Source organism: Imperialibacter sp. EC-SDR9 (assembly GCF_902498805.1).
Classification (GTDB): Bacteria; Bacteroidota; Bacteroidia; order Cytophagales; family Cyclobacteriaceae; genus Imperialibacter.
Genome location: NZ_LR701578.1, coordinates 115,343 through 173,013, shown reverse-complemented (window position 1 = coordinate 173,013; position 57,671 = coordinate 115,343). Strand labels below are relative to the sequence as shown.

The 57,671-nt window shown below is 46.5% G+C and carries 48 protein-coding genes (2 of these 48 running past the window's edge); 18 read left to right on the top strand and 30 right to left on the bottom strand.

The genetic code is table 11. The features are described from left to right. From GC130_RS07710 to GC130_RS07700, 3 genes are all read left to right on the top strand, one after another. Window positions 1-2,977, top strand: the 3' portion of a protein-coding gene (locus GC130_RS07710) for a glycosyl hydrolase (protein ID WP_226940403.1). The gene continues 185 nt to the left of window position 1, outside the view; only the last 2,977 of its 3,162 coding nucleotides appear in the window; its start codon lies off the left edge, out of view; its stop codon occupies window positions 2,975-2,977. A 96-nt stretch (window positions 2,978-3,073) separates the two neighbouring features. After that, the gene (locus tag GC130_RS07705) at window positions 3,074-3,304 is read left to right on the top strand and encodes a type II toxin-antitoxin system Phd/YefM family antitoxin (protein ID WP_151997702.1); all 231 of its coding nucleotides are present in this window, start codon (window positions 3,074-3,076) and stop codon (window positions 3,302-3,304) included. Continuing rightward, entirely contained in the window at window positions 3,283-3,666 is a 384-nt protein-coding gene (locus GC130_RS07700) for a type II toxin-antitoxin system VapC family toxin (protein WP_151997701.1), read from the top strand. Before GC130_RS07705 ends, GC130_RS07700 begins: the two co-directional genes overlap by 22 nt. A gap of 8 nt (window positions 3,667-3,674) precedes the next feature. Here the strand turns inward: GC130_RS07700 and GC130_RS07695 are convergent, their stop codons facing one another. Together GC130_RS07695 and GC130_RS07690 are read right to left on the bottom strand one after the other, a co-directional pair. Then, window positions 3,675-4,061: a DUF4783 domain-containing protein gene (locus GC130_RS07695; protein WP_151997700.1), complete on the bottom strand. Its 387-nt coding sequence runs from the start codon at window positions 4,059-4,061 to the stop codon at window positions 3,675-3,677. Window positions 4,062-4,170: 109 nt separating this feature from the next. Further along, window positions 4,171-4,638: a hypothetical protein gene (locus GC130_RS07690; protein ID WP_151997699.1), complete on the bottom strand. Its 468-nt coding sequence runs from the start codon at window positions 4,636-4,638 to the stop codon at window positions 4,171-4,173. A gap of 88 nt (window positions 4,639-4,726) precedes the next feature. Here GC130_RS07690 and gpmI point away from each other — a divergent pair, with 88 nt between their 5' ends. Further along, window positions 4,727-6,247: a 2,3-bisphosphoglycerate-independent phosphoglycerate mutase gene (gpmI, locus tag GC130_RS07685; RefSeq protein ID WP_151997698.1), complete on the top strand. Its 1,521-nt coding sequence runs from the start codon at window positions 4,727-4,729 to the stop codon at window positions 6,245-6,247. Further along, complete coding sequence (locus GC130_RS07680) at window positions 6,244-6,816, top strand: hypothetical protein (protein WP_151997697.1); 573 nt, start codon at window positions 6,244-6,246, stop codon at window positions 6,814-6,816. The genes gpmI and GC130_RS07680 overlap by 4 nt, the downstream gene beginning before the upstream one ends. On the opposite strand, the gene GC130_RS07675 is transcribed toward GC130_RS07680, so the two are convergent. Next, on the bottom strand, window positions 6,813-7,730 hold the full coding sequence (locus GC130_RS07675; RefSeq protein WP_151997696.1) for a universal stress protein: 918 nt from the start codon (window positions 7,728-7,730) through the stop codon (window positions 6,813-6,815). The genes GC130_RS07680 and GC130_RS07675 overlap by 4 nt on opposite strands. 297 nt (window positions 7,731-8,027) lie before the next feature. On the opposite strand from GC130_RS07675, the gene GC130_RS07670 reads away from it, so the two are divergent. Together GC130_RS07670 and GC130_RS07665 are read left to right on the top strand one after the other, a co-directional pair. Then, on the top strand, window positions 8,028-9,830 hold the full coding sequence (locus GC130_RS07670) for an ABC transporter ATP-binding protein (protein ID WP_151997695.1): 1,803 nt from the start codon (window positions 8,028-8,030) through the stop codon (window positions 9,828-9,830). 88 nt (window positions 9,831-9,918) lie between these two features. Continuing rightward, entirely contained in the window at window positions 9,919-10,341 is a 423-nt protein-coding gene (locus GC130_RS07665) for a Fur family transcriptional regulator (RefSeq protein WP_151997694.1), read from the top strand. A 1-nt stretch (window position 10,342) separates the two neighbouring features. Here GC130_RS07665 and GC130_RS07660 read toward each other — a convergent pair whose 3' ends face one another. Beyond that, complete coding sequence (locus GC130_RS07660) at window positions 10,343-10,510, bottom strand: hypothetical protein (RefSeq protein ID WP_226940402.1); 168 nt, start codon at window positions 10,508-10,510, stop codon at window positions 10,343-10,345. Window positions 10,511-10,892: 382 nt separating this feature from the next. On the opposite strand from GC130_RS07660, the gene GC130_RS07655 reads away from it, so the two are divergent. Next, on the top strand, window positions 10,893-11,870 hold the full coding sequence (locus GC130_RS07655; protein ID WP_151997692.1) for a TerC family protein: 978 nt from the start codon (window positions 10,893-10,895) through the stop codon (window positions 11,868-11,870). A gap of 14 nt (window positions 11,871-11,884) precedes the next feature. Here GC130_RS07655 and purE read toward each other — a convergent pair whose 3' ends face one another. Genes purE through GC130_RS07630 form a run of 5 tightly spaced genes read right to left on the bottom strand, consistent with a single transcriptional unit; the run spans window position 11,885 to window position 17,719 of the window. Next, window positions 11,885-12,421, bottom strand: a complete 537-nt coding sequence (gene purE / locus GC130_RS07650) for a 5-(carboxyamino)imidazole ribonucleotide mutase (RefSeq protein ID WP_151997691.1) — start codon at window positions 12,419-12,421, stop codon at window positions 11,885-11,887. A gap of 1 nt (window position 12,422) precedes the next feature. Beyond that, entirely contained in the window at window positions 12,423-13,556 is a 1,134-nt protein-coding gene (locus GC130_RS07645) for a 5-(carboxyamino)imidazole ribonucleotide synthase (protein ID WP_151997690.1), read from the bottom strand. A 17-nt stretch (window positions 13,557-13,573) separates the two neighbouring features. Beyond that, window positions 13,574-15,364 carry a DNA mismatch repair protein MutS gene (locus GC130_RS07640; protein ID WP_151997689.1) on the bottom strand — a complete coding sequence of 597 codons (1,791 nt, stop codon included), beginning with the start codon at window positions 15,362-15,364 and terminating at the stop codon, window positions 13,574-13,576. Window positions 15,365-15,379: 15 nt separating this feature from the next. Next, entirely contained in the window at window positions 15,380-17,497 is a 2,118-nt protein-coding gene (feoB, locus tag GC130_RS07635; protein WP_151997688.1) for a ferrous iron transport protein B, read from the bottom strand. A 3-nt stretch (window positions 17,498-17,500) separates the two neighbouring features. Continuing rightward, a complete protein-coding gene (locus GC130_RS07630; RefSeq protein ID WP_151997687.1) occupies window positions 17,501-17,719 on the bottom strand; it encodes a FeoA family protein in 219 nt (72 codons plus the stop codon). Window positions 17,720-17,803: 84 nt separating this feature from the next. Between GC130_RS07630 and GC130_RS28560 the strand changes: the two genes are divergently transcribed. Beyond that, complete coding sequence (locus GC130_RS28560; protein WP_193217803.1) at window positions 17,804-17,968, top strand: hypothetical protein; 165 nt, start codon at window positions 17,804-17,806, stop codon at window positions 17,966-17,968. A 3-nt stretch (window positions 17,969-17,971) separates the two neighbouring features. Here the strand turns inward: GC130_RS28560 and GC130_RS07625 are convergent, their stop codons facing one another. From GC130_RS07625 to GC130_RS07615, 3 genes are read right to left on the bottom strand one after another with little or no spacing between them, the layout of a single operon-like run. Further along, window positions 17,972-20,449, bottom strand: a complete 2,478-nt coding sequence (locus GC130_RS07625; RefSeq protein ID WP_226940401.1) for a bifunctional UDP-N-acetylmuramoyl-tripeptide:D-alanyl-D-alanine ligase/alanine racemase — start codon at window positions 20,447-20,449, stop codon at window positions 17,972-17,974. Then, window positions 20,425-21,285 (bottom strand): GNAT family N-acetyltransferase, encoded by an 861-nt coding sequence (locus GC130_RS07620; protein ID WP_151997686.1) that lies wholly within the window; start codon window positions 21,283-21,285, stop codon window positions 20,425-20,427. The genes GC130_RS07625 and GC130_RS07620 overlap by 25 nt, the downstream gene beginning before the upstream one ends. Then, window positions 21,285-21,617, bottom strand: coding sequence for a tRNA-binding protein (locus GC130_RS07615; RefSeq protein WP_151997685.1), 333 nt, complete (start codon window positions 21,615-21,617; stop codon window positions 21,285-21,287). Before GC130_RS07615 ends, GC130_RS07620 begins: the two co-directional genes overlap by 1 nt. 140 nt (window positions 21,618-21,757) lie before the next feature. Between GC130_RS07615 and GC130_RS07610 the strand changes: the two genes are divergently transcribed. Next, the gene (locus GC130_RS07610) at window positions 21,758-22,120 is read left to right on the top strand and encodes a hypothetical protein (protein ID WP_151997684.1); all 363 of its coding nucleotides are present in this window, start codon (window positions 21,758-21,760) and stop codon (window positions 22,118-22,120) included. Between the two features lie 45 nt (window positions 22,121-22,165). Here GC130_RS07610 and GC130_RS07605 read toward each other — a convergent pair whose 3' ends face one another. The 5 genes from GC130_RS07605 to GC130_RS07585 all read right to left on the bottom strand — a co-directional run bounded on the left by GC130_RS07605 (window position 22,166) and on the right by GC130_RS07585 (window position 28,367). After that, window positions 22,166-22,732, bottom strand: a complete 567-nt coding sequence (locus GC130_RS07605; protein ID WP_151997683.1) for a type 1 periplasmic binding fold superfamily protein — start codon at window positions 22,730-22,732, stop codon at window positions 22,166-22,168. 7 nt (window positions 22,733-22,739) lie between these two features. Continuing rightward, entirely contained in the window at window positions 22,740-25,016 is a 2,277-nt protein-coding gene (locus tag GC130_RS07600; RefSeq protein ID WP_151997682.1) for a TonB-dependent receptor, read from the bottom strand. 152 nt (window positions 25,017-25,168) lie between these two features. Next, the gene (locus GC130_RS07595; protein ID WP_151997681.1) at window positions 25,169-25,900 is read right to left on the bottom strand and encodes a HisA/HisF-related TIM barrel protein; all 732 of its coding nucleotides are present in this window, start codon (window positions 25,898-25,900) and stop codon (window positions 25,169-25,171) included. Window positions 25,901-26,053: 153 nt separating this feature from the next. Beyond that, window positions 26,054-26,752 (bottom strand): response regulator transcription factor, encoded by a 699-nt coding sequence (locus GC130_RS07590; protein ID WP_151997680.1) that lies wholly within the window; start codon window positions 26,750-26,752, stop codon window positions 26,054-26,056. Continuing rightward, on the bottom strand, window positions 26,736-28,367 hold the full coding sequence (locus GC130_RS07585; RefSeq protein WP_151997679.1) for a sensor histidine kinase KdpD: 1,632 nt from the start codon (window positions 28,365-28,367) through the stop codon (window positions 26,736-26,738). Before GC130_RS07585 ends, GC130_RS07590 begins: the two co-directional genes overlap by 17 nt. 122 nt (window positions 28,368-28,489) lie before the next feature. On the opposite strand from GC130_RS07585, the gene GC130_RS07580 reads away from it, so the two are divergent. Together GC130_RS07580 and GC130_RS07575 are read left to right on the top strand one after the other, a co-directional pair. Beyond that, on the top strand, window positions 28,490-29,446 hold the full coding sequence (locus tag GC130_RS07580) for a T9SS type A sorting domain-containing protein (protein WP_151997678.1): 957 nt from the start codon (window positions 28,490-28,492) through the stop codon (window positions 29,444-29,446). A gap of 126 nt (window positions 29,447-29,572) precedes the next feature. Then, on the top strand, window positions 29,573-29,818 hold the full coding sequence (locus tag GC130_RS07575) for a hypothetical protein (RefSeq protein ID WP_339785383.1): 246 nt from the start codon (window positions 29,573-29,575) through the stop codon (window positions 29,816-29,818). Here GC130_RS07575 and coaE read toward each other — a convergent pair. The 7 genes from coaE to GC130_RS07540 all read right to left on the bottom strand — a co-directional run bounded on the left by coaE (window position 29,793) and on the right by GC130_RS07540 (window position 35,099). Continuing rightward, window positions 29,793-30,425 (bottom strand): dephospho-CoA kinase, encoded by a 633-nt coding sequence (gene coaE, locus GC130_RS07570; RefSeq protein ID WP_151997677.1) that lies wholly within the window; start codon window positions 30,423-30,425, stop codon window positions 29,793-29,795. The two genes, GC130_RS07575 and coaE, sit on opposite strands and share 26 nt — an antisense overlap. After that, window positions 30,412-31,371 carry a hypothetical protein gene (locus tag GC130_RS07565; RefSeq protein WP_151997676.1) on the bottom strand — a complete coding sequence of 320 codons (960 nt, stop codon included), beginning with the start codon at window positions 31,369-31,371 and terminating at the stop codon, window positions 30,412-30,414. Before GC130_RS07565 ends, coaE begins: the two co-directional genes overlap by 14 nt. 26 nt (window positions 31,372-31,397) lie before the next feature. Then, on the bottom strand, window positions 31,398-31,718 hold the full coding sequence (gene yajC, locus GC130_RS07560) for a preprotein translocase subunit YajC (protein WP_151997675.1): 321 nt from the start codon (window positions 31,716-31,718) through the stop codon (window positions 31,398-31,400). Window positions 31,719-31,742: 24 nt separating this feature from the next. Then, complete coding sequence (locus tag GC130_RS07555) at window positions 31,743-32,306, bottom strand: DUF1573 domain-containing protein (protein ID WP_151997674.1); 564 nt, start codon at window positions 32,304-32,306, stop codon at window positions 31,743-31,745. 160 nt (window positions 32,307-32,466) lie between these two features. Further along, on the bottom strand, window positions 32,467-32,763 hold the full coding sequence (locus tag GC130_RS07550) for a YtxH domain-containing protein (protein WP_151997673.1): 297 nt from the start codon (window positions 32,761-32,763) through the stop codon (window positions 32,467-32,469). A gap of 9 nt (window positions 32,764-32,772) precedes the next feature. Next, window positions 32,773-33,951, bottom strand: coding sequence for a transcription antitermination factor NusB (gene nusB, locus GC130_RS07545; RefSeq protein WP_151997672.1), 1,179 nt, complete (start codon window positions 33,949-33,951; stop codon window positions 32,773-32,775). 47 nt (window positions 33,952-33,998) lie between these two features. After that, window positions 33,999-35,099: a Glu/Leu/Phe/Val dehydrogenase dimerization domain-containing protein gene (locus tag GC130_RS07540; protein WP_151997671.1), complete on the bottom strand. Its 1,101-nt coding sequence runs from the start codon at window positions 35,097-35,099 to the stop codon at window positions 33,999-34,001. Window positions 35,100-35,273: 174 nt separating this feature from the next. Between GC130_RS07540 and GC130_RS07535 the strand changes: the two genes are divergently transcribed. Both GC130_RS07535 and GC130_RS07530 read left to right on the top strand, forming a co-directional pair. Beyond that, window positions 35,274-37,061 carry an ABC transporter ATP-binding protein gene (locus GC130_RS07535; protein ID WP_151997670.1) on the top strand — a complete coding sequence of 596 codons (1,788 nt, stop codon included), beginning with the start codon at window positions 35,274-35,276 and terminating at the stop codon, window positions 37,059-37,061. 86 nt (window positions 37,062-37,147) lie between these two features. Then, window positions 37,148-37,963: a hypothetical protein gene (locus tag GC130_RS07530; protein WP_151997669.1), complete on the top strand. Its 816-nt coding sequence runs from the start codon at window positions 37,148-37,150 to the stop codon at window positions 37,961-37,963. Window positions 37,964-38,075: 112 nt separating this feature from the next. On the opposite strand, the gene GC130_RS07525 is transcribed toward GC130_RS07530, so the two are convergent. Continuing rightward, window positions 38,076-38,801, bottom strand: a complete 726-nt coding sequence (locus GC130_RS07525; RefSeq protein WP_151997668.1) for a response regulator — start codon at window positions 38,799-38,801, stop codon at window positions 38,076-38,078. A gap of 108 nt (window positions 38,802-38,909) precedes the next feature. Further along, on the bottom strand, window positions 38,910-41,165 hold the full coding sequence (locus GC130_RS07520; RefSeq protein ID WP_193217802.1) for a histidine kinase dimerization/phosphoacceptor domain -containing protein: 2,256 nt from the start codon (window positions 41,163-41,165) through the stop codon (window positions 38,910-38,912). Between the two features lie 184 nt (window positions 41,166-41,349). Between GC130_RS07520 and GC130_RS07515 the strand changes: the two genes are divergently transcribed. After that, complete coding sequence (locus GC130_RS07515) at window positions 41,350-45,564, top strand: cadherin domain-containing protein (protein WP_193217801.1); 4,215 nt, start codon at window positions 41,350-41,352, stop codon at window positions 45,562-45,564. 181 nt (window positions 45,565-45,745) lie between these two features. Here the strand turns inward: GC130_RS07515 and GC130_RS07510 are convergent, their stop codons facing one another. Then, window positions 45,746-46,612: a helix-turn-helix domain-containing protein gene (locus tag GC130_RS07510; RefSeq protein ID WP_151997665.1), complete on the bottom strand. Its 867-nt coding sequence runs from the start codon at window positions 46,610-46,612 to the stop codon at window positions 45,746-45,748. A 128-nt stretch (window positions 46,613-46,740) separates the two neighbouring features. On the opposite strand from GC130_RS07510, the gene GC130_RS07505 reads away from it, so the two are divergent. Further along, a complete protein-coding gene (locus GC130_RS07505; RefSeq protein WP_151997664.1) occupies window positions 46,741-47,214 on the top strand; it encodes a hypothetical protein in 474 nt (157 codons plus the stop codon). 75 nt (window positions 47,215-47,289) lie between these two features. On the opposite strand, the gene GC130_RS07500 is transcribed toward GC130_RS07505, so the two are convergent. Beyond that, entirely contained in the window at window positions 47,290-54,294 is a 7,005-nt protein-coding gene (locus GC130_RS07500) for a lamin tail domain-containing protein (RefSeq protein ID WP_151997663.1), read from the bottom strand. A gap of 533 nt (window positions 54,295-54,827) precedes the next feature. Here GC130_RS07500 and GC130_RS07495 point away from each other — a divergent pair. Continuing rightward, entirely contained in the window at window positions 54,828-55,292 is a 465-nt protein-coding gene (locus tag GC130_RS07495; RefSeq protein WP_151997662.1) for a helix-turn-helix domain-containing protein, read from the top strand. Continuing rightward, the gene (locus GC130_RS07490) at window positions 55,279-55,857 is read left to right on the top strand and encodes a PIN domain-containing protein (RefSeq protein ID WP_226940400.1); all 579 of its coding nucleotides are present in this window, start codon (window positions 55,279-55,281) and stop codon (window positions 55,855-55,857) included. The genes GC130_RS07495 and GC130_RS07490 overlap by 14 nt, the downstream gene beginning before the upstream one ends. A 288-nt stretch (window positions 55,858-56,145) precedes the next feature. Here GC130_RS07490 and GC130_RS07485 read toward each other — a convergent pair whose 3' ends face one another. Further along, the gene (locus GC130_RS07485; RefSeq protein ID WP_151997661.1) at window positions 56,146-57,477 is read right to left on the bottom strand and encodes a sigma-54 dependent transcriptional regulator; all 1,332 of its coding nucleotides are present in this window, start codon (window positions 57,475-57,477) and stop codon (window positions 56,146-56,148) included. Next, window positions 57,474-57,671, bottom strand: the 3' portion of a protein-coding gene (locus GC130_RS07480; protein WP_151997660.1) for a sensor histidine kinase. The gene runs 918 nt beyond the window's last position; only the last 198 of its 1,116 coding nucleotides appear in the window; its start codon lies beyond the right edge, outside the window — the gene reads right to left on this strand; its stop codon occupies window positions 57,474-57,476. Before GC130_RS07480 ends, GC130_RS07485 begins: the two co-directional genes overlap by 4 nt.

Below are 57,671 nucleotides of genomic sequence, written 5' to 3'. Positions count from 1 at the left end.
CGACGACCAAACTTACTATATGGGCACGGTTGGTGGTGGGGTATGGAAAACAACCGATGCCGGCATTACCTGGAAAAACATTACTGATGGCTTTTTCAACACCGGAACGATCGGGGCAATTTCTGTAGCCGCATCCGATCCAAATGTCATCTACGTTGGCACGGGCGAGGCACCTATTCGTGGGGTGATGACTTCCAGTGGCGACGGCCTTTACAAATCGACTGACGCCGGAAAAACCTGGAGCCACATCGGGTTGGAGAACTCCATGCACATTTCTAAAATTGCTGTACACCCCACCAATCCAGATTTAATCTACGTGGGCGTTCAGGGTAATCCGTATGGACCAAGCGACAACCGGGGCGTTTACAAAAGCACCGATGGTGGCAAAAGCTTCAAGGTCGTGCATTTTGTCAACGAATTCACCGGTGTGAGTGACTTGAGCATGGACGAGTCGAACCCCAGGATTCTTTACGCAGCCATGTGGGATCATCAGCGGCTGCCTTGGTATTCGAGAAGCGGAGGCGCTGGAAGCGGCATATTCAAAAGCGTCAATGGCGGCGAAACCTGGGAAAAGCTTTCAGAAGGTCTGCCAAAAGTGGTGATGGGCAAGATTGGCGTGTCAGTTTCGCCAGCCGACGCCGAAAGAGTGTATGCGATTATCGAATCGGACGAAGGAGGCTTGTACCGTTCGGATGATGCCGGCAAAACCTGGAAAAACATGAATAAAGAGCGGGTGCTGAGAGCTCGCTCGTGGTACTATATGCATATTCAAGCCGACCCGGCAAATGCAGATGTGGTTTACGTGATGAATGCCCCGCTGCTCAGAAGCATCGACGGAGGAAAATCTTTTGTCAGCTTGCCGGTACCCCACGGAGATACTCATTCTATCTGGATCAATCCTGCCCGGCCCGCTAATATGGTCTATGGCGGCGATGGCGGCGCTGCTATTTCCTTTAATACTGGCAAAACCTGGAGTACGATTGAGAACCAACCCACTGCACAGTTTTACAGGATTAATGCTGACAACCGTTTCCCCTACTGGGTGTATGGTGGCCAGCAAGATAACTCTTCAGTGGCGATTCCAAGCAGCACTAATGGGCCAGTGATTGAATGGCAAGACTGGGTTGCCGGCGTAGGCGGCTGCGAAAGTGCTTATGTGGCATTTGACCCTAACAACCCAATACTGATGTATGCAGGCTGCTATCAGGGGATTATCGATGAGTATAACCTGGCCAGCAAAAAAACGAAAGGAATAAAAGCCTACCCGGAAAGCGGGCTGGGCGAACCGTCGGACGAAGTCAAATACCGGTTCAACTGGAATGCACCAATCATTGTTTCTCAACACAACCCCAACACAATTTATCACGCAGGTAACAAAGTACTCCGCTCCACCAACAGGGGATTGACCTGGGAAGAAATGAGTGGCGACCTAACCAGAAACGATTCCACAAAGCTGGGGCTCATGGGCGGCCCAATTACCAACGAGGCCGCTGGTGGCGAAATCTATCATACTATTTACTACCTGGCCGAGTCACCGCATGATGCTAAAGTGCTTTGGGCAGGAGCAGATGACGGCTTATTGCATATTACCAGAGATGCCGGAAAGACGTGGACGAACATTAGCCCTAAAGAGGCAGGTGAGGGAATGATTAACTCTATCGAAGTATCTCCACACACCCCCGGCACAGCTTATGTAGCCTTTACGAAATATAAATTCGGGGATTTCACTCCCTATTTATACAAAACGACAGACTACGGTCAAAGCTGGCAAATGCTCACAAAAGGTATCGGCGCAAAGGCATTTGTGAGAGTCGTAAGAGAAGACCCGAACCGCAAGGGGTTGCTTTTTGCCGGCACCGAAAGAGGCATTTACATCAGCTTTGACGCCGGGCAACAGTGGAGCCAGTTCAAGCTTAATTTCCCGATGACGCCGGTAACTGACCTCAAGATTCACCATAACGACCTGCTGGCGGCTACTTCAGGAAGAGCATTCTGGATCCTTGATGACATCACTGCTTTGCAGGAACTGACCCCGCAGGTAGCAACTACAGACGCCTACTTGTATAAACCACGGGAAGTGGTAAAAAGTGGTAATGCTTTCGATTTACCTAATGTGACTGTTGGCAAAAGCGCTTATAAAGGAGCCCTTATCCGATATCACCTGAAGGAAATGGGAGAAAAAGACTCCACTTTGTTAAAGCTTGAAATAGCTGATGCAGAAGGTAAGGTTTTACGAACTTTCAATAGCGCTTCAAAAAAGAAAGCAGAGCAGCTTCCAAAAAAGGCGGGCATGAATGTGCTGAAGTGGGACTTACGAGGTGAAAATATCGAGACAGCCGAAGGCGTATTTGTACCAAGCTTTGGTGGCGGGGGCATGTCGAGCTATATGGTAGGCCCAGGCACTTACACAATAACCCTGACCTTTGGCGACAAAACAATGCAGCAGGCACTCAACATACTTCCTGACCCTAGGGACGCTGCTACTCTGGCGCAGCATCGGGAAAAGCAGCAAGTGCTGGAAAGAATAGCGCTGGACATTGAGGACATATACCAATCGCTGAAAGACCTTCAGCAAGTGCGCAAGCAACTGAAAGCCATGGATGAAAGACTGGGCGATTCGGACGAATACAAATCGATCAATGACAAAAGCAAGGCCATTATAAAGAAAGTGGGAGCGACTGAAGAAAAACTGATTCAACCGAAGCAGGAGACATTTCAGGACGTGGTCAACTTCCGCAGCATGCTCGATAGCCAGCTGTACGACCTTTTGCAAACCATTGACGGGAATTCGCCCCCGCTTACAGACGGCGAGAGGGAGCGCTATGATGACCTGAAGGAAATCTGGAATACAAGGAAAACGGAGATCATGCAAATTTTAAACGATGATGTTCCGGCCTACAACAATATGCTGGAAGAGAAAGGTGTGCCCTACGTGGCTCCGAATAACGACAAGAAGGAAGAAAAGTTAGGGAGCTGATAATATCAACTATTGATCGACAAAAAGGCCAGTTGCAGTACTGGCTTTTTTGTTTTACGTACGAACTATTTATATTTATCGTACGTATTATCAACTATGGGTATAACAACTTCAAAACTAAGGCAGAACATTTACAAGTTACTTGATCAAGTGGCTGAAACTGGCGAGCCCCTGGAAATAAGACGAAAGGGAAAAACCCTCAAAATTGTAGTGGAAAATCAAGCTTCTAAGTTGGCTAACTTGAAAAAACGTGATGTGATTGTGGGAGACGCTGAGGAGCTTGTTCATATAGACTGGAGTAGCGAATGGAACAAGAAGCCTATTTAGACACACATGTCGTTATCTGGTTGTATGGGGGGGAAATTAATAAAATTTCGCCGAGAGCAATCTCAGTGATAGAAGAATCCAAACTATACTATTCTTCATTTGTAAGACTTGAGTTGAAATATCTCTTTGAAATAGGAAAGATAAAAGTAGCCTCAGATGTTGTTCTGAAGAGTTTGGAAATAGAGATAGCCCTTACTAATCGGGACAGCCCGCTGCATGTGCTTGTGAATAAAGCTATGGAACATTCCTGGACACGAGATCCATTCGATAGAATGATTGTAAGTCAAGCGCAATTAGAAAATTTTGTCCTGGTAACCAAGGACTCGCTTATTGGAGAAAACTTCGAGAATGCAGTTTGGTAATTTGGAGACTACTCCTTAGTCAGGTCAAGCGTGTCTACCAGATACTTGCCATTGAACGACTTCAGCAGCATGTAAACCCTGTAGGTTCCGTTGGGGTGCGAAAGTTGACCAATGGTGTAGAGCAAACCTTCCTTCGAATTTCCCTGGTGTATATAGTCAAATGATGAAGGAGGGTTTTCTTTGAAGAAATCCTTCATAATTATTTCGGCTTGTGTTTTACTGTAATTCGACTTTTCGCCGTCGACATTCAGCGAGACAGTTTCGTTAAAATAGCGCACAAGCTCTTTTGAAGAGCCAGCTTTAATAGCCGCTTTCACATTGCCTACTACCTCCGTTTGTGTTTGGCCAAAGGCCATGGTAGCAGTAAAAAGAAATAATATTGTAAACCGTTTCATGATTCTGAATTCAACAGTTGTGAGCAACAAAAATTGCGCCAACACTAGTCATATTTAATATAAATTCTATTTCCCAATGATTGTAGGTTGGAATTAAGAGCACTGATTTTTATTGTGTTATCCCAAAGTACTCATATTTTACAAAAGTTGTGGCAAAAGGGCTTGCCGAAGGATTTTCAGTTTCTTGTAAAGTTGAAGAATAGAGTACCGCATCATTAAATTTCCTTTCTTCAAATAGCTTTATTTTTTTCGGCCCGAAGTCCTTTTCTTGCTTTAGATAGACGATAAATTTCTGTTTAAGTAGACCGCTAAAAGCCTTACTTTTGGCTTTAACTTTCACGGTGATGTTCGCATTTTGATTCACTCTTCCTGAGAATGCAAAACCCTTACGCCTTTCTATCTTTTGAGGGAAGGTTGTTGGCCTTTCAATCGAAAGGTTATTCAATAGCAGATCTCTTGCTTCGGTTGCTTGAAGTTGTGCTTCCTGAAAGTTTAAGGGAAATTCATGCCGTTTTTGACCAAAGGAGATGCTCGCTTGAATGACAAGTGCAAGAATAAGTGGGATTTGGGTTTTCATGGCTTATTATAAAGTTAACGAATCTTTGGAGCTAACATAATCGTGCCAGAGTTACAAAAGAAAAAACGACAGCCGTATATTTGCCTCCATGAATAAGAAAGTAATTCTGATGATTTTAGATGGTTGGGGAATAGCTTCCAACCCGAAAGTGTCTGCGGTAGACGCTGCAAATACGCCATTCGTAGACTCACTCTATAAAAAATACCCGCACAGCAAGCTTCAGGCCTCAGGTCTGTTCGTTGGCTTGCCAGACGGGCAAATGGGCAACAGCGAAGTAGGCCATATGAACCTCGGAGCCGGAAGAGTAGTGTACCAGGATTTGGTAAAGCTCAACAAGGCAGTTGAAGAAAACACACTTGGTGATAACGAGGAGCTAATCAAGGCACTGGATTATGCCAAAAAGAACAATAAAAAAGTGCACTTCATTGGCTTGGTTTCTGATGGGGGTGTTCATTCACACATCCTGCATTTGAAGGGATTGTGCTCACTGGCCCATGAAAAAGGGCTGGAAAAAGTATTTGTGCACGCCTTCACTGACGGTCGTGACTGCGACCCTAAATCGGGGCTTGGCTTTCTGAAAGACCTTCAGTCGCATATGAAGAAAACGGCCGGAGCCATTGCAAGCATCACTGGCCGCTATTTTGCTATGGACAGAGACAAGCGTTGGGAGCGGGTGAAGCTGGCCTACGATGCTATGGTGAAAGGAGAGGGTAAGAAGACGGGCGACGTTTTGAAAGAAATGCAGGCCTCATACGATGAAAATGTTACTGACGAGTTCATCAAGCCGATCATCAATACAGGCGCCGCTGGGCAGCCACTGGCTGTTATAGAAGAAGGAGACGTTGTTTTGTGCTTCAATTTCCGTACTGACAGAGGAAGGGAGATTACAGAGGTGCTCACTCAAAAAGACTTTCCGGAGCACGGCATGAAGAAATTGCTACTCTACTATGTGACCATGACCAATTACGACGACACCTTCAAAGACGTGAAAGTACTGTTCGATAAGGACAACCTTACCAACACCATAGGTGAAGTGCTTGCAGCCCATGGCAAAAAGCAGATCAGAATAGCAGAAACAGAGAAATACCCCCACGTTACTTTCTTTTTCTCAGGAGGAAGGGAGGAACCTTTCGATGGAGAAAAAAGGCTCCTTTGCCCATCGCCAAAGGTGGCAACTTACGATTTGAAGCCCGAAATGAGCGCTGAAGACATTCGTGATGCCATTATCCCGGAGCTAAAGAAGCAGGAAACCGACTTTGTTTGTCTCAACTTCGCCAATCCCGACATGGTGGGCCACACCGGTGTGTTTGAAGCAGCGGTGAAAGCAGTAGAGACTGTTGACCGCTGTGCCGAGGCTGTTGTGACTGTGGCCCTTGAAAATGGCTACAGCACATTTATCATTGCTGACCACGGCAACTCCGACATGATGATCAATGAAGATGGATCACCCAATACAGCCCACACCACCAACCCTGTGCCATGTATTCTCGTAGACAACGACTATCGTGGCCCGATTAAGGACGGAAAACTCGGAGATTTGGCACCAACGATTCTTAAGATGATTGGCATTCCAAAGCCAGCAGAAATGACTGGCGAAGAACTTATATGAGGAATATTGTTATCGGCTCATTAATGTTGGGCCTGGCGCTGAGTGGCTGTGAAAGCAGCTCCTCAGCGACAAAAATCACAGCCTATTTTGACGTGGCTGGCTTGTTCACATCACAGGCTGATCGTATTGTGGGTACTTCATTCGAAAAGTCAGCCTCTATTGACAGCCTCACTGAGACGAAGACACTGAAGTTCGATAGCCTTGAATGGACTAAGGAATTGTCTATGTTCATTAATATGGACATCAACAAAGCTGTGCTGGTTGGGGCATTCAGTGAGGAAAAAGCTAATTTAGCTAATGGCAGCAGCGTTCTTTACAAAAAGAAGCCAGAGGTTGAATCTGGTGTGCAGTGGATGAAGCTTGAATATGATAGTCAGGGGAATGTGGTCGCTTTTTCAGGCAGGTTCGAAGAGGAAAACGCATTGTACCAAAACAGTCGTGAGCTGTCTGCCACCTTTGCTACCCAAAACGGGGTGTCCACTTTGGAAAGCTACAGCATCAAGGGCTTTCAAAAAATATTGATGAAGGACACAGTAAACTATCAAATTGAGTCAAAAGCGCTCAATTAGAGGTTTTTGAAGGCTTGCATGAATCCCATGTTTGCCTTTTTGTCTTTCACTATCATATAGGGTATCTCTTTGTTGACACGCAAGAGCTCAACGGCGACACTTCCCATAAGCATGGCAGCGACCATGGTTCTCCCCTTCGAACCGAGGATAATCATGTCGGCGGCTTGCACTTTGGCCTCCGTAAAAATCACATCAGCCGGCTTGTCATCTTCATCAAGGTTGAAAACTTGTGTTACATCCTCCTCGTTGATTTGATATGCACTTAAAAATGTCTTCATCTGCTTTTCGGCATTGTGCTTCATAATGATGGCAAAATCGACATACTGTTTGCCAGTGTAGTGATAGCCAACGGGAACCTTGTATACATTTTGAAGAAGGACATCCACATTTCCCAATTTTTTTAAGGCCATGGCCTGATCAACTGCCATGGCAGAGTTTTTGGAAAAATCGACAGGTACCAGCACCCTATCCAGTTTGAAAGAAGCGTTTTCAGGCACAAACAACACTGACGCATGGCAGATGGCAGTAATTTTTGCTGCATTGGTGCCAGCACCCTTCAAAGATTTTTTTAGCCCCATTACAATCAGGTCTATTTCCTTAACCTGCGACCATTTCAAAATCTGTTCAGTCTCGTTGCCATCTTTCACCACTGCCTCATAAGGCGTGTCACATTTATTCGCAAAATACTTGGAGGCCTCATCATTGATTCCTTTTTCAAGCGCCTCATCCGCCGGCCCGGTGACGTTCGGGAACATTTTCTTAATCTCTTCAGGAATCTCGAGTTTTTTGGAGACGTGAATAAAATAGACTTTTGCTTCTGGAAGCGCTTTGCAAAGATGAGCCGTATACTCCATCAGAGTCTGATCAATGGGTGACAAGTCTAGACAAACAAGAATTCGGTGAAGTGGGTACATGACGGATTGATTATAATGGCACTTTTGAATTAAAAGGATATTTGGCTCAAGAATAGCTTGTCCCAGAAATGGGTAGGCAAACTGAACAATATCCAAACATGAATATTTGTCATATTTCTGATAATTACAATGAATTTTATAAGAGCCGTTGATGATTTCCGTCAGGCCATCAAAATTGTCATTCGATTTCTCTCCCGATTCGGGGATTAGGTTCTTAACTTTGCACCGAACAAAACTTTTTGTTAGTACCCAATGTATTACTTAAGGTTTTTGAATATTATTTGATATAAGTAGCTGATGGCAAGAAGTAACTCACGGTTCTCCACACTTGAAAAAGAAGAGAAGCGTCCACTCAATAAAGATAATTTCAAAAAGCTTTTAGGTGTTTTCAGATTTATTTTGCCCTATAAGACTGGATTCATAGTCGGCTTGGTTTTATTGCTTTTTACAAGTGGCATACTGCTGTCCTTTCCTTATGTGGCTGGCAAACTTATCGATGTTGCCTCCGGCAAGGGATCCTGGTTGCTGAATGACATCACGTCGATAGCCCTCGCACTCATTGGGATTTTGCTGGTGCAAAGCATTGTCTCATTTTTTCGGGTGTATTTCTTCGCAACCGTGTCTGAGCGCACAGTCGCAGATATAAGAACCCATCTTTATCAAAAGCTTATCAGGCTGCCCATTACCTTTTACGACAGCAAGAGAACAGGAGAGTTGATCAGTAGAATCACTTCGGATGTGACCATGATTCAGGACACGTTTACTGTAACGCTCGCCGAGCTGATTCGTCAAACATCAATCTTGATCATTGGCCTTGGGCTGATTTTTTACACGATGCCGTCGCTGAGCGTTTTTATGCTGGCCACATTCCCGGTGTTGATTCTGGCGGCAATGTTCTTTGGAAGGTTTATTCGAAAAATGTCAAAAAAAACCCAGGACGCTCTGGCTAATGCCAGCGTAGTGGCTGAGGAGACACTCCAGTCTGTCCACACGGTAAAGGCTTTTACCAATGAACAGTATGAGATAAAACGTTACCGAGCCTCAATGTCGGCTGTAGTTAAGGTAGCCTTAAAGACCGCTACCTACCGTGCAGGCTTTATCTCTTTTGTGATTTTTGCCTTGTTTGGGGGCATCGTGGGCGTGATGTGGTATGGTGCCACGCTCGTGCAAAACGGAGAGCTGACGGTTGGTGATCTGCTTTCATTTGTGCTCTACACCACTTTCATTGGTGGGTCAATTGCTGGCCTCGGGGATCTGTTTGGTCAAATACAGAAGGCAATTGGTGCGTCGGAGCGCATTCTGGAAATTCTTGAGGAAACTGAGGAGGTCGAAAGCAAGGAGCAGGAATCGATCAATATAGAAGGTGAGATTGCTTACGAAAATGTGACCTTTAGTTATCCTACCCGTAAAGAAATGCCAGTGCTCAAGAGCATAAGCTTCCACGTGCCTCATGGCAGCAAGGTGGCGCTGGTAGGACAAAGTGGAGCGGGTAAGTCAACAATCATTCAGCTACTGATGAGGTTTTATCAGCCAGATACAGGAAAAATATTGATTGATGGAAAGGATAACCAATCGTATTCTATTTCAGCTTTGCGGAAGCACATCGGTATTGTGCCTCAGGAAGTGATTCTTTTCGGCGGCACTATTTTAGAGAATATTCGCTACGGTAAACCCGACGCTACAGAAGACGAGGTGGTAGAAGCGGCTCGTCAGGCCAACGCCCTGGACTTTATTTTGAGCTTTCCCGAGCAATTTGATACCATTGTCGGCGAACGGGGCATAAAGCTAAGCGGGGGCCAGCGTCAGCGGATTGCTATCGCAAGGGCTATTTTGAAAAACCCTTCGATTCTAATACTTGACGAAGCCACCAGCTCGCTGGATGCGGAGTCAGAACGACTGGTGCAGGATGCCCTGGAGAAACTCATGAAGGATCGCACAACGATCATCATTGCCCACCGATTGGCTACGATTAGAAAGGTGGATCGGATTTATGTGATAGGCGACGGGCAGATTACTGAGGAAGGGACTCACGACGAACTGACCACTGACGAGGAAGGTAAATACAGTCAGCTTGTTAAGCTGCAACTCGAAGTGTCCTAATGATAGTGAAAACCATTTTCAGTCTAGTCAGGAGCTTTGTATATTGTTCAAAAATTACTGTACAACATCCACCCGGTAGCTTACAGGAATGTCAGAAATAGTTTTAAAAGAAACACTAAAAGAACACCGGCTGCGAAACACGCAATGCAGAACGGATATACTTGCTATATTCTATGAGCACGATTTTGCCTTGTCCCACGCCGATATTGAGGACAGGGTAAGCGAACATTACGACAGGGTGACCGTTTACCGAACGTTAAAGACCTTTGTGGACAAGGGTTTGATTCATAAAGTACTTGATGATAATGGAGCTCAGAAATATGCTTTGTGCAATGCCGACTGCTCCGAAGACTTACATAAGCATGAGCATGTTCACTTTAAATGCATCCGGTGTGGGCTCACAACTTGCCTCGACGAATCAGACATTCCAGGAATAAAACTACCGGCAGGGTATGTTTTGATGGATGTAAGCATGCTGGTGACGGGCTACTGTAAGGACTGTCAGCAATAACTCAAACAGGCATTTCTTCCCGCTCTTCTTCGTCAATAAGTACTAGTCTTGGGTTGCCGTCTGGCAGGCAAACGCCAGGGGGAAGATCAATTTCCGGAGGCCCCTTGACAGTGATACCTCCGTCGTCGTCGTCGTCATGGCCGCCGACATCTTTATTTCTCTTCTTCATAAGAGTGACCATCAGATACACGAGTATCAGATAGGCAATCCCAACAAGGATAAGATCTAAAGTATAACCACCTAGCATACAGCTCTTTTATACAATGATTTTACAAAAAAACCGTAGTATTATCAAATTAAATGAGTTAATTCAAACAATTTCGTTTGCTTCAAATAGGATTTCCGATAAGGTCAGCTACCCTACTGATATTTATACGTATTTTGTGGGGTCTTTAAATTGTACATTTCCAATATAATCCACTCTTGTGACTCCTAGCATCGTTTTTTATATTGCCTAATTCTTGTTTAATTTGCCGGTCGTTTGAAAAAAACAGCAGCTATTATTTTGTTTACAATGCCTTTTTTGACCTGTGTCCTAACGCCTTTTGTTTATGCTTGATCAACTGCTAGCCAACAGTGAAAACCTCTTGTACGGCATTTTCGGTATTGTAATCACCATTTTTTTAATTCTTGATTTAGGTGTCTTTCACAAAAAACCAGGAAAGATTAGCCAAAAGGATGCGCTTCAGCAGTCGCTCTTTTGGGTTGTTGTTTCTATTATTTTCGGTGGGGTCATCTATTTCTACTATGAAAATCCTGTGCCTGGCGTTACGCCCTATGAAAGTATGCTGGAATTTTACTCGGCATATCTCACAGAGAAAGCACTGAGTATTGATAACATATTTGTTATTCTTCTTATCCTTCGCTACTTCAAAGTGAAGGATGAATACTATCATGGTATTCTTTTTTGGGGGATATTGGGTGCCATTATTTTTCGGGCAATATTCATTTTCGTCGGGGCGCTTTTGATTAGCAAAGCACATTGGATTCTGTACGTCTTCGGGGTCTTTCTTGTCTATTCTGGACTTAAAATATTCAAGGATGATGAGGACATGGAAATTGAGCCAGAGAAGAATCCCCTCATTCAACTTGCCAGAAAGTTCTTTCCCATCTCAAAAGGAGACATGGGCGGCAGGTTTGTCATCTTCAAACAAGGTAAGCTTATATTTACGCCTCTTTTTCTGGTCATTATTCTAATAGAATCTACGGATCTTATTTTTGCTGTAGATTCTATTCCTGCGGCTTTTGCCATCACTCAGAACCCATTCATCATCTACACATCCAATATCTTTGCCGTGATGGGCCTAAGGGCGATGTTCTTCCTGCTGTCTAACGTGCTTGATAAGTTCTACTTGCTTCAGAAGGGCCTGGCGATCATCCTCATATTCATTGGAGCGAAGATGCTGGTGGACATTTTCAGTATTCACGTTCCCGTGATATGGTCATTCAGTATGATTTTGGTAGTGTTGATAGGATCTATCATACTCTCACTTATCTTCCCGAAGAAACCTGAATTGGTAAACAACTAGCAGTTGTAGCTGAGCTATTTTTTGAAACCTATTTGTGCGGACTTCCACCCGTGGCTTTCGAGCTTGGTGGCGCTTTCCTCTACTGTCGACTTGAGCTTGTCTTTGTGGGCCTGCAAGGCGTGGGCAACCTTGTCATCAAACGTAGAAACGATCTCAGCTGCAAGTATGCCAGCGTTTTTGGCTCCGTCTAGTGCCACAGTCGCTACCGGGATACCGCCGGGCATTTGTAGAATAGAAAGGATTGAGTCCCAGCCGTCAATAGAGTTCCTGGATTTAACCGGCACCCCAATCACCGGCAAGGTGGTGATGGAGGCGACCATGCCGGGTAAGTGAGCCGCACCGCCCGCCCCAGCTATGATTACCTTCAGCCCTCGCTTCCTGGCATCTTCGGCATAAGAAATCATCCGGTGGGGTGTTCTGTGTGCCGAAACGATGGTCACTTCACAGGCAACACCCAGCTCTTCGAGTATTTCGGCAGCTTCCTGCATCACAGTTAGATCCGACTGGCTACCCATGATCACACCTACTATTGGTTTTTTATCTTCAGCCATTTTATGCCTTTATTTTCAGTTTATGTTTTACCCAATAAGCCAGGGCCTTCAGGTCTTCAGTCTTTTCACTGACAATAGTCACGTGCCCCATTTTTCTGAAAGGCTTTGTTAGCCTTTTGCCATAAAGGTGAGGATGTACTCCCTCTTTTTGCAAAACTTCCTCCAAACCTTCATAAACCGCCTCTCCCTGAAAGCCTTCTTCTCCCAGCAAATTGACCATCGCTGCAGGAGTGTGGGCCCTGGTGCTCCCCAGGGGCCATCCTAATATGGATCTCAAGTGCTGCTCATACTGGGAGGTAATATTTGCCTCTATCGTCTGGTGTCCGCTGTTGTGAGGCCGGGGGGCAACTTCATTAACGAGGATCTCGCCGTCTTTGGTAAGAAACATCTCCACAGCAAGCAGCCCAACCATTCCAAGTTTGGTGATCACTTTTTCGGCGAGGGCCCTGGCCTTCTGTTCCACTTCGCTTGAAATTTGGGCTGGCGAAAACAGGAACTCAACGAGATTCGCCTCTGGATGATAAACCAATTCCACTACGGGAAAGGTTTTGATCTCACCCTGCTCATTTCGGGCGACAATTACGGAAAGCTCTTTTTCAAAGTCTATTAGCTTTTCCAAAAGACCAGGTTGGTCAAATGCTTTGGTCAGGTCTTTTTCGGACCTGATTACCTGAACACCTCGGCCATCATAGCCTTCTCTTCCAAGTTTGTTTACCGCTGGCAGGAAGTTGGCAAGGGCGGCTACATCGGCCGCATTTTTAGTCAGCACAAATTCTGCCGTGGGAATTCCCTCCTTTTTATAAAACTGCTTTTGAAGTCGCTTGTCCTGTATCAACTCAATAATATGGGGCTGAGGAAAAACCTTTTTCCCCTCTTCTTCCAATTTTCTGAGCGCTTGGGTGTTTACATGTTCAATCTCTATGGTAACAACATCACAGTCTTCACCGAACTGATAGATCGTGTCGAAGTCTTTGAGATTGCCGTTAACAAATCCGTCTACGAGGTCTTTGCAGGGAGCTGAAGGGTCAGGATCGATTACTTTGAAAGGGATGTTAAAATCGATGCCGGACTGTATGAGCATGCGCCCAAGCTGGCCACCTCCTAGAATGCCAATTTTTCTGTTTACTGTTGCCATGGTTTGATGCAGCGAAATTAGGGAATTATTTCTATTCCTATATTCTTCATCAATTGAGAGGCGTTGAAGCTTTTGCATGGCCCCTCAGTCAACTTGTAGTCGAATAGCAACTCATCGCCCTTCACCAGGCTGTTAAAGCTGAAGTTGCTGACAAGAGGGTCGGTATTACCAAGCTCGCTTAAAGTGAGGTCATGAGTAGAAATAAAGCCTGCCGCCTTTTCCCTGAGCAGCTGCCTTACGAGTGCCTTCGTGCCAATATGCCTGTCCTCTGAATTGGTGCCTTTCAACACTTCGTCCAGCATGTAAAGAACAGGAGCACCGGCTTCCAGTAAATCTAGAAGTTGTCTGAGTCTCTTTAGCTCTGCATAGAAAGACGATACGCTTTCCGATAGGTCATCGTGGGTGCGCATGCTGGTAAACAACTCTATGTATGAGATGGTCATGCCGCTGGCGCAAACCGGGGCCCCGGCCAACGCCAGCACCGAGTTCACTCCCACTGTTCGCAGGAAGGTGCTCTTTCCCGACATATTGGATCCTGTAATCAATATCAATCCCTTGCCATCAAGCACAAAATCATTTACAACTCGCTTCTTCGCTGGAATCAATGGGTGGCCCAGCTGACTGGCTTTCAGGTCAAAATCCCAACTAGATGTTTCGGGGTAGACATAAGCCGGGTTGGCAAAGGCAAACCCTGCCAGGCTACTAATAGCTTCCATTTCACCCAGAGCTTCCATCCATCCGCCGACGTGATCAATGTTTTCGTCAAACCATTTCTGCGCCAGTGTGATAAGCCAAAAGTCAAGCAGAAGAAATGAGTTGAGAATTTGATAGAGCATGTTGATCCGGCTGTCGAACCGATTTACCACGTCGTGCAGTTTTTTGAAGGCTACTGATGCAGACTGGCCTGAGCTCGTCAAAACGGATTGATGTTCACAAAGTAAAGCGTTCTCAAACTTGCCGGTTTCAATGCTGTTAAATAAGTCGACATAGATAGAAAGCTGTTTTGCCAGACCCTGCATTTTTTGGTATTCCTCGTTCATTGCTTTCATCAATGCAACAAGAAAGAAGCTGTTGAAAATGGCCGCTAGAAATACCCACTGCCAAATCAATACCGACGAAATGGTCAGCCCGTAAATGACGAGAGAAATTCCCATAGAAACGATCGCCCAGATTTTGAAGTTTTTAGAAATGGGAGCCGGCTTTGATAAAAGCTTTTCCAGTGGGACGATGGGCTTTGACTTATCCGGGAGATTCATCCTCCCAAAGGCCTCAAATGCCTGCTTCCATTCGATTTGGCTTTCAAGTTCACGAACAGCCTGCTGTCTTGAGCTTACAACATCGGCCTTTGCGGGGAAGCTTAGCCATGAGGCAAGGGTGGCCGTTCCTGATGGAGTAGATCCCCGGTTGACGAGCTGAAAAATGGAATGCCGCCCGAAAATGTCCAGATCGGCTACGTATGGGTGATGTTCGCTGAGGAATTCCTTGCCATCCGAAAGGTGCTTGATGTCGAGCTGTTGCCTTCTGACTTCATCTTGATTGACTGCCAGCATCGACTTAAGAAACGAAAGCTTCTTTTTCGTTTTATTATATAAATTTACCAGGGAGCCAAAAATCACAAAAAAGCCAGCCAGCGTTAAAAAAATTGGCCATGCCATTCTCGCATTGGCGAAATAAACCACGGCAATTGTTGATACTATAAAAACCCCAATTCTATAGGCAGACCACTCTCTGAGCTTGTTAGCAACTTCTGATGTTTGGCGCTCAAATGTGGTAATACGAGCTTTAAAAAATGCTTCTTTTTCGTCCATTTCTGCGATTTGTTCCTACGACAACAAATTGTATACGGCCAAAGCGGACAAATAGGCCAACGCAGACATATAAATTAATTGAATGGCAGGCCATTTCCAGCCTTTGGTTTCCCTGTACACGATAGCAATGGTGCTCATGCATTGCATGGCGAATGCATAAAACACTAGTAGCGAGAAGGCAACAGCCGGGGTAAACATGGGCCCGCCGGTCTTTGGATTTTTTTCTTTTTCCAGTCTTTGCCGAATGGTTGTATTGTCTTCTCCTGCCGAGCCTACGCTATATATGGTGGCAATTGTTCCTACGAAGACTTCTCTGGCTGCAAACGAGGTAATAAGGGCAATGCCAATTTTCCAGTCGTAGCCCAGCGGGGCGATGACCGGCTCGGTGACCTTGCCCAGGTACCCAGCATAGCTGTGCTCAAGCTTATAGGAGGCAACTCTGTCATTCATCTCCTCTTCCGAAAGATTCAGATGAGTGCTCTCTTTTTTTACGGTTTCTTCGGCGTTGGTGAGAGCGTCGCCTGGCCCATAGGATGCAAGTACCCAAAGTACGATGGAAATTGCCAAAATCACCTTCCCCGCCTCGAAGACAAAGGTCTTTACTTTTTCAACGATGGTGATACCCACATTTTTCCATCTCGGCATTCTGTAAATCGGAAGCTCCATAAGAAAGAAGCTGCGTTCTTTCATTTTCATAATGAGCTTCATCACATATGCGGAAAGCAAAGCGGCGATAAAGCCAAGCAGGTACATCCCCATCAGGGCCACTCCCTGCAGACTGAAGAACCCGAGAACTGAGGTAGAAGGCACCACAAGGGCAATCAATATGGTGTACACCGGCAGCCTTGCGGAGCAGCTCATCAGGGGCGTTACCATGATGGTTACTATCCTGTCTTTCCAGTTGTCGATGTTTCGGGTAGCCATTACTGCTGGAATAGCACAGGCAACTCCGGAAATCAAGGGAACCACACTTTTTCCATTCAGACCAAACTTTCTCATAATCTTATCCATGAGAAAAACAGCTCTTGCCATATAGCCTGATTCTTCGAGGATAGCGATGAAGGCAAACAGGAAAGCAATTTGGGGAATGAAGACAACAATGCCACCGATGCCCGGCAAGATGCCTTCGGTGATTAGTCGATTGAGAATGCCGTCAGGCAGAACAGACCCTACAAAATCTGACAGCGCAGAAAAGGTCAAGTCAATAAAATCCATCATCGGTTCAGCCCAGGCGAAAATCGACTGAAACATGAGAAACAGTACCAGAAAGAAGATAAGGTAGCCCCACAACTTGTGTGTCAAAACTCTGTCGAGCTTGTTTGAAAACTGGCGTTGTTCCTGGGTAGGCTTTCTGCTAAGCACCTTGGCAAGAATGCCATCAATCATTGAGTAGCGCTCAAGCGTTTCATGAGCCTGAATAACTCTCACCTCAAGGTCGTGCTTCTGAATAATGTGCTTGGCAATCGATTCGCCGTCACCGTTGAGGCTGGGCAAAGTGGGGGAGTTGATCAGGTATTGATATGCCTTGTAGTTGTGATCCAGCTCCAGCTGTTTTTTTGTTTCCTCTATTGCTTCGGGTGCTAATGCCAGCACGTCGTAAAGCGGCGGGGTAACCGGGCCTAGAGGAATGGTTAGCGCATTTTTCAGTCTGTCGAGCCCGGCGCCCGTTCTGGCGTTGATTGAAACCACCGGAACTTCGAGCACCCTGCTTAGAGCGGTGGCGTTAATGTCCAGCCCTTTCTGGCTGGCCACGTCCATCATGTTGAGGGCGAGAATAACCGGAATGCCGAGGTCGTGAACTTCAGTAAAAAGTAAAAGGTTTCTTTTCAGGTTGGAGGCATCGACAATGACTATGACGACATCAGGGTAGTCGGCCGCATTTTCATTAAGGAGCGTATCGACCACCACCTGCTCATCCATCGAACGAGGATAGATACTATAGGTGCCAGGCAAATCAAGCAAATCAATTACCTGGCCATTGGGCAATTGCGCCTGACCAGTCCTTTTATCTACAGTAACTCCCGGGAAATTGCCAATTTTTTGATTGAGGCCGGTGAGGTAGTTGAACAGAGAAGATTTACCCGCATTGGGATTTCCTACGAGCGCAACTTTAACTTTATGTGAATCGGGCATTCTTTAGAGGAGTGAAATCGTCGATGCCTCGTTCTTTCTCATGGATAGGTTATAGCCAGATACTTCTATGCAAACCGGATCACCAAAGGGGGCAATAATCTTCATAATAACTTCCGTACCAGGCAAAACACCCATCTCTAATAACTTTATGGAAAGCTCCTGATCAGAAAATCCTGTAACAGTTCCCCTTTCTCCCGGACGCATATCAGCTACTGTTCTCATCCTCTATTCTTATTTAGATTAGTTCAAAATTGCTAAATTTGTTTCGGTTTTCAAACCTGATTCTTGTCATTCATTCAAATTGTCATGAAAAAACGAAGAAAAGCGAAATCCGAAGGCCGAAATAAGGAAAATGACAGCCCAAAAGAGCTGATTTCTGTCAGGCCTGATAAAAATCAGGAAGCGGAGGAAGGGAATAAGTTTGGCGGCATTCCGGAAAGGGATTTTAAGAAGAACCTGGGGTGTGGCTAGGCCTTAAAAGCTCAGATATTCTCTCTTTACCCGCTCAGACACGGAAGTAAGGATTTCATAGGGAATCGTGTCTGCCCATTCCGCAACCTGGTTTGCAGATGGCTGCTCACCAAACACTACTACCTCGTCGCCCTCCCGCACGTCAACACCCGTTACGTCCACCATCGTCATGTCCATGCAAACGCTGCCAATGGTGGGCAGCAGTTGTCCGTTAATCAGCACCTTCCCCCTGCCATTTCCCAATGCCCTGGAATAACCGTCAGCGTAGCCAATAGCAATGGTAGCAACATCGGTGTCTTTATCGGTTTTGCCAGCCCTGCTGTAGCCAACAGTTTGTCCGGCTGTTAGCCGCCGTACCTGAGACACCACAGTCTTAAGAGTTGCCACCACGGTGAGCTTGCCTTGCTCTTCTTCCGTGGACTCGATGCCATGCAGGCCAATGCCTACTCTTACCATATCAAACTGATATGATTTGAATCGGCTGATACCTGCTGTGTTCACCAGATGGCGGATGGGTTTGTAGCCAAGGTGCAGGGACAACTGTTCGTAGCAATCAAGAAAAATCCTGGCCTGAGCATGAGTGAATTCGTCAAAGGCGTTGTTTTCGGAGCCAGCAAGGTGAGAAAAAACAGAGGCTACTTTGATGTTTGGATATCGATCGAGCAGCTTCACAACAGCCTCTATTTCACTGGCAACGAAGCCAAGCCTGTGCATGCCTGTATCCACCTTGATATGAATGGGGGGAATCCCCCTTTCGCCCTCTGACCACTCTCCGTAGTTTTGCAGCTGGGAGAGCGCAAAAATTTCGGGCTCCAGAGCATATGCAGGCAGTTTATCAAAGCTTTCTTCCGGCGCATTCATGACCATCACCGGAAGATGAACGCCCTGTTCACGTAGTAAAACACCTTCGTCGGGGTAAGCGACAGCCACATAGTCGGCCTTCAGGTATTGAAGCGTTCGTCCGATTTCACCGCTTCCGCTTCCGTAGGCGAATGCTTTCAGCATCACCATGGTTTTAACTCCTGGCTCAAGAATACTTTTGTAAAACTGAAAATTGTGCTGCAGCGCTTCCAGATTTACCTCCAGCACAGTTCTGTGCACTTTCGCTTGTAGCTTCTTCACAATCTCTTCAAACCGGAAACTGCGTGCTCCTTTAATCAGTACTGTTTGCCCAGCGAATTGTTTTTCTTTTATCTGCTCCAGGAACACTTCTGTGGATACATAAGTCTCACAGGCCATCCTGAAAGCATCCCTATTGGCGGAGATAGTCGGGCCTATTGCAACTAATTTTGATACGCCCTTGCTCTTGAGCACATCGTTCACATGTTGGTACATCTCCTTTTCGTTTTCACCTGCCTGGAGTATATCGGAAAGAATAACAACAATCGGCTTGCCGTGGCTATGGGTAATAGCCAGGTCAAGAGCTGCTTCCAGTCCCTGAAAATCGTTGTTGTAAGAGTCATCGACCAGCCGACTGCCAAAAACTCCTTCTTTCAGCGACAGCCGCATAGGGATGGCGGACAGCACTGATACCTGCCGGGCAAGGGAGCTCGGGTTAATTCCCATTTCGAGTGCAGCTATCACGGCATGACAAAGGTTTTCAACCGATTTGTCATCTGTAAAAGGCAGGTCAATCTCCACTATGCCCATTTCCCACGCTAGCTTCAATTTGCTTCCAACTACACTGACGGTATACTTTGCACCCTTTCCCTGCCCCCAGCCTATTCGGGCTACTCCCGGCAATACATTGCCCGACAGGAACCTGTCTATAGCGAAATGGTCTGTGCAATAGACTAACTTTTCGCATCCCTCAAACAGCTTCATTTTTTCAGCAAGCTTTTGCTCCCGGGATGTGAAAAGTGCGTCGTGAGCCGGTCCAATGTTGCTGATGATGCCAATGGTGGGCTGGATAATATTTTTAAGGCGAGCCATTTCACCTGGTTGTGAGATACCTGCCTCGAAAATTCCGGCTTCGTGGTGCTCGGCCAGCGGCCATACCGACAACGGCACTCCAACTTGCGAATTCCAGCTTTTTGGGCTTTTGACAACGGAAACACCGCTGGCCAGTAGCTGATACAGGTATTCTTTCACAATGGTTTTTCCGTTGCTTCCGGTGATAGCTACTACAGGCAGGCTGAACTGCCTTCTGTGGGCAGCTACCAGCTCCTGCAATGTTTGCAGGGAGTCGCTTGTGAGAAAGAAAGAGGCGTTTTCAAAACGCTCGGTGTCCTCTGGCAGAGACTCCACCACAAACAGTCTCCAGCCTTTTTGATATGCCTCCCGGAGAAAAGAGTGACCATCGTGGTTTGGCCCTTTAATAGCAAAATAAACGGCCCCCTCACCGGAAAATACTTTGCGTGAGTCGAGTGACAGCGATAGGATTGCTGAGGGTGTATCAGTACCGCTGATTTCGCCTTTACAAAGCTTTGGCAGGTCGGAAAATAGTATGTTTCTCCTCATAGCGTCAACTCCATTTCCCATTGATCTACCTGGTTTTCGAACCCCACATTCAGCAAAAAACCTGCAATGTCTTTCGCAGCTTCAGGGATGTTAATCGCAGTCAGGTTCTTCTTTCCACTTTGAATATATGCTTCATAAACTAGTCGTGTGCCAATGCCCTTTCTTCTTAAGCTGGCATCAACAGCCATGCGTGTGATCCTTCCGGATTGAGCCTGAAAAATGATGTAACCAACCACCCTGCCGCCAATACGGCACTCCACGAAGGTCTCGGAGGCTGCATTGTATGCCAACTGATCGAACGTGTCAGAAAACGAAGTTTCCACGCTGTCCAGTTGCTGGTACAAATCTTTCCTGCTGAGGGAGCCACAGGCAATCAGAAACTCCTCTTGGTTTAGATTAGAAGGCTCAAGGATCTTATTAAGCTTGTAGCAATTGTAAAAGCCCACTTTTCGGAAACCGATCTCTTCATAAACTTTGATAGCGACTTCATTGACAGTAATTACCTCGAGCACACATCTTTTTGCCTGCGTGGCAGCTTTTTCCTGAAACGCCTGATACAATTGTCGGGTCAGGCGGTTGCCTCTGTGCCCGGGAATCACTCCTGTTCCACCATTGTAGATACTGGTAGTGCCTTTGTATTCGTTAAGGCTGTGAAATATAAAGCCGACCAGCTTCTGGCTTGAAAACGCCCCAAACGAAAGGTCAAATCTGATATTCAGCTTGCCAAGCATCCTCTTTTTGAAAAGAGAATAGTTAAGCTGCATAGGGACGGGATATTCAGAGAACGCTTCCAAAAACGACCTGTGCATTTGCCTCAGGTCATTGTGCTGGAGCGGACGAATTTCGTATTGACTCATTAATGCAGCATTGCGCCATTGGGCACTTTAAGTTCGGGAGTGCAAAGTACAATATCACCTGACTCGTTAGCAAACCCGGTAACAAGTACTTCAGACATAAAATTTGCTATTTGCTTGGGAGGGAAGTTGGTAACACACACAATTTGCTTCCCAACCAAATCCTCCGGAGTATAGAGCGCTGTGATTTGAGCGCTGGATTGTTTCACACCTATCTCTGCGCCAAGGTCGATTTTAAGAATATAGGCAGGTTTTCGTGCCTTTGGAAATGGCAACACTTCCACAATGGTTCCAACTCTTATGTCTACCTTTTTAAAGTCACTCCAGTCAATCATGGTTTAGTAAATTATACGAAAGTCAAAAAAAATATGTTAAATCTAATATTAAGGGATGAAAGGTAAATGTTAGATGCACGCATTAGGAATCTTAAACAAAATTTTAGTATCTTGGTTTCCCTTTCAGGTCTAAAGCACATATGATTTATACCAAGAATATTTTCAGATCACTACTACTTGCGGGCTGTATCTGCATGCTTCCATCTTTGGCGTCAGCATCTGTAGAAGATGGGAGCGAAGACAAGTCAAAAGACAATAAGGAGCAGTGCGATCAGGAAGATAAGGACAAGAAAGCAGCAGAGGCTGCTTTGGTGAAGGAAAAGCCAAAGGCTGTTAACTATACTGCTTCAAGTCAGAAGAGTCGTGAAATTGTGCCAGGTTTGAGCAACAAAGCTGATTCGTCGTCGGTGCTTTCTTATAACTTCATATTCTATCTGGTGTACAAGTTTAAGTACTCAGAATCGGAAGAAGAGTTTTCTCAGGAATCGAGAACTACCGACTAAAAATATAAAGGGCTTTTCAGCCCTTTTTTTATTCCCGGAACCGCCTTATTGGATAGTGACATTGAAAGGAGGTGCTGTTTCAACGTCCGTTTCGCCCGCCGCATTGGTAGCGTCGCCATCGCTTACACCCGCAGCAGTTTTATTGGGCTCGTGTCTCAAAATCACGGTCAGCGTCCCTGAACCAGCCACTCCGGCAACAAAAGTATTTTGCAAACCAATAGGATAACCGTCAGCATCCTGATCATCGTATGTTGTTGTTAACGCAAGGCCATCGCCTGTGATAAAAAAGAACTGATGTTCGGTTCCTTCCTCACTCACCTCAGCTGAAATGTTGTCAGCGGGTGTGGTTGACTCATTGAGTAACTCTACCGACACAGCATAGGTTTTCCCAGCCTCCAGCGAGATGTCATCCACTGTTGGCAAGTTGGCTCCGTCTCCATCGGCGTCCTTCCATTCCGCCACGAAAGAGTTGGTGCCCTCAGTAAATGTGAGCCTGACGGTGGTGATAAGCTCTTCTTCATTTTCCTTAACTGGATCGGGGTCGTCGTTACAAGACCCAAAAAGCAACAATGTTGCAAAAAGAAAGCTGGAAGCAAATTGTGTTTTCATCATTGTTAAATTAAAATTTATAGTTAAACCTTATAGTGATCGTTCTTCCCAGTTCGTCGGCATAGTACCTGAACCGGTTTAGGTATTCTCTGTACGAAGTATTGAGGAGGTTGGTGCCCTCAAGATAAATTTCGTAGTCATTGCCAAACAGCTGTGATCCGTAGGCCAAGTTGAGGCCAAACAGCTGATATCCCTTCGGCGGATCTACATAATCGACCCCGCTTGGGTAACGGTTTTGTCTGCGCACAAGGCTATGCGAGGCTGAAACAAAAAATGTCTTCTTAGACTGGAATGGATAGCTCCAGGTGACACTGTTTTGGACACGGTCTCCCGGCATAAATATCAAAAAGTCGTCCTTCGAGACGTCCTTCGCACGGATAAGTGAACCCTTGAGGCTGTACAGCCACTGCTTGCTCAATTGAGCCGAAAGAGAAACATCTGTCCCTGCCATAAAGGCATCGGTTTGCACGTAAGAGTATACCGGAAAAGCTCCCCGGATAGTCAGCCGTGGTTCCGGCTGTGGCTGGAGATAGATGTAGTTGTCAATTTTCTGTGCATATATCGACACCTCGGCTGACCAAATGCCTTTGCGAATCAGCAGCTGGTTGACCCACTTTAACGCCTGCTCAGTGTCAAGTTCTGTGTTGCCTTCCTCTATGGTGGCCGCTCCATGGTGAAGTCCCTGGCTGTAGAGTTCGCTTACATTCGGCGGCCGCCAGGCTGTGCCAAGGTTGGAGGTAACCTTCCATCCATCTGCTGGCTTTAGCACCAAGCCTACTGATCCTGAGAAGTTGTTGAAATGGTATTTGGGTCGTATTACTTCGTTGTTCTCGTCAAAGGTAAATACCTGAAAAGCTCTATTGTCAAACCTTAGCCCCGCCTCTATCTCCCAGCGATCCTCCATCCACCTTTCGATGACAAACACGCCTGAGGTGGCACTGTTATAGTTGGGGATCAACGGCTCGATTCCTGTGCCAGGCACGTTCCTGTTTTCCTGGTAAATAAAGCTTCCGCCCATTTGCCCTCTAAGCTTCTGCCAAGTACGTTGTTCCCAAATAAGGTCGGTTGAGTGGGTGAGCAGGTCCATGTGTAAAGCAGGCGTTTCTCCTCTTCCTCCACGCCTGATGTCAAATTCCTTGCGAATATTCCTTTGGTAGCCGTACACCAGTTTGATATCACCCAGGTGACCTTTCTTCCCAAAAGTTGCCTTTGCCAAATCGTGACTTATCTCTTGCCTAGGGTTGTCGATTTTGTAGGAAAAGTCTTCTACAATAAGTGGCCTTTCGCTTTCAAAGGCAGCCTGGAGGTCGGTTAGGTTGCCAATGTGAGCGCTTCGTAAAATACCAAGCTCAGTGGTAAACTTGCTGTAATAGACCTCCGCCAACCAGTCGTTCTTTTTGTATCCAATGGCTCCAGAAAAATCTGCCTCTTTTAAACCAGTATTAGTGAGCATGTAGTCGGGTGCTTTGAAGTCGCCGGCACGACGCCCGGTCGCCTGTAGCCTCCATGCCACCGATTCAGCTTTGCCCAGCCCCCCCTGCAAGGTTGTCGATGCCGACCCCATTCTCCCGTTGTCGGCAGCCATCAGCCTAACGTTACCATGGAGGTGCTTGTGCTCATAGGGCAAAGCCGGTGGTTCCACCACCACAATACCGCCAATAGCTTCCGGCCCGTAACGAACGGCGGCGGCACCTTTCACCACCGAAATTTGCGTGGCCGTCATTGGGTCTATTTCGGGAGCGTGCTCAGTTCCCCATTGTTGACCTTCCTGCCGAAGGCCATTGTTAAGGATGAGGATTCTGTTGCTGTGAAGCCCGTTAATGATTGGCTTGGAAATGGTTGGGCCTGTTTTGAGACTTGAGACTCCGGGCAGCTCCTGCAAGCTTTCTCCAAGGGACTTTCCGCTGGCTCTGGCCAACTGGGTTTCTGATAGCGTTACTTCTGATTGTGTTTTGTCAGGCGAAATAACTTCACCCTGCACGGTTACCTCGTCTATCAATACTTCATCTTCTTCCATCAACACGAAAAGTTCGTTTTGTAGCGGAAGCGTAATGGTCAGGTGTTTTTCCTTATAGCCCAGGTAATGAATGTCGGCGGTGAAGGTGCCTGCGCAGAGCCCTTTTATATTGAACCGTCCCTTTTCGTCAGTAGTAGTTCCTTTTTCAGGGCCTACTAACCAAATAGCAGCTATGGGCAGCGCCTCTTTGGTTGACATGTCGATGACCGTGCCCTGAAAAGTTAGGTTACAGGGCTGGGCCTGGGCTAAAGTGCCACTCGCCTTTGCCATAAACAACACACATGTAAACGCTAATATTTTCTTGCTCAAGCCAGTTGAATCAACTTCTGTAAAGAACAAAAGTAGGGCTAGGGAATTCTAAATGCAACAGTGTTGCAAAAAAGAAATTCACTATTCTTTGAATGGTAAAGCCTGGTAGTTTTTCAGACACTCTTTACCACCAGGCTTTCAATGTCTTTTAGTGTGATTTTGCCTTCATAGTAGGCTTTCCCGAATATGACACCATAAACACCGATGTCGGCCAGGCGCTTGATGTCATCAACATTGCGAACGCCGCCGCTGGCAAATATGTGGAGGTTGGGAAAGCGGGCTACCAGCTGTTCAAACAGTTCGAAAGACGGGCCCTCAAGCACCCCATCTCTTGAGATATCGGTAGTTTTAAGGTATTTGAGGCCGTTCTGGTAAAAGAAGTCAATATGCTCAAACAGGTCTATACTGGTATCTTTCAGCCAGCCACCTACCCGAATCTGCCCATTGAGCGAGTCGGCTCCAAGCGCAATCTTATTTCTGCCGTAGGACATCAGCCATGACGTGAAAAGCTCCGGCTTATAAACGGCCATGGTGGCGGAAGTAATACTGTCTGCACCAAACTCAATAAGCTTCAAAATATCGCCATCGGTGTGAACACCACCTGCGTAGTTAATTTTAAGCTTGGTGTGTCCGGCCATAGCCTCCAGCACATGGTAGTTAACGGGACTGCCCTTTTTTGACCCCTCAAGATCCACCAGGTACACCCTTTCGATGCCATGTTGTTCAAACTGCATTGCAACATCCAAAGGAGGCTCATCATAAATGGTCTCACTGGAAAAGTCTCCTTTAGTAAGGCGCACTGACTTTCCCTTCATCACTGTTATGGATGGTACAAGCTGTATCATATATATAAATTGTTGAGCCCGTGAAAATAGTAAACTTTAGCGGTAGAGACCCTCGCCTGTGATTATATTTTCCAGAATTTGGTTAGGTACCAAAGCCCCGAGAAATGTTTGTCCAGCAAGGCCAAGCTTTAATCTGATAAGAAAATACAAAATCTATTTGAGCTCCACAAGTTTAAACCCCTGGCCGTGCACGGTGAGAATTCTGAGGCGTTCATCTTCTTTCAGGTATTTGCGGAGCTTGGCAATGTATACATCCATGCTTCTGGCGTTAAAGTAGCTGTCATCGTGCCAGATTTTCATGAGCGCCTCTGCCCTGTCAACCGTTTTGTTGAGGTTTTGGCAGAAAAGAAGAAGAAGGGCATTTTCCTTTGAAGTAAGCTTGATTTCTTGCCTGGGGCTTTTCAGCAAATTAAGGTGGGCGTCAAAATATAAGCTGCCAATTTCGAACTGAAGATTCGCTTCCTCACCATTACCATGCACATGAGTCCTTCTAAAGATCGCCTTCATTCGAAGAAGTAGTTCTTCCATTGAAAACGGTTTGGTTAAATAATCGTCGGCACCAATCTTCAGGCCTTCAATGGTATCATCTTTCATCGATTTGGCCGTGAGGAAGATGATGGGAATGGTTTTGCTTTTCTCTCGTATTTCTCTGGCAAGGGTGAAGCCATCCTTCTTAGGCATCATCACATCAAGAATGCACATATCGAAGCTATTGCGGGCAAAGGTGGTAAATCCAGCTTCTCCGTCAGTACAGAGAGTTGGTTCGTAGCCTTTTACTTCCAGATATTCCCGTAAGATCTGGCCCAAATTCGGATCATCTTCAACGATTAATAATTTAGGCTTCATTTCCATAGGGTAGATGTATTTCGAATGTACTTCCTTTTTTGAGTTCACTTTTTACTTCGATTGTGCCTCCATGCGCCTCTACCATGGTTTTTACGTAGGCAAGCCCGAGGCCAAAGCCTTTAACATCGTGCAGGTTGCCTGTAGGCACCCGATAAAACCTGTCGAATATCTTCTGAGCAGACTCCTTGCTCATCCCCAGCCCATGGTCTTCCACCGTGATGACAATCCCATTTTTGCTATTAGAAGTTTTGACCAGAATTTCTGGATCTTCGGGCGAATACTTATTGGCGTTGTCGAGCAGGTTGTGTATGATATTAGTTAAGTGCATTTGATCCCCGAGTATTTTGGCCGGATTGGCCTTCATCTCGGTGGCGATTGTCCCGTTTCGTTTTTGCACCTGAAGCGCCACATTGTCAATGGCCTTTTCGATCAGGTCATTGATGTCTACACTCTCCAGTTTGAGTTTAAAATCCTTTCTGTCGAGGGCGGCCATTTGGAGCACCTTTTCTACCTGGAGCCCGAGGCGTTTATTCTCTTCAGAAATAATTTTCAGGTAACGTTTTTGAAAGGTTGGCTGAACGGCCACCTGCTCATCCTGTAGCGCTTCGCAAGCCAGGGCGACCGTAGAGATCGGTGTTTTGAACTCATGGGTCATGTTGTTTATGAAGTCGTTTTTTATTTCCGATATTTTCTTTTGCTTGATGATGGTTTGCACGGCATAGCCAAAGCAAAAGATGATGGTGACCAAAAGCACGGCTGAGGAGGCCATGCTGGTCCAAATCTTCTGAAGCAAAAAAGATTTTTGATTGGGGAAGCTTATCAAAAGAGTGCTGCCCTCACCCAGCAAGTCGTTGGGGAACAGACTGGCCCTGAATTCCGTGTGCCGCCTTGTTTTTGGTTGATAGTTGGTAGAGGCCAAAACAATCTTGCCTGACTCCTCATCAACAATACTGTAGTCGTACTCAGTGTTAATGCCCTTATTTTCAAGTTCCGATGCCAGCAGAGAATCAAGCTGGTGAGGGTCAATCCTGTTGGAGATGGTGGGCTTCTCAAAAAGCAGCTCGTGCAGCGCCACCTGGATCATTTCAGTTTTTTGTGCCGCCTTTTGTATTGTTTTCTTGTACTGCCCTACGGCAAAATGCGTGGAATCTCCTATTTCTGAAGTAAATGTGAAGCCACTGAATCCGTCGCCGGGTGATGATGGCACTACAAGAACGGACGTATCCTGAACGACATAGATATTATCGCCTTCATTTGATTCGAATTGGTACTGCACACTATAAGGGAGCTTTTTTACCTTTTGAGAAGCTTCAACCGGTTCTTCTCCACTCTTCACCTCCCATTTTTTATAGGTACTCTCAATATACCTGACATTGCCCGGGGCCATGGGCGTGACACTTCTGAACTTGATATTGGAATTGAAATTGTCGAAAGCCACGAGCATGGCCTCTTGCCTTTCCAGCTTATCCACGGCGTTGGTCAGGGCTGTTTGTACATCCTTTCGGAAGCGCTCCTGGTTCACCTCAATCACAGCATCAATCCAGTAAAGCTGGAAGGCCACCAGCCCCATAAGGGCTACGCTCATTAGCGCTATGATCCAACGAAGGGTGTTCTTACTCATGCTCCAAATTTACGCTCAAGATACCTAACTGGTTCGCTTTTAACCTTTTTTAACAACAATTAACCATGCTTTAACATCCCCGCTTTGCTCATCGGAGTACATTTGGTTAAACACTACGAACTATGAAAACTATGACATTAACAAAAAGAATAAGGCTTTTGCTCCCGGTCTTCGTATTGTTGGCTGGTGGCGCTTTGGCCCAAAAGCAAACCACTATTCAACAGTCAAAAGACAAAAGCATCCATGTGGAGTTGCGGACTGATGAAGACGGAAGCACCAAAACTTTCAAGAAGGAATATAAGACCATAGAGGAGATGCTGGCTGACGACGAGCTCAAGGCTTTTCTGGATGAGAATAAGCTGGATGTGCAATTTTACGGTAATGGTAAAGAAGAAGGCTTGCATACCATCATTCTGGACCAGTCTCCGGGTGTGAAAGAGCGAATACATATTCTCTCGGACTCCGACTCATTAAAGTCTTTCTTTTTCGATGGCTCGGGAACGTTTCGGTTCAATGGGACGGATGAAGCGCAATCATATGTTTTTAGAGCCCCTAAAGACTCTGAAGATGCAGTTTGGGTGTTTGGAGGGATGGATAGCCTCTTCAGTACGAAGTTAGCCCCATTTGATATCGACTCGTTGAGGGAAGTGTTCGGACAGCGGCTCGAAATGGGTGGTGACAATGGTTACTTCTTCGAATGGACTAGTGAAGACGGCGACAAGCATGGGTCGACTATAGTGCTGCGAAAAAAAATAACTATTTCAAAAATAGAGGGCAACGAAGCTTCGCTTGATCATCTCTCGTCCAAAAAAATGGAAAAGCTCGAGCCGCTGGATCTGACCTATTACCCTAATCCGAGTCATGGCCATTTCACATTAAAGATGTCACTCAGGTCAACTGATCCGTTGCAGGTGTCTATTGTGGATCTAAGCGGGAAAACTATTTACGAAGAGGAAATTAAGACTTTCGATGGCAGGTACTCAAAGGAGTTTAACCTGACTGACCAGCCAGCGGGCATTTATCTGCTTCAGGTAGTGCAGGGAAAAAGTAGGCTTGTTAGGAAAATAATGATCAATTAATAATTGCACGTATGTTTCAGAGAAAGGCACCGGGGTATCGCTCTGGTGTTTTTTTATTTGGCGAAGTCCATTTCACTTTACCCGATTTTTTGTGATATTCAGGCATCTGTAAATCGAATAACTGGTTTGAAAAGCTTCGATCAACTGTCACTCAATCAAAAAATCAACAAGTTGTATGTTGAGGGAGAATTCCTGTTTGCGATCAGGTACTATGGACACAAAGTGAACCTTTATCAACTGGGTTCGCAGCTTTTCGAGGTTTTCTACAACCACAAGTATGACAGGATCGATAAGATTGAACCCTTCGACGACAAAAGCACCAGAATAAAGTTTTATGCTGACCAGATCAAACTTCCTTTGCAGCTATTTTAGCAGCATTGGTCAGTAGCGTTTCGTGCAGTGCCACTACCTCAGGCACCAAAAGTTCCTGCTCGTTATTGTTGAGCACATAGTCGGCCAGCTTTTTCTTCTCCTCGTCTTTAAGCTGATTCCCGATGATATCCCTCACCTGCTTTTCGCTGCGCTGGGGATCCCGTGCCAGTACCCTACTGACTCTGACTTCTTCTGGCGCCGTGACAAGCACAACACTATCCAGCGAGTTGTGTGAACCCGTTTCAAACAGCAATGCCGCTTCTTTGATGACGTAGGGCTGATTACTTTGAACGGCTACCCAGGAAGCAAAATCCCGCCCGACAGCGGGATGCACCAGGCTATTGAGTGTTTCCAATTTGGAAGGATTTGAGAAGACTTCTTTTGCCAAAAAGTTCCTATTGAGGTTTTTATTGTCAAGGTAAGCCTCTTCTCCGAAAGCCGCCTTTATTTCCTCCACAAGCTCTTTGTCTTCTACCATTAGCGCCTTGGCTCTGTTGTCGGAGTTATAGACGGGCACACTAAGCACCTCGAATATTTTGCAGACTGTTGATTTGCCGGAGCCAATGCCGCCGGTGACGCCAACAAGCAGGGGTTTACTGGTTGGCATGACCGACCTTAAGTTTTTCAGGGAGTAGCTGAAGTTCGAGCACTTCCGTCGGCCTGAACAGGACAACAGGCGTAATGGTGGAGTCTTCGCTGTTGTACATTTTGAAATCGGCAGCAATCGAAAATGCTGAGTCGCTAACCTGGCTGGCGAGATCACCTTTGATCGTGTAGAAGACGTAGGTGACTGTATCAGCCAGGTAAGGCACTTTGCCCCGGTATCTGTTTGGGAAGTTAACGGGCTGAATTTCTACCAGCAGGGAGTCTCTTATGAATTCTTCGGCTCTGAACTTCACAGTGACTGACTTGGGAGTCGAACTCATCAGTCGATTGTCAGTCAGGGGCACGGCCAGCGAGCGCTCGAAATCACCAGCGATATCGCTGCGATCAAACTCCAGCAGCCAGGTGGACGGAAAGCGGTTCATAAGGCTTGACGGGCCCTCTATCCGCACGCTGTCTGGTTCGTAAGTAATTGGGCTGGTAAGTCTGTAGTTTGTTGCGAGTGGAATGGTCAGGCTATCCACCACGGCCATCACCATTTTCTGAATTTTGGGCTCGACTGAAATAAAAAGTGTGTCCGTCACCACCCTGTTCAGGTCAATGTCAGTCAGCTGGTCTTTTATGATGTCGTAGAGGGAGTTTCTGGTGAGAAACTTTATCTCGGTGGGGTTGTCGAGTTGAATAACCAACGGGTCAACGTTGAACCAAAAAGTTTTGCGCAAGAGGTTCCAGCCCCCGCTGGCCACGTCAATACGCACTTCATCCGGAAGTGGCTTAACAATTACGACACTATCACGTGGAAAATCGAAGGCAATAGGGTAGCTAAGCCTGGCCTCGTAGTTTTTGTTGAGGGAGTTAAAAAACCAAAAGGTAGTAGCGGCTAAAACTGCCAATACTACTACCTTCCAATTTTCTCCAATCTTAAATGTAAAGACTTTTTTGTTTGCCATTCTAGCAGGCAATATTTGAGGTTTCCTTATGAGGCTGCTGCTGCCGGAGTCGCATATTTTTTGCTGGCATCCAGCGAAATAGCGGCCTTTTCGAATTTGATCTTCAGCCCCTTATCAACCTCAAGAACAATCGTGTCACCTTCAACTGCTGCTATTTTTCCGTGAATTCCCCCGGTGGTCACAACAGTATCACCTTTTTTAATTTCATCAATAAACTTGCGTTGCTCTTTCTGCTTTTTTTGTTGAGGCCTGATGAAAAAAAGCCAAAATATCAGGATCATGCCACCCAGCATAACAAACTGCATGTAGCCCCCACCTGAACTTGCCTGTGCTAAAATCAAATGCATTCTTATGTGATCGTTTAGGTATAATTATTTTTTAACAGGGCCATCTGCGGCGCCAGTTTTTGGAGCAACCACTGCCTTGATATTGAGACGAGACAGTTTAGGTGCGGTATTCGCAGTGATGCTAACGGTTTTGTTCTGCACACCCGGCTTGTTGCTACTGTTGAATTTGACCTGTATTTCGCCTGTTCCGCCTACTGGAATAGGCTCTTTGGGCCAAACTGGCACGGTGCAGCCGCAAGAAGCTGAAGCATTTGATATAATCAAAGGTGCTTCACCAGTGTTAGTGAATTTGAACACGTGTTCAGCAATCTCACCTTCTGTGATTGTGCCAAAATCATGGGTCTCTTCGGCCCAGGTAAAAACCGGTGCTGGCCCTGATGGCACTTCTTCTTCAAGGGCAGTTTGCTGAATTGTAGGGCTGGCTGTAGCTGCCGAGGAGGCTGGTCCGCTTCTGGCTTTGCCGGCTTCCAATTCTGCAACACGACCTTCCAATCTGGCCAGACGGCCTTCCATTTCGGCATTTGAGCAGCTAAATCCTACTGCCACTAATGCTCCAAAAACTAATACGTTAACTACTGACTTCTTCATGACTATGGTATTTTGAAGGGTTAGTAAAATTCTGTTAGGAACTTCAAATTTAGTATAAACAATGAATAAAACGGAATGGGCAGGTTAAAGATTCCCTATTACACGAAAGGCGAAAAGCCCTTTGCAGAGGAGAATTTACCTAATCTTTTCCCGGGTCGTACTATTTTTTTCTGATCTGACCGATGAGTTCATCCACATCGTCAAGCAGTCTTTCTGCCTTTTCCTTGGCGTCGTTGATGATCCTTTCTCCTTCGGATTTCGCTTCGCTCTCCACCAGGCCTTTGCTCTCCATCAGCTCATCAATCAACTCCTGAAGTCTACCTTTGTACTTGTCGAGCTGGAAGGAAAGCTTGTCCCTCGTGTTAGTTCCCTTATCGGGAGCATATAAAATACCTAGCACCGCTCCTGTGGCGGCTCCAGCCAAAAATGCTATTAAGGTACCAGTAGTCCTGCTCATAGTATATCTCTATTTGTTATCAATTAATCCTCTTCCACTTTTCTTTATAACGCCTTTCGCTGCCAAATCGTTGGCCAATACATCTAATAATCCGTTGACGAACTGCTTGCTCTTAGGCGTGCTATAGTTTTTTGAAATCTCAATAAACTCATTTATCGTCACTTTTACCGGTATTGAAGGAAAATGAACCATTTCTGCGATGGCCATTTTCAAAATCACCTTATCGATAAGCGCAATTCTATCGATTTCCCAGTTTTTTGATTTCTCAGCAACAATGGCCTCATACTCTTCATTATTGGCAAATGTTATTTTAAACAGGTCACGGAAATAGTCAAGGTCGTCTTCCAGGTTGGCAGAAAGCTCCAGCAGTTGGAAGGGCTCTCCCTGACCCTGATACGACTTGATCGTTTTCACGCCAAGGCTCTTTACAATGCCGCTGTTTTCTTCCCAGTACAAATCCTTCTCTTCCATGAAAGTTTGAATGGTTGGATGCTTGAAAAACAGCCTTTTGACAATGTGCAAAACGACTTCTTTGTCTTGCTCAAAGGTTGGATTTGAAAGTAGCTGATAGGCCTTGTAGGCCTCGTCCGCTTTCAGAATGTCCTTGTACCAGATACTTGTGTCGTCTCTGTAAGCTGACCAGCTAAGCGACCGTTGGCCAAGCTGCTGCTGCAACGGTTCGAAGTCAAGAAGGGCCTGCACAACCTTGTTGTCGGCCAGGTTGTAGTCATTGGCCACAACAATTTTTTCGGACGACAGATTGCCTAGCTGCTTTCTTTTCTCCTTCGATACATGGAGTGCAAACTCCACGGGCAACATCAATGCCAGGTAGTAAGAGTCGTGGATGCTATCCACGTCTTTCAGCATGCGGCTTTGGAAAGCCTCCTTGTCTTTTTTGACCTGATTCCTGAAGTAGGTGACGGCATCTGCCACAGATTTCCTCATCTCATCATCCGCTTCAGCAGGATATTGGATAACGTCATTCTTATGCTGCTCGGCGAAGCAAGTTTGCGCTATCTTTCCTTTCTTCCTGAGAAGTTTGGCGTCCTGAGGCTCCATACTATTCAAATCTGGCTGAAAGTAATCAGCGATTTGCTGATTGGCGATTTCAAAGTCGGAGATGATACTTTGCTCAAGAGCAAAATATGACTGCACGGCTTTGATCCGAAGGGTTCTTCTGTTTAGCATTTCCCAATAAAAAAAGAACGAAAAGTTTTATTTAAATTTCTATTAAACTAGTAAGATAACTTGATCTTACCAATATCATTGATCCTGTTAATGGCTATTTCCATGGCTGATTCCTGAGGCGTAATGCCTTTTTTCTCTGCCAGGTCAAATACCCTGAGAGTTGTTTCAAATATCCTCTCTGTTTGCTGATACACTACATCCCTGTTATAGTTGCCTATTTGCTCATAATAAACATTTGTAATGCCTCCACCATTGATAAGAAAGTCTGGTGCGTACAGGATTCCTTTTTCAATCAGCTTTCTGCCATGCTTCAGCTCTTCTGCCAATTGATTATTGGCGCCACCAGCAATCATGGCACATTTCAACCGACCGATTGTGTCGTCATTTATCGTAGCGCCTAAGGCACAGGGCGAATAGATGTCAACGTCCAGATCGTAAATGTCGTCGACAGCCACCACTGTGGCTCCGAAATTGTCCACTGCATGCTTGAGCTTCTCTTCATGAAAGTCGCAAACAAATATTTTTGCCCCTTCTTTTGCGAGGCGTTCCATGAGGTAAGTAGCTACATGGCCCGCTCCCTGCACGGCCACTTTTTTTCCTTTCAGTGAATCGCTGCCATATACTTTTTTGGCTGTTGCTTTCATGCCCATGAACACACCAAAGGCCGTAACCGGAGAGGGGTCACCACCACCACCCATCGATTCCGGCACGCCGGTCACATAGGGGGTTTCCATTCTGATATATTCCATGTCCCGGGTAGACATGTTCACGTCTTCAGCCGTCCAGTAGCGGCCACCCAGCCCATGCACAAACTTGCCAAAGCGGCGCATAAGGACTTCGTTTTTGATTTTTTTGGCATCGCCAATAATCACTGCCTTTCCACCACCAATATTAAGTCCGGCAATGGCTGACTTAAATGTCATTCCCCTCGACAAACGCAGGGCGTCGTTGAGGGCATCCTCTTCAGAGGCGTAATTCCACATACGGGTACCGCCTACAGCAGGCCCCAAAACTGTGTTGTGAATGGCAACAATGGCCTTTAAACCTGTTGCCTTGTCGTGGCAAAATACCACCTGCTCATGCTCCAACTCCGACAGCTGGTTGAAAATACCCATGCCGGTGGTTTTCAATTCTGAAGTTTCGATCATCACGAAGATAAAATAAGGTCACATGTTGTTATTTGGGTTCAAAGCTTTCCCTACTTTTGACAAGAAATGTCGGAATTGCGTTTGTAGCCACAAAGCTACGTTTTTTTTAGGTTGCGAACCAAGGTATTCACCAGCCCAATGAACCATTTACCCAAAGTCTCGTTTTAAGATTCAGTGAAAGATCTAGCAGCAATAAATAAGTATCTCCTCAAATATAAGTACCACCTGATTCTGGGTACTTTGTTCATTATAATTTCCAATGTGTTTGCCATCATTCCGGCCTACCTGGTAAGGCAGGCTTTTGATATTGTGCAGCGGGGAATCAGCCTGCACAGCGCATTTCAGGGCCTTGAGCTACAGTCGGAAACTTACGACTTGTTCACATCGAGCATCTTCATTTATGGTTTTTTCATTCTGCTGATGGCGCTGCTCCGGGGTGTGTTTTTGTTTTTCATGAGGCAGACAATTATTGTGATGTCACGCCTGATAGAGTATGACATGAAGAACGAGATTTATGCGCATTATCAGACGCTGCCGCTCAGCTTCTACCGCCGCAATAATACTGGTGACCTGATGGCCAGAATTTCTGAGGATGTGAGCAAAGTGCGCATGTATATTGGCCCCGCCATTATGTATGGAATCACACTGTTCACCCTGTTTTTTATGGTGATTCCATTCATGTTCAGCATCAACCCGAAGCTGACGCTTTATTCTCTGCTGCCTTTACCTGTGTTGTCGATCAGCATCTACTTCGTTAACAACATTATCAACAAGCGTTCGGAAGAAATTCAAAGGAGTCTTTCCAATCTTTCGACTTTTGTGCAGGAGGCTTTCTCTGGTATTAGAGTGATTAAGTCGTTTGTGAGGGAGCACGACTTTGATGACAAGTTTAACAAGGAGAGCAATGAGTACAAGGACAAGTCGCTACAGCTCACCTTCGTCAATGCGCTGTTCTTCCCTCTGATCATGTTCCTTATAGGGCTGAGTACCATCCTTACCGTATATATTGGATCGATAGAAGTGATGGCGGGAGCGATCACCACGGGCATTATTGCTGAGTTTATTATTTATGTGAACATGCTTACCTGGCCGGTGACTTCGCTGGGCTGGATTACCAGTATTATCCAGCGGGCAGCGGCGTCTCAAAAGCGGATCAACGAGTTTCTGGATACAAAGACAGAGATTGTTTCGACACTCAATGTGAAGCAAGAAATTAAGGGAGCAATTAAGTTCGAAGATGTGTCGTTTGTGTATCCAGATTCCGGCATCAAAGCGTTGAGCCATGTTTCATTTACAGTGGATCCCGGGGACTCATTGGCGGTGATTGGCACCACAGGGTCGGGCAAGTCGACCATTGCCAACCTTATTTGCCGCATGTATGATGTGAATCAGGGGCAAATAAAAGTGGATGGACACGACATAAGGGCCTACAATGTCCAGCATTTGCGTGGGCAGATAGGCTATGTGCCGCAGGATGTGTTTCTCTTTTCGGACACATTGGCTAACAACATTGCCTTTGGCGGAAATGACCACAACAGGGATCAAATAGTGAAGGCTGCCGAAGATGCAGACCTGCTCGAAAACATAAAAGGATTCCCGGCAGGATTTGAAACCAAGATAGGAGAACGGGGCATTACGCTGTCAGGTGGGCAGAAGCAGCGGCTTTCCATCGCCCGGGCCATTGTGCGCAACCCACAAATTCTTATTCTCGATGATTCGCTTTCGGCTGTGGATACAAAAACCGAGAATTCCATTCTTCAGGCGATGAAGCGCATCATGCAAAATCGCACGACGATCATTATCTCACACCGTGTATCTTCAGCCAAGCTGGCCAACAAGATTATAGTGCTGGACGACGGTGAGATCAAAGAGTACGGTGTACACGAATCACTGCTGGCTCAGGGCGGTATTTACAAGGAGCTTTACGAGAAGCAGTTGCAGACAGAGGAGAGCGAAGGGTAGGGCTGACGCAGCTGATATAAAAAGCCAATATTTTATAGGTGATATTCGGCTGCTAATGCTTTACTTAATTGGCTAAAGCCTATAAAGTGAAGTTTTCCTTCCTTTTAATTCCGTTTCTCCTTCCTGTTGCTGCCTGCCATCAAAGGCAAGAAGTGCCTAGCGATGGCCCCAATTACACGCTTGTTGATGAGTATGATGGTATTGTTGTTGAGCTGTTCGATTCTTCAGTAGTGGATGAAAATCGTTATAATTTCAACAATAAGATTTTCAGGGGAGGTACAGAATTCATTTATTCCTACTCGTATATCAGCCCATCGGGTAGCGAGCTTAGCTTCAAAACCACTGACAACGGGTGGGAGTTTATTTCTCCTGATTCATCAGACCAGGCCACAATAACGAATATCACTATCAAGGCACTTTCGGGGCAGAACAACAGACCTGAGTACAAGCAGACGGTCATATCCTATCAACTTACCCCTCAAACAACATTTTCCATTTCCGGGGCGATAGAAAATGAGGCCAATCTTTGGGTGCACCCACCCAGAGACTACCTTTTTAGGATCCTGGAACTCAACCCGTTTCCATATGTGAAATTTCCTTTGGCAGTTGGAAAGAGTTGGAATTGGAAGCTAGTGTTTGGCCCCCATTGGGGCGATGAGAGGTGGGTGACATGGGAAGGGAACAAGGAAAATGACATTACATATACAGTCACAGGCAGTGATATCAAAGACACAAAATGGGGAGAGCTGCTTTGTTATGAAATTGAAGCTATAGCAAGCAGTGAACTTGGAGAGACTAAGTTGACGTCAATTTTTAATGAGGAAGTGGGGTTTCTGGAACTTAACTATTTGAATATAGACGAATCTCAAATCAGATTAATTCTCATTGACAAAATAGACTGATCCTTTTGCTATATCAAAGTAGAGGTTACCTCCAGCTTTTTGAGCGGCGGCCTGGTCGTGAGTTCTTTTGAAATAAATGAACTCTGCCAGGAGGGAGTAGGTAAGAACCCTCTCAAATTGACAAGAACTTACTTTGAAATGCGTCCTGAAATGAACGGCTTATTCTTATTTCCTGATCGCCCAGCCATACACTATGATTTTCAAATGAGTCGACGTGGTGAATATTGACTAAGGCCGACCTGCTCACCCTAACGAAGTCTTGGCTATTGAGTTTAGTTTCGAAAGTATGTAGACTCATTGTCAATAGATGGATTTTCTCCACTGTAAATACCTTACAGTAACTTCTTTCAGCCTGCACATACAATATGTCCCGAAGAAGGATTTTGATATAATGTTTATTCACCTTGAGAAAAACCGCATCTAAAACCAAATGCTCTGTTGGTGAGGTAGTTATGGTGCTTGCCTGTGGTTGTTTCGAAAAGTTATCAATAGCCAGGTCGATGGCAAAGCCGAGGTCTTTTTCAACAAAAGGCTTCACTAGGTACGCAAACGGGTGTGTCTTTTTAGCCCTTTCAAAGGTAGTGTTGTCGGAGTACGCCGTTAGGTAAATAATGGGGACTAATTGTATTTTGCTAACTAACTCAGCAGCTTGTATGCCATCCATAGGGCCGTCGAGGTTAATATCCATAATAATGAGGTCTGGGGCCAGTTCGTGGACTGCTTCCAGCGCTTCTTTCCCAGTTTTTACCCACTTTACCACTTCATAACCCATATCGCTAAGACTGATTACAATGTCACTAGCAACAATGGAGTTGTTTTCGACTACAAGAATTTTCATGCCATGAACTTTTGTCAAAAATTGAAAACTAAGAGGTCACAAGTCTGAATGACACTGTGTTATGGCTTACCGATTGAAGTAATGATAATTTACAAAAAAATACCAAATTTAGCTTTGTTCTAAGGCAGAAGGTTGGCTCGATTTTTTGACGTAATGCAAACTGTATTTAAGAATAGAGACCTTTACTGTTGTTCCATTGGTTCGGATAAATTCAACATTTCCACCCAGCTCCTCAACCAGAGATCGAATGAGTCCGATTCCGAAAGATTTTACCTTATTCGGATGCAAGTCCGCATCGGGAATTCCGATTCCGTTGTCCTTGACCACCAAAAGAAGTTTTCGCCCCTTTTTCTCAAACTGAATGGAAAGAAGATTCTTTCTTCCTTTTTTAAAAGCATGCTTGAAAGAATTGCTGACCAATTCATTTATAATCAGCCCTATTGGAAGGGAAGTGTCGACGCTTAGGTGCAATTCTTGCAGTTTATATGCCAGCTGAATTTCATTATCGCTATAGCCATGGGAGGAGATCAGGCCATCTATCAACTTCTTGATGTAGTTATCTATTTGTATGCTGGAAAACCGGTCGTGCTGGTAGAGGCATTGATGGATTAGCGCCATGGCTTTCACCCTATCACGTCCCTCTAATACTGCGTTTTGGGCCTTTTCGTCAGTTAGCTGGCGGGATTGGAGCTTGAGCAGGCTGCTGATTACCTGGAGGTTATTTTTTACCCGATGGTGAATTTCGCCCAGCAGCACGTCCTTTTCCTGATTCTTAAGCGCCAATTCTATCCTTTGCTGATCGATAAAGTCTTTTTGAGAGCCGAGCTTTCTGACATACTTCTGGCGTTTGTAATAGGCGAAACCAAATAAGAGGACTGCTATTGATACCACCCCTACCATGAGCTCCCGCTGGAAGAGCTTAGCTTTTTGGGCCGCATTTTGGGCGTTCAATAGTTCTATTTCCTTGTTCTTCTTTTCTGTGTCATATTGAACCTGTAGTTGAGCTATCTGTAGTAAGCTTTCTCCATTAAATAGTTGATCCTTCAAAGCTGAGTGTTCTTTCATATAGAACATTGCTTTTTCATGGTTCCTGATGGTCGAGTAGAACTCCGATAATAATTCTAAGCTGTTAAGAATCGATACTACCACATGGCTTTTCTTTGCTTCAAGCAGAGACCTGTTGGCGAGTGTCATGGCTTCTTCCTCCCGATCTAGCTTCATTAAGTACCTGGCTTTTAACGACCAAAGTTTGATGCAAAAGGGATTATATGCCATTCCCTCTACCATTGCCAGTGATTGGTTCAGGTAGGTGAGGCCTTCGGGGTATTCCTCCATAAGAAAATATAGGCGGGCCAAATTTCCACGAACAATTGAAATACTGTGTCTCGTGCCTATGGAGTCCCAGATGGCCATGGCTTCAAGAAAAACCCGCTCCGAGTCCAGGTAGTTGCCCCTTTCCCTTAATGCCTCACCTAGCTCGTGGAGGTGCCCGGCGTACTGATTCATTGTGCCCGATTTCAATATTTCTTTTGCACCGGCCTGCAGGTAATAGACTGCGGAATCGTACTTTTCGTAGTTATAGTAAACACTCCCGATATTGTTAAGGCTCGAACCCAGGTCTCCATTTTTTTTCTTTCTCTCCTCTGCCAATACCTTCCTGTGGTAGGCAAGGGCCTCTTGAAGCGCCCTATCTCTAAAAATTTCGCCTCCAAAATTGTAGAAGTTTGTTCTGCTCGTAAAGCCGGGAATCGTGTTCCGGATTTGTAGGGCTTTTGTAGAGTATTTGATCAATTCGGGAAAGTTGGCGAGCTGATGGTGAACAAGGGCGATGTTGTCAACGTTGTGCGCCATTTTGCTTTTTTCTCCCAGTGTTTCGTTGATCTCCAAAGCCTTCTGGTGGTAGTACAGCGCCGAATCGTAGAACGTGTGATAATGGAAACACAACCCCAGATAAGAGAAGTTTTTGGCCAACATTGCCGAATCTTTGAGCGTGGTGTATAGCACAATAGATTGATGGTATCTGCTTTCAGCGTCGGCGTAGTAGCCATTGAGCCAACGTTCTACCCCGTACAAAAAGTGAGCTCTGGCAATTCCTTTTTTGTACTTCACGGCACTAGAAAATATAAACGCTGAGTCAATAAATGCTGGCATCATCCATATGTTGACGTCTCTGATTTCCTCCGCCAGGCCCAGGTACACTTCAGCTTTTTCAGTTGTGTTTCTTGGCGTTGCTAGTATGCGTTTCAGACTGTCGAATTTACTTGTAGTCTGTGGCCATGCAGGCATGGCAACTGCCAGAAGAAAAATGGCAGCGAACGCCCACCTCACCATGAATTTGCAAACACACGATCTAAAAATGCTCATTTGAATGGCGCCTTTAGTAGCCAATATTTTCATTCGGAAGAGAAATCAGCCTGCTCGGAAAAGGTTTCCCCTGTCTCGCAAAAATAGTTTGATTTTGATTTAAAGGGGATGCTAATTCCCTTAGGATCAATGAGTTTAATTTAGCTATGTTTCTGATTTAAAGCTTTATCAAATGATAAAAATTATGAAAGCGTCAAAAAGCTCCACCCTAATAGCGCTAGCTGCTGCAATCATTTTTTTCAATGAATCGGCATTTTCGCAGTGGGCACAATCGCCAGGACCAGAGGGTGGTGATATTGTTGACATTAAACCGATTTCAACGGAAATCTGGATTTCCCTTACCCGATACGGCGGAGTTTATAAGACTGCAGACAGTGGCGACAACTGGATACTAGTAGGTGATGACATATTAGGTGAAGAAGCGACTGGAATCGCCACCCTGGGAACAACCATTGTAGTAGCCACCGAGAACGGAGTGTACAGATCGGCGGACAGTGGTGATACCTGGGCCTTTGCAAATACTGGCTTAGCAGACATAGAATTGCTAAGTGTGGCAGCAATTGGAAGTGAATTTTGGGTTGGTTATACCGGAGGTATCTCTACCTCAGCCGATGGATCATCATGGTCAGCTTTGGGGACTGGCATAGCCAGTAGTTCAGAGATTAATTCCTTTTCACGGGATGGATCAGACCCTGATCTACTCGCAGCCGCATCCGATGAAGGTCTATATATGACCGCAGATGGAGGTGCGACGTGGGGTACTGTCAATGTAACGGGTGCACCCTCTCAGGATTTTTCTTCCGTCGCCTTTGGCTTCCCTGATGAGCTGGTAGTTACCGACTTCCAGGGTGGCTCGTTTTTCAGCGACGACGCTGGCGCCACCTGGAATGCTGTTGGTGGCTTGTCGCCGGAGGGTTTTTACCGTGTATTTCCGGGCCCCAATGGAGTTTATGCCGGAACAACCGACGGCCTCTTGCTTTTTGCCTTTGAGGGCTCCACCTGGGTACAAGCTTTTGAAGCCATTCCCAGCAATATAAATGTCACAAGTTTTTATGCTGCAGACGTGTCAATGATTGGTACCACTGGCGGAATTTTCCGAAGCACGGATGCCGGGGTGAGTTGGGTGGAAATAAATTCTGGCATCAATGCTCATAAGATTACTGACTTCAAAAGCAGCGGTGAAGACTTGTATGCGTCTACCAATGGAGGAGGTTTTTTTGTAAGCAGCGACAATGGAAGCTCGTGGACAGCTAAGAATAATGGGTTGGCTGGACTGGGACTCACGATTTTCACTCTGTACAGCGAAGTATCGTTTATTCTGGCGGGTACCGGGAATGGCATTTACAAAAGCACCAACGAAGGAGCTTCCTGGACGGCAGTAAATACCGGATTGAATGGCTTGCCTGTTGTAAATATTGTTGGCCTTGGTGATACATATTTTGCTTTGGAGCTACTGGGCGGAGTGAGTAAGTCCACTGACAACGGTGTCACCTGGAGTAGCGCAAATGGCACGACTGGTAATGAGATCAATGGGATTCCTTTAACATTGACATCCGATTTGACCAACATATATACGGGAAACTTCTTTGGTGATATTATTTCCAAATCTTCTGACGATGGAGACACATGGGTAGCTGCCGATAACGGAATTGCTAATACAAGTGGCTTTAATACTGCCACCTATCTATATGTCCTTGGTAGCAGTATCTATGCATCTACGGCTGAGGGCTTTTACAAATCCTCAAACAAGGGAGATTCGTGGACTGCAGCTGGAACAGGACTGACTGGGGCTGTCCTTGGCCATGCCATTCTAAGTTTGGATGAATTGTATTTTTCTGTTGAAGACAATGGCGTTTATGTGTCGGACGATTTGGGAGACAATTTTACATCCTACAATACAGGTCTCAATAATTTATCGACAGGCCCTCTAATTGTAAAAGCATCAACCCTATTTGTAGGCACCAATGGTAGTGGGGTATGGGGCGATGGGGTCACATTTACTCCAAGCAGTGTCCCGGATGCGCCGGCAGCTCCTACTTTTGGCACCATTAGGAATAGCTCCATTGTAGTTAATTGGGCTGCACCCAACGACAACGGCAGCGCCATCACAAGTTATGTGCTTGAGCAGAAATTGGGAAGTGGCGGAGACTTTGCAGCAACATTTACCGGAGATGCGCTGACTTTTGCATCCACCGGCCTTGCTTCCAATCAAGAGTATTTTTACCGTGTCAAAGCCACAAATGCTATTGGAAGTTCGTCCTATTCTTCAGAAGCTAGTGCAACCACTTTGGCCGGGCCACCGAGCAAACCGGTGGCTCCAACCTTCGGAGCCATTACTTCAACTTCGATCGTGGTCAACTGGGCGGCACCTGCTGATAATGGCAGTGCTATCACCAGCTATGTGCTTGAGCAAAAGCAAGGGGTTGGAGGAGCATTTTCGGAAGTATTTAATGGTAATGGTCTGACCCATACGGCTACGAGCCTCACCGACAATCAGGAATACTTTTACCGGGTAAAGGCAGTAAATTCCGTTGGATCATCCGATTTTTCAATTGAAGCAAGTCAGGTAACAACAAACAATATTGCACCAACAGTTGTGTCATTTTCACCAGCCAACAACGCCGTAGCAGTAGAAGTTGAGTCAGCCCTGGTTTTAACATTTAATGAGAGCATTCAGAAGGGAACCGGTAATATCTATATCAAATCGGGAGTCGATGGGTCAGTGGTGGAAACGATTGATGTAACCTCAGACAAGGTCACCATTAGCGGTGCTGCGGCGACATTGCAGCCCGGAGCTAATTTGCCTTTTAGTACTTTGCTTTATGTTTTAATCGACAATACTGCGTTTGAAGACCTTGAAGGTGCTCCCTATGCGGGCATCAGCAGCACCAGCGTTTGGCGTTTCACTACCAAGGACGAGTTTGGTCCTCCTGCCAAACCTGCAAGCCCGACGTACGACAATATTACTTCTAAATCGGTGAGGGTAAATTTTGTAAAGCCGGAAGATAATTGTGGGGGTTGCGACATGACTTACACCGTCTTCCGCAGCCTTGGGGGCGTAAATATTAAAAACGAAAACGGAGGAAACTTCAACGCCGACACAGGAACGCTTACTGTTGGTGGCCTTTCACCCGATGCCGAATATGCTTTCGCCGTTACAGTGACAACAGAATACGGTTCAGCCTCCTCCGATCCAGCGTCAGTAACAACAAAAAGTAACGGAGTACCGGTTATTGAGGCTCAGTCTTTTACCATTGATGAAAACAGAAGCAACAGTGAGGTTATCGGGCTTATTGCAGCCTCCGATCCAGATGACGATGTATTAACGTATTCAATTACTGCTGGAAATACGGGAGATGCCTTTACTCTGAATGGTGTCAATAGCCTTTATGCGCATAACTCGACAGCACTTGATTACGAAACTAATCCGGTGTTTAATTTGACCGTCGAGGTTAGCGATGGCAGGGGAGGAACATCAAGTGCCATCGTCACAGTTAATCTAAATGACCTGGGCCCTGCAATCGGCGATCAGACATTTACTATTGATGAAAATGCCCCAGAAGGGACGACTGTCGGAAACCTTGTTGCCACGACAGGTGATGGTGAATTGACTTTCGCCATTTTGGACGGCAATACCAATGATGCCTTTACGGTATCCAAGCTGGCGCCATTTATTTCTCGCTTAACCGTTAATAACACACTAGCACTTGACTTTGAAGTCACGCCATCATTTAGTCTGACAATGGAAGTCAGTGATGGACAAGGCGGTACGGCTACTGCCATCGTCACAGTCAATCTCAACGATGTGAATGAGGTTGTAGAGCCCGAAAACTTGCCTCCATTGATTTCAAACCAAAGTTTTTCGGTCTCAGAAAATTCGCCAGAAGGGATTGGTTTGGGAACTATCGCTGCTTCTGATCCAGACGATGACCCGCTCACTTACTCGATTAGCTCGGGAAATGTGGGCGATGCTTTTGAATTAAACTCAAACCACGACCTCATTGTCAAGTCTTCAGCAGCACTTGACTTCGAAACTACCCCTGTTTTCGAGCTGGTGGTGGAGGTAAGTGATGGCGAATTGTCGGCGTCGGCTACCATTACAATAAACCTGATTGATGTCGAGGAGACTGAAACTGGAGTCGAAGATTTTTATGACGGCAGAATTAGTATCTACCCGAATCCAACCAAAGGTATAGTGACTATCACGTCGCAAGGGGTAAAGCTGAGCGACTTTACTTTTAAAGTGGTCAATGCAGCGGGGCAGGAATTCCCAACACTAGTAGAACACCACGAGGCAAAATCTGTGACAGTTAATTTACTTGATAGTCCGGCGGGCATCTATTTTTTAGTGACCGAAATAGAAGGTGCAATTGTGGTCAAGAGGCTATTCAAAAACTAAGACTGGATCTATTGTCGTTGTCCTAAGTCTTAATCCATCGCAACAACAAACACGGGAACTTTGAGGAGGCCTTCCAAAACGGAAGGCTTCCTTTTTGTCGTAGCACAGAATCGAGTAGTGCTTTGGTAAGAGCAAAGGAAATTTCTATTTCAAGGGCACACCATGATGGGTCGGCGGATGCTCAACTTACCTCCAGCTTATACCCCTTCCCATGCACATTCGTAATTTTCACGTTGGGATCGGCTTGCAGTTTTTTGCGAAGTTTAGACACAAACATGTCGAGGCTGCGTCCGACGATAACGCCCTCATCTTCCCAAACCTCTTTCATGAGTTTATCCCTCTCCAGCACCATGTTGGGCTGTTTGGCGAAGAGTGTCAGAATCTTTGCTTCTTTTGCCGTAAGGTCGATGATCTCGTCTTTGTGCTTCAGCATTCCGTTGTGCAGGTCAAAGGCAAACTGCCCAATCGAAAGTGTGACTGGTTGCTTTTGCTCATTGTGTGCAGTGGGGGATTTTCTTAGGTAAATAAACCCCGCCAGAAGGAGGCAGGTAAGGGCCAGGCCGCCCAGCTTCCATTTCCCACCAGCAAGTAGAATGGATCGTTCAAAGGTAATTTTGATCGCATAGCAACCCACCGGTTGGTCTCTGCCTTTACAAGGCACCAGGGTATTCTCCTCCGTACCGGCCTTTTGGTAACTGTACACAACCAAATTACCAGTACACTCCATCACGTTCACCACATAGGCGCTGGGTATAATTTTGGAATTAATGCCGGGAGCAAGTGCCTCGTGGATGACCTTTACCAGTGTGTCGGTGGTGAATGTCAGAGGGTTTTCGAACCGGATCAAGTAGATGTTATTATCAACTTTTGTTACCGGAAGTACTCTTGATGATGAATCTCCCGCCGCCAATAGCACTCTATAGCCTACGTTGCGCATGGCTATTTCCGTCTTTTCGCCAGCCAAGGGTGGCGAATCACTGCCGGTAAGAAGGAGAACTGTAGCCAGGAGGCCAATTGCCAAACATGTCCCTGCCAAGATGGTCTTCATAACCTAAAGGTACTGCTTTGCAGGGAGCTATGTTTAGCTTTTACAACTGTTTACACTCTTTTTACATTTGTTTTACTATTGACGGACAGGGTGATGCCTAGGTTTGGGGCAAACAAACAGACAACAAGATGCTGAAATTACTTCTAGGTGTCCTTTTGATGATGAAGGTCGGAGCCGTGCAGGCGCAGGCGGTCAACCCACTATTGTTGCTATCGAAAGAACAGCTAAAAGAAAGGCGGGATCAGATCATACAGGACAATGAGTTTGTGCGCAATGAGGTGGGCAGGCATACCAATATCCATGTGGACTGCCTGCTGCTTAACGGCGTGCCGTTTGATGTGGCGTTGCTTGATACGAAAAGTTGGGGGCTAATGTCGCTTGTGAGGGGAAAGCCGGGAAGCCCTGAGCAGGAACGCATTCCATTCAGGGCTTATCTGAGAAGAGAGGACATTATCATTTACAATGGGTTCTTTCAGAACCCCGTGTATGAGGTGTCCATTTCTAAGGTGCTTTCAGGTGCCAAGCCCGGCGACGTAATAATTGTGGAGCCAGTGAGGGACGAGGACTACAAGGCTAAAAGGGTGCTGAAGCTGATCGATTGAGAGGCTGGGTGTGAAGACACACCCACAAACACTTTGTCGTTCCCGGTAATGTCTTCATGGCGGAAGGTGAGCCGTTTAAAACCTGGCACCCACTGCTACGGTGGTGCGCACCACATCCTTCTGGCCAGAGGAGTTGAAGTACTCCACCTGTATGATGTAAACACCCACTCTTGCCATTTCACCCATGTCGGTGGAGCCATCCCAGCGGAAGAAGCTGCCATCTGCAACGGTCTGGCCCTGCGTAAGTGTTTTGATTTTTCTGCCTGCCATGTCGTAGATATAGACGTCAATACGGGTGTTGGCCAGGGAACTGTCGAAGGTGATTTCAGTGAACCCGTTCAGACCATCGCCGGGGACAAAGGCCTGCGGTTCGGCGGATACTTTTCCGGTAGCGGGTTGCCCGGCCCTTTGGTTGGCATTGTTGTAACCTGGGGTTGCAAAGCCTGTCGTCGATACGCCTGACTCCCAGTTCTCCGGGCTGTTGGTTTCGTGCTCAACTGATACCCTTTCCAAAGCCACTCCTTTGACATCCTCAAGAAAAGGTGAGTGGAGATCTTCATCGTAATTGAACCAGTCGAGTACCCGGCCATCGGCATTTCGGATGATCACTCCGCCTTCCGTGTTGGGGTAAGTGGGTAAGTCCGCCTCGAAAAACGTTTCCTCTTTACCCGAGGGGTAATCTGCCTTCAGGATCGTGGGCGATTCCGTTAGCACCAGAAAATCACCAGGCGCCAGCAGGTGATTTGATGTGGTAATGGTATTGAAATCATTGGGTTCTCCCGTAGCCGTTGTGATGTTGCCAACTTCCCAGCCTTTGATGTCGAGGTATTTATCAGACCTGTTGTACAGCTCCACAAAATCGACGCCACCGCTTCTGGGGTTGAACAAGATTTCGTTGATTACCACATCCAGGCTGTCAGAGGGTGAGGGAAGGATGAAGCTGGCGGACAATTGCTCTGTTGTGCTGATGTTTCCCCGGCAGTCAACCAGGCCCGAAAGAGAGACAGTATAGAACGTGCCTGGGCGGATACTTTCCTGATGCTGAATAGTAAAACTGTTGGTAAGGAAGTCCGCCTGAACAGTGAGATTTCCGAGCGAAGGCGTAATGCTGATCTGCAATTTATCTGCATCGATGATGACCTGCTCGCTAAGCCGTGCAAGCAGCGTAGAGTCGGAGGTTGGGATAACTTCCATCAGACTTGCGGGAGTGCCATCGCCGAGGGTATTGTTCACCGAATTGGTTTGACCAGGCGTTCCCCCCTTTTCGCTGACCGAGGCACTCCAGTTTTCTTCGCCAGCGCAAGGAAGGTTTACATCGATGATCTCCAGCGACCAGCCGCCATCCTTTTTGCTGCTTTCAGTAAAGAGGCCGTCATCATATTGCATACTATGAAGCAGGTGATCTCCTAGTAAAAGGGAAATCTCGTCGCCATCGTTTTTCAGCGAGGGCATGGAAGTAATAGCGAGCACAGAACCATATTCTTTAAGAAGAGCCAGGTTACCTGCGCTTGAAAGAATGAGCCAGGCATTTGGGGCAACGGCACCGTTAGGAAAGTTAGCTTGCTTGTTCCCGACGATCAAACTCACCCCGTTATAGCTGATCCACTCATCAGTGACGTTGACGATTTCGATGTACTCAGCTTCCGGCAAGCCCTGTGTTGGGTCGGGATCAGGCATGACTTCGGAGATGATGAGTTCTCCAAAACTGGGAGGCCTGCCAACACCTACTGTCATTTCAGCTACCTCCATTTGGTTGCTACTACAGTCCACGACTCCGGCAACGGTGATCATGTACTCGGCACCTAAAGTGAGCGGCTGCTTTAGTGTTGCCAGCACGCTGGTTTGATTTTCTTCCAGTACGAAAGAGGAAACTTCTGGCCCTCCTTTAATAGCTACTTTTAGCGCTGCCAGGCCGACCTCGCTTAGCCATTCTGAGAACCCCAGACTCAGCGTGGTAGGCTCCACGACGGCCACGTTGATGAGAGCCGGCGCAATAGAATCGATTTCAGAGAAAGCCAGAGAGTTGGCAGAGCCTGGCGTACCGCCCAGTTCGCTTCGGGAAGCCGCCCATCGATAATCTTCTCCGCAGGCCGACTCGCCCAAAATCCTTTCCAGCGACCATCCACCCTCATCCTTTTGGGAGTCTTTGTACCAGAAGGTGGTATATACTGTCTGGTCGATGACATCGCCATAGTAATTTATCAGGCTAAGAGAATCTTTAGTGTTGGACAACGCCGACCAGCTTGTCAAGCCCACCACAGAGCCGAAGTTCGCAAGTGAGGCTGTGTCATTAGGAGAGCACAGGATCAAATAGTCTCCCGATGCGAGTTCGCCTTCGCCAAGCGCAAAGGCCTTGTCGCTATTCACGAACTTAAATGCAGAGAGCTCAAAATCAACATCGGAGACGTTGTATAGCTCGACATATTCCACTTCTGGCAATCCGACTGAAGGACTCGGGTCCGCCATGATCTCCGTGATCAGGATTTCTCCAATTTTTGGAATGCTAGGTTTGGTGTAGGTGAATAAAAGGGTGTCGGCTTGCATGACGTTGCCAGAGATGTCCTCGACGTTTTTCACTACCAATTGATAGGTGGTTTTGTCAACAAACTCGTTTTCGAACGATAGGAAAACTGAAAGTTGATCAGCGGCTGTGAACACTACCTGATCCGGTTGAGCAAATCCGATGATAGAATAGTGATTTGGGCTAAGGGCTGTTGAACTGGAAACCTTTTCAGAAAACTCCACGACGACCTCCGAGAACAATCGGGAGAAGGCATTCGCAACAGTCGGCGCTTGTGCATCGATGGCAAACGAGATGGACTGGTCGGGAACTCTCCTGCTCCAAACATCGTACAGCTCGGAAAAAGTGAGTGTCAGGGTTTTGTCGAACGGAAGATTTTCGTCAAAGTAGATGTTCAATTTGTTGGGCTTGTCGGCATCTGGCAAAATGAGAGAGGGGGTAATTTCTTCCGGTCCGACGACCATTTGAGTCACCGTTGAAAGGCTGTCCGCATTGACCGGCACGGTAAGCAAAAGTTCAACAAGCGCCGGGTGATTTGACGTCACCTGCTCAACCAGCGAATGATAGGTAAAGTCAATGGTTTTTGAAGCGCCCAGCGCAATTCCATCTGCTGAGGTCAGGCCGTTGAATGCGAAGGTGTACAGAGAATCTTCTTCGAATTTACCGGACACTTCCAGTTCTAACAGGTGCGCCTCTTTTCCTTGTTTCACGGCCACAATATCATCGCCGGTGACATTCGATAAAGTGCGATCACTGCCCAGCGCTTTGTTGAAGGAGACCAGCGCTTTGCTGGCTGAAATGACCATTGCTTTTCCGGGCTGCAGATCCTCGTTGTTGACGGTAGTACTAATTTTCACGGAGGTATTGCCGTAAAAATCTGAGATGCCATCGATAGCTAGTGGAATGCTATTGACATCAGGAAGGGCCTCAACAAAGGTGAGCATCACCACATTTGAGTCTGGAAGTGTCCTTTTAGCTACAGATGGCTGCTTGCTGCCCAGGAGGTAATGGTCAGGCACCGAAGCAGCGGTGGTAACTGGTTCGGAAAAGGAAATCTCCAGTGTCTTTGGTGACGTAACGACAACCGTCTCCACTCTTGGAGAGAGGGTGTCGTAAACGAATGGTTTGGTCATCGCCTTGATTATTTGATTTCCATAAAGGTCTTTCAGGTTAACCACCGAAAGCTGCTGCTCAGCTTCCTGAGGGAAGGGTTCTCCGAACGAAACTAAGACAGATTTTTTATCTGTTTGCAAAGCTGCTGAATCAGGATGACCATGTCCCTTCCATTCATAGTTGCCTATGGCTTCTGCGTAGGGAGCTTGCAGGCGCTCATTCAGGTAGGCCAACAAGTGCTTGGCGTCCACTGCCACAACAGAGTCTATGGTCGGCGGTTTGGTATCATAGCGGAAAGTATAGTCCGGGGTTATGAGCTCGTCCGCATCTACGCTGACAAGGTTGGAGATCGAGAGCACCAAATCTTTGTTCTCGGAAAAGTTGACTTTGAAGATCAGTCGGGCAATGTTTTTCGCCACTGGAAGTACTTTCAACGGCTTTGCTTCTCCATCTACGGAGTAATTGTCAGCCGATGTCATTGACGTGTTCTCAGGCACCTTATTGAAACTGACCGACAGGAAATTGGCTCCTTCCACCCATACCGAATCGATGTGCTGCAACACGGAAAAGGCCAGGGTGACGGGAGTTCCCATCGCATTCTCCAGTGTGTCTTTCAGGTTGCTCAACTCAATTTCATAAGAGGCACCGAGAGCAAAAGGCTCTTCAAACTCTAGAAGGACTGACTGAGCGGACTCTGTCAGGAGATTGGCTTTCGTAGGAGCAATATTCAGGTCGACTATTTTATAGTTCTCCTCTTTCTCTGCGTCTGTTTCTTTCAAAGGCTCGTCGAACCGGAGCAATAAGCTGCTAAATGAGCGAAGCACCACTTGCACTGGAACCGGAGGCTTGGTGTCATAGTAAAAGTCAATAGACCCGTTGGCCATTGGGTTGCCCGCACAGTCGCTCAGTCCGGATAGCTCCAGGGAATAGTCAGCTTCGGAGATCAAAGGAGTGGTTAGCACAATGGAAAGGGTTTGGTTGTCAGCAAAAGAGAAACTAGCGACATCTTGGCCATTGAGGCTGGCAGCGATGCCAGTCAGGTCAGTGTCCATTTTCTCGCTGAAATGAATAGCGATGGTTTGTTCATCGACAATTTCTACTTCTGCAACAGTGGGGGCGGTGGTGTCAGGCGCATCATCAAAAACAGAGTTTTGTGCACCGGGCGTGGCTCCTTTTTCATCAACCGACGTACGCCAGTTGGCGCCGCTTTCGCAGGCCGGTTGTGGGTTGATTTTTTCGAGAGACCATCCGCCGTCCTTTTCGCTGTCGTCGTTCCAGCTACTGCTAAAAGTTACCTCGTCAATCGTATTTCCAAGCTGGTCTTTTAGTATGATAACCTCTCCAGTATTTGTGAGGATGTTCCAGCTAGTAACGGTAATCGCATTGGCAATACCCTCGTAATCTGCAAAATAAGTAGTCGGCATCAGGGCCAGGTAGGCACCACCAGCCAGGGGGTAATTCCCAATAGATCCACCTGTCAGGTTGAAGCTATTTAGGTTGATAGAGTGGGTACCCGGATTGTAAATTTCCACAAACTCAGCACCTGAGGCGGTGGGCAGGACTGGTGACTCAGGGATGGCGCCTTTTGGGTTGGGGTCGGCGAAAATTTCGGTGATGATGAGTGCGCTAGCTGGGGTTGGTTTCGACACTGCCACAGCTTCGACAAGGTTTTCGGCCAGGGCATTGCCAGCCTGGTTAGAGACCTCATTGACAGTGAGGTCATACGTGAAATTGAAGAAGTCTTCAGCGAAAGTAAGGGTAACAACTTTATCGTCTGCTTCAGAAACACTGGCGGTTTGCGGATTGCCAAAACCGTCATTCAGCGAATAGTTGGAGGTGAGTGTTGCCGAGCCGGGGTCAACAGACTGATTGAACGTGACCTGCAAGCCATTTTCGCCAGTTACGATCACCGCTGTAATCGTCAAAGGCAGGTAAGAAAAAGGAAGCACGGTTGGGTTTGGCGAAAGGGGGGTCGAGGCCTCATCCGTCAGGTTGCTGATGGAGATTTCGTAGCTATCATTGAGCAGACCTGTACCCAGCGTGAGTATCACTTCATTCGGCCCGGTGCCGATAGCTGCCGAGGAGGGCGCCCCGATGCTGTTGTTGATTGTGTAATTTTCAGGTGTTTCAGCAGGCCCAACTGCCACGGCTTTATTGAAGCTGATGATCAATTGATTTTTTGACACCACTTCCACCGATTCAGCAATGAGGGGAACGACAAAATCAAATTCGTAGGCTGCTCCCGGATCGATCTGGCTGTTGCCAGAAGCGTTGGGCAGGCCATTGGGCAAGGCTAGTTGATAGTCCTGCTCGCCCAGGCCTGTCCCGAGTGTGAGCAAAACTTCTTTTGCATTCGAAGGATTCAAAACAGCGCCGGTAGGTGTGCCGATGCCTCCGTTAATAGTGTAGTTCGACACGTTTTCGGCGGCCGCTTCATCGAGCTCGTCGTTGAAGATAAGCTTTAGTTCGGTGGAGGAGGGTGTAATGATTTCTGAAAGGGCGAGTTGGGTGTAGGAGAAGGCAATGGGTTCAACGGTTTCTTGAAGGGTTCCAGTTTGTTCTTTTATCAGATTTGACACGGTCAGCAAGTAATCGTCAGTTGTTAGGTCACTGACCGTTAGTTCGACCACAGAACTGTTGCCACCTGAGCGGGTTGCTGAATTTACTGTAATGCCGTTGTCGATTATGTAGTTAGATGTTTCGCTACCTGTGGCTTCAGTCACTGCTTGATTGAAATGCACCTTGACGGTGTTTTTAGAAATGGCTTCGACACTTTCTACGATTAGGTTAGCTGTGACGCTCAGAGAGCCGAAATAGTAGTTATTTTTGTTAGACGAAGTTTGATTCACCACAATTCCAAATTTTGATGCCGACGTAAATGTGTCGTCGAACACTGATGCTCCATCTTGGATAAAATTATTTCCCCCAGTAAGGTCGGCGGCTAATGTCCAGTTTCCAACGTCATCTCTCGTTACACGTATTCTGGCGTTTCCCCCGCTGGCCATTGCCGCATCGAAGGAGTGCATGATTCTAGATGTATTTGTGCCATTTTGCCTGTAAAGATCCACTCCGTCATTTGAACCACTTTCACCAATTCTTATGAAATAGCCATTTAAACCAGTTGTAAGATTCTCCTGATCGGCCGCCAAGTAAATCCTCATGTTGTTGGTATTGCTTGGCGACACGGAAAGTTTTACGCTGAACTCCCAGGTTGTCCATTTGATAAACTGATTGGGTGTGCTGATGAAATAAGAGGTTTCAATGTCGGGCCCTTGACTTCGCAGTTTACTTTCACCAGCATTGAAAGTAAAATATTCAGTATTTCCCGACCAGGTTGGATTTGTAGTCAAATCCCCATCCGAAAAGTCATCGATTACCTGACAAAGAGAGGAAAATGAAATACAGGATGTAAGAAGAATGGAGCAAACAATAGCTCTAATGATCATAATTGAAAAAAGGTAGGTTGGTCTCTCAATATAATCAATCTGATTATTTCAACTAATAAATAACTGCCATAATTGATTTTTTCATTGCTGGTGAAGTGATGAAAGGCTAAAATCTCAATTGCCATACTGAAAATGGGCATAGGAGATTCATTGCTTTTATGCTAATGTGAGGAAGAGTTTACCGCAGAGGAAATCCTCCTACGCCAAAGGCTTCGGCGGGGAAAGACCACCTGCGCCAGAGGCTTCGGCGGACAAAGGAGGGACACAGAGCAAGAGTCCCGTAGGGACGGAACAGCGGTAAACCCGAGCCTATGCCAATCTCCTGCGAGTGCCGTAGGTACGGCATATACAGTCCGAGCAAATCAGTGGCCTACCCTCGAGGCTGATTAAAGAGGTTACTCTGTCCTGAAGCATAGAGTAACCTCTTTAATCTCCGACGGGTGCAGGGTCAAGGTTCATACCGATTATTCGAAATATGCAACTAAGGTTTCGTTTATTTCGTTTATATTTACAGTAGTAAACCAACAAGCAATATGTCTGACACGCAACTAAACAGTCCGCCCACCCATCAGGAGAGACAAATAGCTAATGAAGGATTTCAAAAGTTAATTGCGGCCATTGATGAAATCGATCATCCTGAGAATACGCCGGAGATTTCCATTCTGGAAACTGGAGAGCCTATTCAGATTCCATTGAAGGTGCTGAAGATGCTGGCTGAGATTCTAAGGAATTACCGGGATGGGAATGCAGTTTCAATCGTTCCCGTGGGCACTGCCTTTACAACACAGAAGGCTGCGGAGTTTCTAAACTGTTCAAGACCTCATGTTACTAAACTGATAGACCAGGGCAAACTGAAGGCAGAAATGGTTGGCCGCCACAGAAGAGTGCAGTTTGAAGACCTTATCAAGTTCAAGAAGAATATGATTAAAGAGAGAAAAGAGGCTTTAATCGAGTTGATGAGAGATTCAGAGGGGTTGGGTTTGTATGAAGCTGATTAACAGTGCGCACTTTACGGCAGTGCTCGATGCCAATGTACTGTTTCCAGTAGTTATCCGTGACTATCTGATTTGGCTGTCGCTCTACGACTTATACACGCCAAAATGGAGTGGAAAGCTACTGGAAGAGTTTACTGACATTTTTCAAAAGAGAAATTTGAATTTATCGCCAGAGCAAATTAGTCGGCAGGTCAAACTTATTAATAAAGCCTGCCCTCATGCGCTTGTAGAAAGATACGGAGCCATTATCCCCTCGATAAAACTTCCTGATGAAAACGACCGTCACGTGGTAGCAGCAGCTATCAAATGCAACGCTAATGTGATTGTCCCATACAACCTGAGGGACTTCCCAAACGAATACTTAGAATCGGTGGGACTAGTTGCCGTTGATCCGGATACCTTCATTGCCGATATGATAGACCTATCTCCAGAGAGGTGTTGTGAGGCTTTTCGGGAGATGGTGCTTACGAAGAATAAGCCTCCGTACGATGAGCAGCAATATCTGCATATTTTGCGGCGGAATAAGCTTGTTCAGACGGCTGATGAATTGGACAGGCACCTCGCATAATCCACAGGGAATATCTCCGGGGATTCCTGATTGGCATGTTTCCACCAGTGGCAGAGTTTGTAGCAGAGTTGCACAGTGCAAGAGTGCCGTAGGTAAGGCATATACAATCCGAGCAGATCAGTGGCCGACCCTTGAGGCCCATTAAAGAGGTTACTCTGTCCTGAAGCACAGAGTAACCTCTTTAATTCGAACAAATTTCCGAAGTCACCGGTGGGCGGAACAGGCAACAAGCGCCGACTGGATTGTGGGTCTTGTCGCTCCGATCAGCAGGGGCTAAGCTTCTGCTGCTTACGCTTTCTTCATCTTTTCCCGAAGTGTTTTCCTGTCAATACCAAGCACCCTAGCGGTGAGCGATACATTATTTTGATTGGCAGCGAGCACATCCGCTATATATCCCTTCACCATGTCGTCCAGTGTCCTGTCAAGAGTGCCTGACTGTGAGGCTGAAAACCGGAAGGCCTCCGGTAGGTCCGGCACATCGATGGTTGACTCGTCGGCCAGGATAACCAGGCGGTGCATCAGGTTTTGCAGCTCACGCACATTGCCCGGCCATGCATAACCCTGAAGCGCCCTGCTGGCTTTGGGCGTAAAGTGCATAGCTGATTTTCCGAGCTCCTTTACGTATTTGGTCAGGAAAAACTCAGCCAGCTGCAATATGTCGGCACCCCGCTCCCGGAGTGGAGGCAAATCGATGGTAATGATGTTGAGCCGGTAGTAAAGGTCTTCTCTGAACAGCCCCTTTTTAATCAGCTGCATAAGATCCACGTTGGTAGCTGCCACCACACGCAGATTCACCTTCAGCGATTTTTTAGCGCCCACCATATAGAACTCTTTCTCCTGCAACACCCGCAGCAGCTTAGCCTGCATCGCAAGGCTGGTGTTGCTGATCTCGTCCAGGAAGATGGTTCCCTTGTCGGCTGTCTGGAAAAAACCCGGCCGGGTTTCATTGGCTCCGGTAAAGGCTCCCTTCACATATCCGAAGAGCTCACTTTCCAGCAAATTGTCGGGAATGCCACCGCAATTCACGGGCACAAAAGGTGCCTTAGAATCATTTCCGCCATAGTGCAGCGCCCTGGCCACAAGTTCTTTGCCTGTTCCGCTTTCCCCCTGAATGAGCACCGTGGCTTGTGTGGCCCTGGCCTTGGTGATGGTATCAAAGACCTGCACCATGCCCTCTGAGGCACCAACGATCCCAAAGGTTTGCGGTGATAACTCCTTCCCTGACTTTTTCTTATGGCTCGTTTTTTTGAGGGCATTTTTCACCGCCTGAAAAAGCTCCTCATCGGTAAAAGACTTCACAAGGTATTCTTCTGCCCCTATTTTGATGGACTCTACGGCACCCTGGATGGATGGAAACCCGGTGATGACAAGAATGGCCACCCCCTTGAAGTTTTCAGAAACATGACGCACCAGTGTAAGCCCGCTTTCGCCGGGCATTTTCAGGTCGGTAATCAGCAGGTCTATGCTGATTGTTTCCAGAAGCTTGATGGCCGACTGTACATTGCTTGCAGCGAACACATGGTAGCCTACAGATTCGAGATTGCGCCTGATCAGCTCCACCGTTTCGGGCGAGTCATCCACAATCAGCACCTCATGGGCTGGAGAGTTTTCTTTTTTCATTGCGCCGCCTGTTTGATGGGTAAGCTGATTTCAAACTTCGAGCCCTTTCCTTTGGTGCTTGATACCCGAATGCTGCCGCCGTGCGAATCGATGATGCCCTGCACTACCGACAGCCCAAGCCCCGTGCCGTGCCCCAGAGGTTTTGTGGTGAAAAACGGTTCAAATATCCGTTTCATTACCGAAGCTGGCATTCC

Excerpts from the sequence above, each read along its gene's own strand:
- GC130_RS07705 (WP_151997702.1), top strand. The coding sequence starts at position 3,074 with ATGGGTATAACAACTTCAAAACTAAGGCAGAACATTTACAAGTTACTT.
- GC130_RS07585 (WP_151997679.1), bottom strand. The coding sequence starts at position 28,367 with ATGAGTAAGAACACCCTTCGTTGGATCATAGCGCTAATGAGCGTAGCC.
- gpmI (WP_151997698.1), top strand. The coding sequence starts at position 4,727 with ATGAATAAGAAAGTAATTCTGATGATTTTAGATGGTTGGGGAATAGCT.
- yajC (WP_151997675.1), bottom strand. The coding sequence starts at position 31,718 with ATGCATTTGATTTTAGCACAGGCAAGTTCAGGTGGGGGCTACATGCAG.
- GC130_RS07550 (WP_151997673.1), bottom strand. The coding sequence starts at position 32,763 with ATGAGCAGGACTACTGGTACCTTAATAGCATTTTTGGCTGGAGCCGCC.
- GC130_RS07665 (WP_151997694.1), top strand. The coding sequence starts at position 9,919 with ATGTCAGAAATAGTTTTAAAAGAAACACTAAAAGAACACCGGCTGCGA.
- GC130_RS07505 (WP_151997664.1), top strand. The coding sequence starts at position 46,741 with ATGCTGAAATTACTTCTAGGTGTCCTTTTGATGATGAAGGTCGGAGCC.
- GC130_RS07700 (WP_151997701.1), top strand. The coding sequence starts at position 3,283 with ATGGAACAAGAAGCCTATTTAGACACACATGTCGTTATCTGGTTGTAT.
- GC130_RS28560 (WP_193217803.1), top strand. The coding sequence starts at position 17,804 with ATGAAAAAACGAAGAAAAGCGAAATCCGAAGGCCGAAATAAGGAAAAT.
- GC130_RS07490 (WP_226940400.1), top strand. The coding sequence starts at position 55,279 with ATGAAGCTGATTAACAGTGCGCACTTTACGGCAGTGCTCGATGCCAAT.
- GC130_RS07620 (WP_151997686.1), bottom strand. The coding sequence starts at position 21,285 with ATGAGTCAATACGAAATTCGTCCGCTCCAGCACAATGACCTGAGGCAA.
- GC130_RS07645 (WP_151997690.1), bottom strand. The coding sequence starts at position 13,556 with ATGGCAACAGTAAACAGAAAAATTGGCATTCTAGGAGGTGGCCAGCTT.
- GC130_RS07485 (WP_151997661.1), bottom strand. The coding sequence starts at position 57,477 with ATGAAAAAAGAAAACTCTCCAGCCCATGAGGTGCTGATTGTGGATGAC.
- GC130_RS07515 (WP_193217801.1), top strand. The coding sequence starts at position 41,350 with ATGAAAGCGTCAAAAAGCTCCACCCTAATAGCGCTAGCTGCTGCAATC.
- GC130_RS07695 (WP_151997700.1), bottom strand. The coding sequence starts at position 4,061 with ATGAAACGGTTTACAATATTATTTCTTTTTACTGCTACCATGGCCTTT.
- GC130_RS07605 (WP_151997683.1), bottom strand. The coding sequence starts at position 22,732 with ATGATGAAAACACAATTTGCTTCCAGCTTTCTTTTTGCAACATTGTTG.
- GC130_RS07615 (WP_151997685.1), bottom strand. The coding sequence starts at position 21,617 with ATGATTGACTGGAGTGACTTTAAAAAGGTAGACATAAGAGTTGGAACC.
- GC130_RS07495 (WP_151997662.1), top strand. The coding sequence starts at position 54,828 with ATGTCTGACACGCAACTAAACAGTCCGCCCACCCATCAGGAGAGACAA.
- GC130_RS07510 (WP_151997665.1), bottom strand. The coding sequence starts at position 46,612 with ATGAAGACCATCTTGGCAGGGACATGTTTGGCAATTGGCCTCCTGGCT.
- GC130_RS07500 (WP_151997663.1), bottom strand. The coding sequence starts at position 54,294 with ATGATCATTAGAGCTATTGTTTGCTCCATTCTTCTTACATCCTGTATT.
- GC130_RS07640 (WP_151997689.1), bottom strand. The coding sequence starts at position 15,364 with ATGGACGAAAAAGAAGCATTTTTTAAAGCTCGTATTACCACATTTGAG.
- GC130_RS07580 (WP_151997678.1), top strand. The coding sequence starts at position 28,490 with ATGAAAACTATGACATTAACAAAAAGAATAAGGCTTTTGCTCCCGGTC.
- nusB (WP_151997672.1), bottom strand. The coding sequence starts at position 33,951 with ATGCTAAACAGAAGAACCCTTCGGATCAAAGCCGTGCAGTCATATTTT.
- GC130_RS07655 (WP_151997692.1), top strand. The coding sequence starts at position 10,893 with ATGCTTGATCAACTGCTAGCCAACAGTGAAAACCTCTTGTACGGCATT.
- GC130_RS07520 (WP_193217802.1), bottom strand. The coding sequence starts at position 41,165 with ATGAGCATTTTTAGATCGTGTGTTTGCAAATTCATGGTGAGGTGGGCG.
- GC130_RS07630 (WP_151997687.1), bottom strand. The coding sequence starts at position 17,719 with ATGAGAACAGTAGCTGATATGCGTCCGGGAGAAAGGGGAACTGTTACA.
- GC130_RS07555 (WP_151997674.1), bottom strand. The coding sequence starts at position 32,306 with ATGAAGAAGTCAGTAGTTAACGTATTAGTTTTTGGAGCATTAGTGGCA.
- GC130_RS07525 (WP_151997668.1), bottom strand. The coding sequence starts at position 38,801 with ATGAAAATTCTTGTAGTCGAAAACAACTCCATTGTTGCTAGTGACATT.
- GC130_RS07670 (WP_151997695.1), top strand. The coding sequence starts at position 8,028 with ATGGCAAGAAGTAACTCACGGTTCTCCACACTTGAAAAAGAAGAGAAG.
- GC130_RS07675 (WP_151997696.1), bottom strand. The coding sequence starts at position 7,730 with ATGTACCCACTTCACCGAATTCTTGTTTGTCTAGACTTGTCACCCATT.
- GC130_RS07600 (WP_151997682.1), bottom strand. The coding sequence starts at position 25,016 with ATGGCAAAGGCGAGTGGCACTTTAGCCCAGGCCCAGCCCTGTAACCTA.
- purE (WP_151997691.1), bottom strand. The coding sequence starts at position 12,421 with ATGGCTGAAGATAAAAAACCAATAGTAGGTGTGATCATGGGTAGCCAG.
- coaE (WP_151997677.1), bottom strand. The coding sequence starts at position 30,425 with ATGCCAACCAGTAAACCCCTGCTTGTTGGCGTCACCGGCGGCATTGGC.
- GC130_RS07690 (WP_151997699.1), bottom strand. The coding sequence starts at position 4,638 with ATGAAAACCCAAATCCCACTTATTCTTGCACTTGTCATTCAAGCGAGC.
- GC130_RS07565 (WP_151997676.1), bottom strand. The coding sequence starts at position 31,371 with ATGGCAAACAAAAAAGTCTTTACATTTAAGATTGGAGAAAATTGGAAG.
- GC130_RS07595 (WP_151997681.1), bottom strand. The coding sequence starts at position 25,900 with ATGATACAGCTTGTACCATCCATAACAGTGATGAAGGGAAAGTCAGTG.
- GC130_RS07610 (WP_151997684.1), top strand. The coding sequence starts at position 21,758 with ATGATTTATACCAAGAATATTTTCAGATCACTACTACTTGCGGGCTGT.
- GC130_RS07625 (WP_226940401.1), bottom strand. The coding sequence starts at position 20,449 with ATGGGAAATGGAGTTGACGCTATGAGGAGAAACATACTATTTTCCGAC.
- GC130_RS07680 (WP_151997697.1), top strand. The coding sequence starts at position 6,244 with ATGAGGAATATTGTTATCGGCTCATTAATGTTGGGCCTGGCGCTGAGT.
- GC130_RS07540 (WP_151997671.1), bottom strand. The coding sequence starts at position 35,099 with ATGATCGAAACTTCAGAATTGAAAACCACCGGCATGGGTATTTTCAAC.
- GC130_RS07590 (WP_151997680.1), bottom strand. The coding sequence starts at position 26,752 with ATGGAAATGAAGCCTAAATTATTAATCGTTGAAGATGATCCGAATTTG.
- feoB (WP_151997688.1), bottom strand. The coding sequence starts at position 17,497 with ATGCCCGATTCACATAAAGTTAAAGTTGCGCTCGTAGGAAATCCCAAT.
- GC130_RS07660 (WP_226940402.1), bottom strand. The coding sequence starts at position 10,510 with ATGAAGAAGAGAAATAAAGATGTCGGCGGCCATGACGACGACGACGAC.